46 protein-coding genes and 1 riboswitch (2 of these 47 running past the window's edge) are annotated in these 57,671 nt (G+C 59.4%); of the genes, 13 read left to right on the top strand and 33 right to left on the bottom strand.

Annotation, left to right across the window (positions count from 1 at the left end; genetic code table 11):
• The 9 genes from QMK58_RS03055 to QMK58_RS03015 all read right to left on the bottom strand — a co-directional run.
• Positions 1–168, bottom strand: the start of a protein-coding gene (locus tag QMK58_RS03055) for a membrane integrity-associated transporter subunit PqiC (protein WP_053153637.1). The gene continues 546 nt to the left of window position 1, outside the view; 168 of the gene's 714 nt are visible here — the first part of the coding sequence; the start codon lies at positions 166–168; its stop codon lies beyond the left edge, outside the window.
• A gap of 176 nt (positions 169–344) precedes the next feature.
• Positions 345–2,612, bottom strand: a complete 2,268-nt coding sequence (parC, locus tag QMK58_RS03050; protein ID WP_053153634.1) for a DNA topoisomerase IV subunit A — start codon at positions 2,610–2,612, stop codon at positions 345–347.
• Between the two features lie 7 nt (positions 2,613–2,619).
• Positions 2,620–3,144, bottom strand: a complete 525-nt coding sequence (locus tag QMK58_RS03045) for a TIGR02281 family clan AA aspartic protease (RefSeq protein WP_053153631.1) — start codon at positions 3,142–3,144, stop codon at positions 2,620–2,622.
• The gene (locus tag QMK58_RS03040) at positions 3,141–4,130 is read right to left on the bottom strand and encodes an esterase-like activity of phytase family protein (RefSeq protein ID WP_053153628.1); all 990 of its coding nucleotides are present in this window, start codon (positions 4,128–4,130) and stop codon (positions 3,141–3,143) included. The genes QMK58_RS03045 and QMK58_RS03040 overlap by 4 nt, the downstream gene beginning before the upstream one ends.
• Positions 4,130–6,034: a DNA topoisomerase IV subunit B gene (parE, locus tag QMK58_RS03035; RefSeq protein ID WP_053153625.1), complete on the bottom strand. Its 1,905-nt coding sequence runs from the start codon at positions 6,032–6,034 to the stop codon at positions 4,130–4,132. Before parE ends, QMK58_RS03040 begins: the two co-directional genes overlap by 1 nt.
• A gap of 54 nt (positions 6,035–6,088) precedes the next feature.
• On the bottom strand, positions 6,089–6,697 hold the full coding sequence (locus QMK58_RS03030) for a YqiA/YcfP family alpha/beta fold hydrolase (protein WP_320395855.1): 609 nt from the start codon (positions 6,695–6,697) through the stop codon (positions 6,089–6,091).
• 146 nt (positions 6,698–6,843) lie between these two features.
• The gene (cpdA, locus tag QMK58_RS03025; protein WP_320395854.1) at positions 6,844–7,659 is read right to left on the bottom strand and encodes a 3',5'-cyclic-AMP phosphodiesterase; all 816 of its coding nucleotides are present in this window, start codon (positions 7,657–7,659) and stop codon (positions 6,844–6,846) included.
• A 113-nt stretch (positions 7,660–7,772) separates the two neighbouring features.
• Positions 7,773–8,225, bottom strand: a complete 453-nt coding sequence (locus QMK58_RS03020; protein WP_045061863.1) for a DUF1249 domain-containing protein — start codon at positions 8,223–8,225, stop codon at positions 7,773–7,775.
• The gene (locus QMK58_RS03015) at positions 8,216–8,833 is read right to left on the bottom strand and encodes an NUDIX domain-containing protein (RefSeq protein ID WP_053153617.1); all 618 of its coding nucleotides are present in this window, start codon (positions 8,831–8,833) and stop codon (positions 8,216–8,218) included. The genes QMK58_RS03020 and QMK58_RS03015 overlap by 10 nt, the downstream gene beginning before the upstream one ends.
• A gap of 222 nt (positions 8,834–9,055) precedes the next feature.
• Between QMK58_RS03015 and QMK58_RS03010 the strand changes: the two genes are divergently transcribed.
• The gene (locus tag QMK58_RS03010; RefSeq protein ID WP_095056395.1) at positions 9,056–9,802 is read left to right on the top strand and encodes an RsiV family protein; all 747 of its coding nucleotides are present in this window, start codon (positions 9,056–9,058) and stop codon (positions 9,800–9,802) included.
• On the opposite strand, the gene cytX is transcribed toward QMK58_RS03010, so the two are convergent.
• Both cytX and thiC read right to left on the bottom strand, forming a co-directional pair.
• Positions 9,771–11,063 carry a putative hydroxymethylpyrimidine transporter CytX gene (gene cytX / locus QMK58_RS03005; protein ID WP_320395853.1) on the bottom strand — a complete coding sequence of 431 codons (1,293 nt, stop codon included), beginning with the start codon at positions 11,061–11,063 and terminating at the stop codon, positions 9,771–9,773. The genes QMK58_RS03010 and cytX overlap by 32 nt on opposite strands.
• A gap of 133 nt (positions 11,064–11,196) precedes the next feature.
• Positions 11,197–13,086 (bottom strand): phosphomethylpyrimidine synthase ThiC, encoded by a 1,890-nt coding sequence (thiC, locus tag QMK58_RS03000; RefSeq protein ID WP_053153608.1) that lies wholly within the window; start codon positions 13,084–13,086, stop codon positions 11,197–11,199.
• 164 nt (positions 13,087–13,250) lie between these two features.
• Positions 13,251–13,356, bottom strand: a riboswitch (TPP riboswitch).
• A 205-nt stretch (positions 13,357–13,561) separates the two neighbouring features.
• On the opposite strand from thiC, the gene QMK58_RS02995 reads away from it, so the two are divergent.
• Entirely contained in the window at positions 13,562–15,001 is a 1,440-nt protein-coding gene (locus QMK58_RS02995; protein WP_053153605.1) for a TolC family outer membrane protein, read from the top strand.
• A 160-nt stretch (positions 15,002–15,161) separates the two neighbouring features.
• Here the strand turns inward: QMK58_RS02995 and waaA are convergent, their stop codons facing one another.
• Entirely contained in the window at positions 15,162–16,442 is a 1,281-nt protein-coding gene (gene waaA / locus QMK58_RS02990; RefSeq protein ID WP_053153602.1) for a lipid IV(A) 3-deoxy-D-manno-octulosonic acid transferase, read from the bottom strand.
• Between the two features lie 11 nt (positions 16,443–16,453).
• The gene (locus tag QMK58_RS02985; RefSeq protein WP_172681776.1) at positions 16,454–17,356 is read right to left on the bottom strand and encodes a LysR family transcriptional regulator; all 903 of its coding nucleotides are present in this window, start codon (positions 17,354–17,356) and stop codon (positions 16,454–16,456) included.
• 103 nt (positions 17,357–17,459) lie between these two features.
• Between QMK58_RS02985 and QMK58_RS02980 the strand changes: the two genes are divergently transcribed.
• The 4 genes from QMK58_RS02980 to QMK58_RS02965 all read left to right on the top strand — a co-directional run bounded on the left by QMK58_RS02980 (position 17,460) and on the right by QMK58_RS02965 (position 20,927).
• Positions 17,460–17,792 carry a DMT family transporter gene (locus QMK58_RS02980; RefSeq protein WP_008004867.1) on the top strand — a complete coding sequence of 111 codons (333 nt, stop codon included), beginning with the start codon at positions 17,460–17,462 and terminating at the stop codon, positions 17,790–17,792.
• 148 nt (positions 17,793–17,940) lie between these two features.
• Positions 17,941–19,116 (top strand): NAD(P)/FAD-dependent oxidoreductase, encoded by a 1,176-nt coding sequence (locus QMK58_RS02975; RefSeq protein ID WP_053153597.1) that lies wholly within the window; start codon positions 17,941–17,943, stop codon positions 19,114–19,116.
• A complete protein-coding gene (locus tag QMK58_RS02970; protein ID WP_053153594.1) occupies positions 19,113–19,925 on the top strand; it encodes an aldo/keto reductase in 813 nt (270 codons plus the stop codon). Before QMK58_RS02975 ends, QMK58_RS02970 begins: the two co-directional genes overlap by 4 nt.
• 33 nt (positions 19,926–19,958) lie before the next feature.
• On the top strand, positions 19,959–20,927 hold the full coding sequence (locus QMK58_RS02965) for a hypothetical protein (protein ID WP_053153591.1): 969 nt from the start codon (positions 19,959–19,961) through the stop codon (positions 20,925–20,927).
• Between the two features lie 85 nt (positions 20,928–21,012).
• Here the strand turns inward: QMK58_RS02965 and hldE are convergent, their stop codons facing one another.
• The 3 genes from hldE to QMK58_RS02950 all read right to left on the bottom strand — a co-directional run bounded on the left by hldE (position 21,013) and on the right by QMK58_RS02950 (position 25,601).
• On the bottom strand, positions 21,013–22,437 hold the full coding sequence (gene hldE / locus QMK58_RS02960) for a bifunctional D-glycero-beta-D-manno-heptose-7-phosphate kinase/D-glycero-beta-D-manno-heptose 1-phosphate adenylyltransferase HldE (protein WP_053153588.1): 1,425 nt from the start codon (positions 22,435–22,437) through the stop codon (positions 21,013–21,015).
• Positions 22,438–22,607: 170 nt separating this feature from the next.
• Positions 22,608–24,413 carry a lipid A export permease/ATP-binding protein MsbA gene (gene msbA / locus QMK58_RS02955; protein WP_053153585.1) on the bottom strand — a complete coding sequence of 602 codons (1,806 nt, stop codon included), beginning with the start codon at positions 24,411–24,413 and terminating at the stop codon, positions 22,608–22,610.
• Positions 24,414–24,428: 15 nt separating this feature from the next.
• Positions 24,429–25,601: an O-antigen ligase family protein gene (locus QMK58_RS02950; RefSeq protein WP_053153582.1), complete on the bottom strand. Its 1,173-nt coding sequence runs from the start codon at positions 25,599–25,601 to the stop codon at positions 24,429–24,431.
• A gap of 149 nt (positions 25,602–25,750) precedes the next feature.
• Between QMK58_RS02950 and QMK58_RS02945 the strand changes: the two genes are divergently transcribed.
• Positions 25,751–26,317, top strand: a complete 567-nt coding sequence (locus QMK58_RS02945) for a toluene tolerance protein (RefSeq protein ID WP_256220553.1) — start codon at positions 25,751–25,753, stop codon at positions 26,315–26,317.
• Here QMK58_RS02945 and QMK58_RS02940 read toward each other — a convergent pair.
• The 15 genes from QMK58_RS02940 to glnE form a co-directional block, all read right to left on the bottom strand.
• Entirely contained in the window at positions 26,312–27,406 is a 1,095-nt protein-coding gene (locus QMK58_RS02940; RefSeq protein ID WP_320395852.1) for a glycosyltransferase, read from the bottom strand. The two genes, QMK58_RS02945 and QMK58_RS02940, sit on opposite strands and share 6 nt — an antisense overlap.
• 203 nt (positions 27,407–27,609) lie before the next feature.
• Positions 27,610–28,566 (bottom strand): glycosyltransferase, encoded by a 957-nt coding sequence (locus tag QMK58_RS02935; RefSeq protein WP_053153573.1) that lies wholly within the window; start codon positions 28,564–28,566, stop codon positions 27,610–27,612.
• 83 nt (positions 28,567–28,649) lie between these two features.
• Entirely contained in the window at positions 28,650–30,050 is a 1,401-nt protein-coding gene (locus tag QMK58_RS02930) for a PIG-L deacetylase family protein (RefSeq protein ID WP_053154089.1), read from the bottom strand.
• An 8-nt stretch (positions 30,051–30,058) separates the two neighbouring features.
• Positions 30,059–30,955: an antimicrobial resistance protein Mig-14 gene (locus tag QMK58_RS02925; protein ID WP_053153570.1), complete on the bottom strand. Its 897-nt coding sequence runs from the start codon at positions 30,953–30,955 to the stop codon at positions 30,059–30,061.
• Positions 30,955–32,085, bottom strand: coding sequence for a glycosyltransferase (locus QMK58_RS02920; protein WP_053153567.1), 1,131 nt, complete (start codon positions 32,083–32,085; stop codon positions 30,955–30,957). The genes QMK58_RS02925 and QMK58_RS02920 overlap by 1 nt, the downstream gene beginning before the upstream one ends.
• Complete coding sequence (locus tag QMK58_RS02915) at positions 32,069–33,826, bottom strand: carbamoyltransferase (protein ID WP_053153564.1); 1,758 nt, start codon at positions 33,824–33,826, stop codon at positions 32,069–32,071. The genes QMK58_RS02920 and QMK58_RS02915 overlap by 17 nt, the downstream gene beginning before the upstream one ends.
• Before the next feature lie 171 nt (positions 33,827–33,997).
• The gene (locus QMK58_RS02910) at positions 33,998–34,333 is read right to left on the bottom strand and encodes a YceK/YidQ family lipoprotein (RefSeq protein ID WP_053154083.1); all 336 of its coding nucleotides are present in this window, start codon (positions 34,331–34,333) and stop codon (positions 33,998–34,000) included.
• Between the two features lie 229 nt (positions 34,334–34,562).
• On the bottom strand, positions 34,563–36,014 hold the full coding sequence (locus QMK58_RS02905) for a lipopolysaccharide kinase InaA family protein (protein ID WP_320395851.1): 1,452 nt from the start codon (positions 36,012–36,014) through the stop codon (positions 34,563–34,565).
• Complete coding sequence (locus tag QMK58_RS02900) at positions 36,014–36,766, bottom strand: lipopolysaccharide kinase InaA family protein (RefSeq protein ID WP_053153558.1); 753 nt, start codon at positions 36,764–36,766, stop codon at positions 36,014–36,016. Before QMK58_RS02900 ends, QMK58_RS02905 begins: the two co-directional genes overlap by 1 nt.
• Positions 36,763–37,497: a lipopolysaccharide kinase InaA family protein gene (locus tag QMK58_RS02895; protein ID WP_053153555.1), complete on the bottom strand. Its 735-nt coding sequence runs from the start codon at positions 37,495–37,497 to the stop codon at positions 36,763–36,765. The genes QMK58_RS02900 and QMK58_RS02895 overlap by 4 nt, the downstream gene beginning before the upstream one ends.
• On the bottom strand, positions 37,497–38,303 hold the full coding sequence (rfaP, locus tag QMK58_RS02890; RefSeq protein WP_053153552.1) for a lipopolysaccharide core heptose(I) kinase RfaP: 807 nt from the start codon (positions 38,301–38,303) through the stop codon (positions 37,497–37,499). Before rfaP ends, QMK58_RS02895 begins: the two co-directional genes overlap by 1 nt.
• On the bottom strand, positions 38,300–39,424 hold the full coding sequence (locus QMK58_RS02885; RefSeq protein ID WP_320395850.1) for a glycosyltransferase family 4 protein: 1,125 nt from the start codon (positions 39,422–39,424) through the stop codon (positions 38,300–38,302). The genes rfaP and QMK58_RS02885 overlap by 4 nt, the downstream gene beginning before the upstream one ends.
• Complete coding sequence (gene waaC / locus QMK58_RS02880; RefSeq protein WP_053153544.1) at positions 39,424–40,485, bottom strand: lipopolysaccharide heptosyltransferase I; 1,062 nt, start codon at positions 40,483–40,485, stop codon at positions 39,424–39,426. Before waaC ends, QMK58_RS02885 begins: the two co-directional genes overlap by 1 nt.
• A 1-nt stretch (position 40,486) precedes the next feature.
• Positions 40,487–41,521 (bottom strand): lipopolysaccharide heptosyltransferase II, encoded by a 1,035-nt coding sequence (gene waaF, locus QMK58_RS02875; RefSeq protein WP_320395849.1) that lies wholly within the window; start codon positions 41,519–41,521, stop codon positions 40,487–40,489.
• Between the two features lie 318 nt (positions 41,522–41,839).
• Positions 41,840–44,779 carry a bifunctional [glutamate--ammonia ligase]-adenylyl-L-tyrosine phosphorylase/[glutamate--ammonia-ligase] adenylyltransferase gene (gene glnE, locus QMK58_RS02865; RefSeq protein WP_320395848.1) on the bottom strand — a complete coding sequence of 980 codons (2,940 nt, stop codon included), beginning with the start codon at positions 44,777–44,779 and terminating at the stop codon, positions 41,840–41,842.
• Positions 44,780–45,162: 383 nt separating this feature from the next.
• Here glnE and aceE point away from each other — a divergent pair, with 383 nt between their 5' ends.
• From aceE to msrA, 5 genes are all read left to right on the top strand, one after another.
• Positions 45,163–47,808 (top strand): pyruvate dehydrogenase (acetyl-transferring), homodimeric type, encoded by a 2,646-nt coding sequence (aceE, locus tag QMK58_RS02860; RefSeq protein WP_053153536.1) that lies wholly within the window; start codon positions 45,163–45,165, stop codon positions 47,806–47,808.
• Positions 47,809–47,819: 11 nt separating this feature from the next.
• A complete protein-coding gene (gene aceF / locus QMK58_RS02855) occupies positions 47,820–49,766 on the top strand; it encodes a dihydrolipoyllysine-residue acetyltransferase (RefSeq protein ID WP_320395847.1) in 1,947 nt (648 codons plus the stop codon).
• Between the two features lie 273 nt (positions 49,767–50,039).
• Positions 50,040–51,434 carry an alkaline phosphatase D family protein gene (locus tag QMK58_RS02850; protein WP_320395846.1) on the top strand — a complete coding sequence of 465 codons (1,395 nt, stop codon included), beginning with the start codon at positions 50,040–50,042 and terminating at the stop codon, positions 51,432–51,434.
• Positions 51,435–51,661: 227 nt separating this feature from the next.
• On the top strand, positions 51,662–54,355 hold the full coding sequence (locus tag QMK58_RS02845) for a putative bifunctional diguanylate cyclase/phosphodiesterase (RefSeq protein ID WP_320395845.1): 2,694 nt from the start codon (positions 51,662–51,664) through the stop codon (positions 54,353–54,355).
• 63 nt (positions 54,356–54,418) lie between these two features.
• Positions 54,419–55,066, top strand: coding sequence for a peptide-methionine (S)-S-oxide reductase MsrA (gene msrA, locus QMK58_RS02840; RefSeq protein WP_053153524.1), 648 nt, complete (start codon positions 54,419–54,421; stop codon positions 55,064–55,066).
• Between the two features lie 105 nt (positions 55,067–55,171).
• Here msrA and QMK58_RS02835 read toward each other — a convergent pair whose 3' ends face one another.
• On the bottom strand, positions 55,172–56,008 hold the full coding sequence (locus QMK58_RS02835) for a 23S rRNA (adenine(2030)-N(6))-methyltransferase RlmJ (protein WP_053153521.1): 837 nt from the start codon (positions 56,006–56,008) through the stop codon (positions 55,172–55,174).
• Between the two features lie 196 nt (positions 56,009–56,204).
• Between QMK58_RS02835 and QMK58_RS02830 the strand changes: the two genes are divergently transcribed.
• Positions 56,205–56,702 (top strand): DUF2165 family protein, encoded by a 498-nt coding sequence (locus tag QMK58_RS02830; protein ID WP_053153517.1) that lies wholly within the window; start codon positions 56,205–56,207, stop codon positions 56,700–56,702.
• 94 nt (positions 56,703–56,796) lie between these two features.
• Here QMK58_RS02830 and putP read toward each other — a convergent pair whose 3' ends face one another.
• Positions 56,797–57,671, bottom strand: partial view of a sodium/proline symporter PutP gene (gene putP / locus QMK58_RS02825; RefSeq protein ID WP_320395844.1) — the 3' portion only. The gene runs 610 nt beyond the window's last position; only the last 875 of its 1,485 coding nucleotides appear in the window; the start codon falls outside the window, past its right edge; it ends in the stop codon at positions 56,797–56,799.

Raw genomic sequence — 57,671 nt, 5'->3', positions numbered from 1 at the left:
AGCCACGGTTACCGGGCCCAACAAAACCGCCATGCCCGCGCTTTGCGCAGGCTGAACCGGACTTCCGCTGTCCAGTTGATACAACGACACCGGCTGGTGAACGCTGCAACCCGCCAGGCCAAGAACCCCAGCGAGCATCAGTAAAAAAGGAAGGCGCAGAGCAGTCATCGTCCCATCCAGGTGACCGCCACAAGGCTGATCACAGTGAAAATACTCAATAAATATGAAGAACGCTCGGCCACGCCGGCGCTTGAAAGGGCATATCATCCGTGAATATGCGCTCCGACTCCAGCGCCAAAGCGTCGATCTACGCGTTAAATCGTAGATCGGGCGCTCTAGGACGCTTAATTGAGGTTTTCGACGAGCAGCGCATCTACCCTCTGGAAGCCACGCGGCAACTTGTTACCACGACGTCCACGCTCACCTTTGTAGTGTTCGAGGTCGTCTGCCTTCAACGACAAGGTCCGTTTCCCTGCTTGCAACACCAGCGTTGCACCGTCCGGGATCACGGCAATGTCCGTCACATACTCTTCACGACTGGCCACGCGCTCACCGGAAATACCGATGATCTTGTTGCCTTTACCCTTACCTAATTGTGGCAGGTCGCTGATCTTGAAGATCAGCAGGCGACCTTCGGTCGTTACCGAGGCCAACCAGTTCTGCTCGCGATCGGCCACCGGACGCGGCAGGATCACTTTGGCATTGTTCGGCAGGCTCAACAGCGCCTTGCCCGCCTTGTTCTTGGCTTGCAGGTCTTCACCCTTGACCACGAAACCGTAACCGGCGTCGGACGCGATCACGTACAGCGCATCGTCTTCGGGCATCAGCACGCATTCGAAAGTGGCGCCTGGCGGTGGCGTCAGACGACCGGTCAGCGGTTCGCCCTGGCCACGGGCCGATGGCAAGGTGTGCGCGGCCACCGAATAGCTGCGGCCGGTGGAGTCGATAAATACCGCGAACTGATTGGAACGCCCGGCGGCCAGGGCCTTGAAACCGTCCCCCGCCTTGTAGGAAAGCCCGGTGGCATCGATTTCGTGCCCTTTGGCAGAACGAATCCAGCCTTTTTCCGACAGCACGACCGTCACTTTTTCGTTCGGCAGCAGATCATGCTCGGTCAGGGCCTTGGCCTCGGTGCGCTCGACGATTGGCGAACGGCGATCATCGCCGTAGGTTTCAGCGTCCTTGATCAGCTCGCTGCGCACCAGCTTCTTCAGTTTGGCTTCGCTGCTCAACAGGGCTTGCAGCTTGGCTTGTTCCTTGAGCAGTTCATCCTGCTCGGTGCGCAGCTTCATTTCTTCCAGTCGCGCCAACTGACGCAAACGGGTGTCGAGGATGTAGTCGGCCTGGATTTCACTCAGGGCAAAACGCTCGATCAGCGCGGCCTTCGGATACTCCTCGGTACGGATGATGTGGATCACTTCATCCAGGTTGAGGTAAGCGATCAACAAACCGTCCAACAGGTGCAGGCGGCGCTCGACCTTGTCGAGGCGAAATTGCAGACGACGACGAACGGTCTGCACCCGGAACTCAAGCCACTCGACCAACAGCGCACGCAGGTTTTTCAGCTGCGGCTTGCCGTCCAGGCCGATGATGTTGACGTTGACCCGGTAGCTCGACTCCAGCTCGGTGCTGGCGAACAGATGCTGCATCAGCGCATCGTGGTCGAAATTCTTGCGGGCACCCGGGATGATCACGATTCGGCACGGGTTCTCGTGGTCAGATTCGTCGCGCAGGTCGGCAATTTGCGGAGCCTTGGACGGCTTGGCCTGCATCATCGCCGCGATCTGCTCCAGCACCTTGGCGCCGGAGACCTGATGCGGCAGCGCGGTGACGATGATGTCGCCGTCTTCGATGTGATACACGGCGCGCATGCGCACCGAGCCCTTGCCGGTCTCATACATTTTCAGCAGGTCGGCGCGCGGGGTGATGATTTCCGCTTCGGTCGGGTAGTCCGGGCCCTGGATGTGTTCACAGAGCTGTTCGACCGTGGCTTTGGGCTCATCGAGCAAGCGCACGCACGCCGTGGCGACTTCGCGCAGGTTGTGCGGCGGTACGTCGGTGGCCATGCCCACGGCGATACCGGTGGTGCCGTTGAGCAGGATATTCGGCAAACGTGCCGGCAACACCAATGGTTCGTCGAGAGTACCGTCGAAGTTCGGACCCCAGTCCGCCGTGCCCTGGCCCAACTCACTGAGCAGCACTTCGGAATAGCGCGACAGCCGCGCTTCGGTGTAACGCATGGCGGCAAAGGACTTGGGATCGTCCGGCGCACCCCAGTTACCCTGGCCGTCGACCAGCGTGTAGCGGTAGCTGAACGGCTGAGCCATCAGCACCATGGCTTCGTAGCAGGCCGAGTCGCCGTGGGGGTGAAACTTGCCGAGCACGTCACCGACGGTACGCGCCGATTTCTTGTGCTTGGAATCGGCGTCCAGCCCCAACTCGCTCATCGCATAAATAATGCGGCGCTGCACTGGTTTCAGACCGTCGCCGATATGCGGCAAGGCACGGTCCATGATCACGTACATGGAGTAGTTGAGGTAGGCATTTTCGGTGAAGTCAGCCAGTGACCGGCGCTCTACACCGTCCAGGCTGAGATCAAGGGAGTCGCTCATGCGGGCCTCATCGGTTCGTTGTCTGGCGCAGCAGCATGGTGCCACCGCGCTGGGTAAATTCAAGTTTGTTCAGTGCGCTCATGCCGAGCAACACCTGATCGCCATGTAGCCCCGGCGCCACCAGTGCGCGAACATCACGCAGCACAATGTCACCCAGTTGCAGGCGTTCGATACGGGTGCGATAGCCCTGGCTCAGGCCATTGGCTGTGCTCAGGGTGACACCGAATCCTTCTTCGAGCTTCAAGCGCCTGGCCAGGTCCGCCGGAATCGACACATCGGTTGCGCCCGTGTCGAGCATGAAATCCACTGGCTGGCCGTTGATCTGGCCGCTGGCGACGAAATGCCCCTGTACGTTGCTGACCAGTTTCACTTCTATGAAACCCTGGCCCTGCTCCGAGGTGACGACCACGTTCGGGTTTTGTTGACGCGCTTCCCACTGGCCGAAAAATCGCGTGGCCAGAAACAACGCAGCGCACCACGCCAATATCATCAACACCCGTCCAGCACGGCGCCCGGGCGTTTGCTGGCTCACGGCGTAACGCTCCAGCCACCGTCCGGCGCGGCAAAGCGCCAGACAACCGGCCGGGTTTCGCCATCGACGCGAGCACCGTTGTTGTTGTCGACACCGATCCAGGCGCCGTCGGCATCCACGATCAGTGCCTCTTCCAGCCCATAGTTCTGTGGATAACGACGCTCTTTGCGCAATAACTCGGCAGCGTACGACCAGCAACGCTCGACCTTGGCCGTCTGCGCATCGCGGCGACAGATCTGGTAGGCGTTGCGCTCAAGCGTAAACAGCTTGCCATTGAACAGCGATACATCGGCGAAATCCCGGGGAACCGCTTTGGCGTAGGTAAATTGCTCCGGCTGCATTTCCCTGCCGGCTTCACTCAACAGCACACAGCCGCCGTCGCAGTCCCACACGGTTTGTTGACGCTTGATCAGCAACAATCCGCGACGCTCGCGCTCGGCCGCCAACCACAACTGATCACCCGCCGGATTGACCGCTATGCCTTCGAACAAGGCATTGAAGTGCAGCAACAAACCACTGGCCCGCGCTTCTCGAACCATCAGAGGAGAAATCTTTAACCAGTTTGCCGGCCCGACGACCGGTATTTGCAAGACGGCAGCATGACCTTCGCTGACGACATAGCGATTGCCGGCACTGTCGCAGGTGATGCCCTCGAAATCCAGATCGCCACCGCGCACGAACGAAGCAGCCCAAACGCGGGACTTCAACCCCCAGGGTAAACCGCTTTCGGGCACTGTCGGCACTTCGATGTGCACGGTTTCGGCCTTCCAGACGCTTTCGCGGCTATCGAGGCGGTAAATCTGATCGTCATCTCGATCGGACACCGTCCACAATTCATCGCCACAGCGGGCAAGCCCCGAGAGGTTGCCACCGCGCATCCCGTCAACGACATGCCCGGACAACAGACGCAGCTCCGGCGCCGGCTCGGCAGACACCGTATTGGAGGTCAGCAGCAACGCACAGGCCAGGGCAACGCCCAGACGCATCAGCCCAGCACCTCGGCCAGGTTGCCCTTGGATTCCAGCCAGCTCTTGCGGTCACCGGCGCGTTTCTTCGCCAGCAGCATGTCCATCATTTCCGAAGTTGCCTCGAAATCATCCAGCGTCAGTTGCACCAGACGCCGGGTGTTCGGATCCATGGTGGTTTCACGCAATTGCGGCGGGTTCATTTCACCCAGGCCTTTGAATCGGGTGACTTGCGGCTTGCCGCGTTTCTTCTCGGCCACCAGGCGATCGAGGATGCCATCGCGTTCGGCTTCATCGAGGGCGTAATAGATCTCTTTGCCCAAGTCGATGCGGTACAAGGGCGGCATGGCAACGTAGACGTGGCCGGCATCCACCAGCGCGCGAAAATGCTGGACGAACAAGGCGCACAACAAAGTCGCGATGTGCAGGCCGTCAGAGTCGGCGTCGGCGAGGATGCAGATCTTGCCGTAGCGCAGCTGGCTCATGTCCGCAGCGCCCGGATCGACACCGATGGCCACGGCGATATTGTGCACTTCCTGGCTGGCCAGCACTTCGCTGCCGTCGACTTCCCAGGTGTTGAGGATCTTGCCGCGCAACGGCAGGATCGCCTGGAATTCCTTGTCCCGCGCCTGCTTGGCCGACCCGCCGGCGGAGTCACCTTCCACCAGGAACAGCTCGGAACGCATCGGGTCCTGTCCGGCACAGTCGGCCAGCTTGCCCGGCAGCGCCGGGCCTTGGGTAACGCGTTTGCGCTCGACCTTCTTGCTGGCCTTGAGGCGACGCCCGGCATTGTTGATCGCCAGTTCCGCCAGCAGCATGCCGGTTTCCGGATTGGCATTGAGCCACAGGCTGAACGCATCCTTGACCACACCGGAAACGAACGCGGCTGCTTCACGAGATGACAGACGCTCTTTCGTTTGCCCGGAGAACTGCGGTTCCTGCATTTTCATCGACAGAACGAAGGCGATGCGCTCCCAGACGTCTTCCGGCGCCAGCTTCACACCGCGCGGCAACAGGCTGCGGAATTCGCAGAACTCACGCATGGCGTCGAGCAAGCCCTGGCGCAGACCGTTGACGTGAGTGCCGCCCTGGGCGGTCGGAATCAGGTTGACGTAGCTTTCCTGTACCGCGTCGCCACCTTCCGGCAGCCACAGCAGCGCCCAGTCCACCGCTTCCTTGTTACCGGCAAAAGCGCCGCAGAACGGTTCGTTCGGCAGACGCTCGAATTCGCTGACGGCGTCGACCAGATAGGAACGCAGGCCGTCTTCGTAATGCCATTCGACTTTCTCGCCGGTGGCCTTGTCTTCAAAACTGACCAGCAAACCCGGGCACAGAACGGCCTTGGCCTTGAGCACATGCTTGAGGCGGCTGATGGAGAATTTTGGTGAATCAAAGTATTTCGGGTCCGGCGCGAAGAACACACTGGTCCCGGTGTTGCGCTTGCCGACGGTACCGACAATCTCCAGCTCGGTCGCCTTGTAGCCATCGGCGAAGGTCATCTGGTACTCATTGCCATCACGCTTTACACGCACCCGCACTTCGGTCGACAAGGCGTTGACCACCGAAATACCCACTCCGTGCAAACCGCCGGAGAACTGGTAGTTCTTGTTGGAGAACTTGCCGCCCGCGTGAAGCTTGGTAAGGATCAATTCGACGCCCGACACGCCTTCTTCAGGGTGAATGTCCACCGGCATGCCACGACCGTCGTCGCTGACTTCCAGGGAATGGTCGGCATGCAGGATGACCTGCACCGACTTGGCATGCCCGGCCAAGGCTTCATCGACGCTGTTGTCGATAACTTCCTGGGCGAGGTGGTTCGGCCGACTGGTGTCGGTGTACATGCCGGGGCGTTTGCGCACCGGGTCGAGGCCCGAGAGGACTTCGATGGCGTCTGCGTTATAAGAGCTAGCGCTGGGAGTGGCCATGGGGTCTCGTCGTCAGTGTTCAGTGAAAAAAGAAATCTACGGAAAAAGATCGCATCAAAGCGATGCGAAATCGATTGCCTGATACATATCGGCACCAATACCGGCAAAACTCAACATCGCCGGCAATTGCGCGGCAAAACCCTGGAAACTGTGGTCGCCACCGGCCTGAATCCGCAATGCGCAGGCCCGGTAGTACTGCTGGGCGAGACGATAGTCGAGCGTTTCGTCGCCGGTCTGCAACCATACCTGATAACGCTGCGGGTCCTGTGGGGCTGGTACTTCCAGCTCGGCCAAGGCTGTCACGTGGTCGTGGGTCAGTTCCCAGGCTTCATCGGTATACAGGTTTTTCTGCGTCCCCAGATACCCGTCGAACAGTTTGTGCGGGCTGACGGCTGGGTTGATCAACAATGCCTTCAGGCCAAGGCGTTCGGCCAGGTGAGTCGCATAGTAGCCGCCGAGCGAGCTGCCGACCAGCAGCGGCCGACCCAGCTCGGCAATCGCTTGTTCCAGCTGGCCAATAGCCTCGCGGGGATGGTGATGCAAGGCCGGCACACGCAGATGATCGCTCAGGCCCAGACGCTCCATCACAGCGATCAACTGGCAGGCCTTTTTCGACAATGGCGAGCTGTTGAAACCGTGGATATAAAGGATCGAACCGGACATTTGAGCTCCCTGAGCGTCGGCTAAAGAAGCGGAGTTTACTGTAGGAGCTGTCGAGTGCAACGAGGCTGCGATCTTTTGATCTTGCATTTATAAAACGAAATCAAAAGATCGCAGCCTTCGGCAGCTCCTACGGCGGAATGGCGTTGTCAGTAGCCGTTGGAGCCGTAATACACGGTGAATTCGTAACCGACAACCCGCTCGACACCGGTTTCCAGCCGTCCATCAGGCAACAAACGCAACCAGCGATACCCAGGTGCCTGTTCTCCGACCTTGAAATCCTCGCTCCGGGGCTCGAACTGAATGCAGGTCGACGGCGAGGCGATCAAGCGCACGCCGTTGCGCAACTGATCGATTTCCTGATGCACATGCCCCCACAACACGGCACGCACCTGCTCAAAACGATCCAGCACGGCAAACAGCGCTTCGGGATTGCGCAAGCCTATAGGCTCCATCCAGGCGCAGCCGATGGACACCGGATGATGATGGAAACACACCAGATGATGACGTTCCGGCGCTTCGCTCAACGAACGAGCCAGCAACTGCAACTGTTCATCCTGCAAATACCCCGGCACCGAACCCGGCACTGCGGAATCGAGCAATGTAATGCGCCAGTTGCCGATATCCACTACCGGTTCGAGCAAAGCGCTCTGCACCGCTGCTTCGGCCATGATCAGCGGCTCATCGTGATTGCCCGGAATCCAGCGCGCCGGAGCATCGAGCTGGCGCGTCATGTCGCGAAACTGCTGGTAGGACTCCAGCGTACCGTCCTGAGACAGATCACCCGTCGCCAGCATCAAGTCAATGTGCGGCTGTTGCGCACGCACCAGCTCAATGACCTTTTGCAGGCTGTCACGGGTATTCATGCCCAGCAGCGTGCCATCCGCTTCGGCAAAAAGGTGACTGTCGGAGAGCTGCACCAGCAGCGCCGGATCGGCGGTGGTCAAGGTGGATACGCTCGGCAAGGTGGTTCTCCCAGGGCGTGATCACGGGAATGGATAAGTACCGCAATTATGCTGGGGGACGATTGAAAGGGGAAATCCGTGAACCTGACGCAGTTCACAACTGCGAATCACAATTAACGTACCACTTCGTACTCATGCCCCAGTGCCAGGCAATGACTCAGCCATTCGCCCAGAAACATGTTCAGTTGGGCTTTTTCGTCCGGCTGGTGCATCGAGGCATTCGGATAAGGATAGATGCCGCGAAAGCGTCGTGCATGTTCGGCGCTGACCACTTCGGCCATGCAGGCATCGTGATAGACCTGCACTTCCAGTTGCGGGACCGGTAGCCACGGCAGGCTATGCTCCTGCCGCACTTGCAGGGTCGTGGTGTAGGGACAGACCTGCAGCACTTCCAGCGCCAGTACGCCAAGCATCTGGTCGCCATGGGTCACGGCGATGCGCCTGGCGGCAGGCTCGCTGCGCATGTCCGGCAGCAGTCGCATCAGGCGCGCGTAGTTCGCCTCGCAGGACGCTTGCAGCCCCGCCAGGTCTACCCGATAGCGATCGCGCAGCTTGTTTACGACCATAACCCCCTCACTTCAACGCGGTTCAAAGCCAGCCATTGCAAGGCAATGATGGTGGCCGCGTTGGCAATACGCCCGTCGCGTACGGCTTGCAGGGCGTCTTCAAAGGCCCAGACCGTGACGCGGATATCTTCTGCCTCTTCCTCCAGCCCATGCAGGCCGCCCACTCCGGTGGTGTCGCAACGCCCCAGGTATAAATGCACGAATTCGTTGCTGCCGCCCGGCGATGGAAAGTATTTGGTCATCGGCCAGAGCGCCCCGACTTCAAGCCCAGCTTCCTCCTGCGCTTCACGGTGAGCAACTTCTTCCGGTTGTTCGTCCTTGTCGATCAGACCAGCGACCAGTTCGATCAGCCATGGATTCTCGGTTTTGCCCAAGGCGCCGACACGGAACTGCTCGATCAACACCACTTCGTCGCGCTGTGGGTCATAAGGCAGCATACAGACCGCATCGTGACGTACGAACAATTCACGATTGATCTCACGACTCATGCCCCCGGCAAACAATTCGTGGCGCAGGTGCACGCGATCGAGTTTGTAGAACCCCTCGAAGCACTTTTCGCGCCGAACGATATCGACGGCCGTCGGAATGGCGTTGGTGAAATCGGTCATGACTATCCTCTTGCTGCAAACCAATACGAGGCTCCTTTTTTCCTGGAGCCTCGACTTCGCGCCATCCTAACGCGCCTGTGACGTTTGATGCAGCCCCTTTACCCTCATCGGGATGGACGGTGAAGGCGAAACCCACTCTAATTAGCTTAGTGGCGAACTGACCGCTTCGTTTAGAGTCGAAGCGGTAACTTTTTGCCTTCCCTTGTTTCAGAAAGGACGTCCATGTCGCTTTTCAAAACTGCCTCCGTGGCCGCCATCGCCCTGACCCTGGGCGCCTGCCAGAGCCTGTTCCAACCCAACTACCGGGCGCCGCTGGAAACTACCCGCGACGCGTCGGAACAACTGCAACCGGGTTGCGCCAACGCGGATTGCCCGCTGGTCAACATCGACACCCTGCACTTTCCGGACGAGCCTGCGCTGGACGGCATCGTCGAAAAGCGCCTGTTGCAGATGACCCGCACCTCGCCCGACGCGCCGGTAGCACCGACGCTGGCGGCCTATCGCGAACAGTTTTTGCGCACCGCCGGTCCGCGCAACAGCATCTACCTGCAAGCGAAAGTACGTGAGCAGCATGACGGCTTGGTGATCATCGAATTGTCCAGCTACCTGGACACGGGCGGTGCCCATGGCACGCCGGGTCGCGGCTTCATCAACTATTCACGCCAGCAGCAGAAAGTGCTGACGCTGTCGGACATGCTGGTTCCGGGTCAGGAAGACGCGTTCTGGAAAGCGGCGCAGGTCGCGCACAACAGCTGGTTGATCAGCACCAAGCTCGATCAGGAACCGGAGTTCGTGAAGAGCTGGCCGTTCCAGAAAACCCAGAACGTGGCGCTGACCTATGGCGGGGTGATCCTCAAGTACGAAACCAGCAGCATCGCGCCTTACGCGCTGGGCCATGTCGAACTGAAGATCCCCTACCCTCGCCTCAACGGCATCATCAAGCCCGAGCTGTTTCCCGGCCGTAACTGAAGGCCCGGCCCAGCACGAGTTGCAGCAACCCTGCCAGAACCAATGCCGGCAGGGTTGCGCCGACGTCCGGATACAGGTTGGCCAGCAGATGATAGGTGCTGACCCCGCCCAGCCAGGCGAGCAGCGCCGGCCAGCGCAACGCGGCTGACGCCACCTGGCCACTGCGCTTGCGCAGGATGAAGTGGTCCACCAGCACCACGCCGAACAGCGGCGCGAACACCGAACCGATCAACAGCAGGAAGTTCTGGTACTGGGCCAATGGCGCCAGCAAGGCGATCAAGGTGCAGATCACACCGATGGCCAACGCCAGGTGCTCGACTTTCAAGCGCAACAGAATCCCGCTCGACACCGCCGCCGAGTGAATATCGGCAAAGGCGTTTTCTGACTCATCCAGCAGAATCAGCAGCAGCGGAATCCCCAGGCCGGCACCCGCCAGCGCCAACAGCAACGCATTGACTTCACCGCTCGGCGCAAACGCCAGGGTGTAGGCCACGCCCAGGCTCATCAGCCAGAAATTACCGATAAAGAAGCCGATGGCGGTGCCGCCGAAGACGTTTTTCGCCCGTTTGCCGAAGCGCGAGTAGTCGGCAATCAGCGGCAACCACGACAGCGGCATGGCAATCGCAATGTCGAAACCCACAGCGAACGGCATCGAACCGTCCCCGGCCTGGGCCCACAACGCGGCCAGATCAGCCTTGGCGAACAGGTTCCAGGTCAGCCAGACACACGCGGCCAGCAGCAGCCAGATGCCCCATTTACGCAGGATCTGGCGCACGAACGTCAACGGACCGCTCACCGCCAACAGAGTCGCCAGCGCACCGAAGAACAGCGTCCACATGATCGGATTAGACAGCCAGCTACCGTCGCTGAACGCCTTTGCACCCAGCAGGCTGGCCGCATCGCGCATGACGATGATTTCGAACGAGCCCCAACCGATCAGTTGCAGCAGGTTCAGCACCGCCGGCAGGCTCGCGCCTTTGGCACCGAGACTGAGCTTGAGCGCCGCCATTGACGACAGGCCAGTGTCGCTGCCGATCACGCCAACCGCGGCCAACAGCAGAACGCCGACCAGCGTGCCGAGAAAAATCGCCAGCAACGAGCCCGACAGGCCCAAGCCCGGCGCGAGCAATGCGCCGGTCTGCAGGACCATCAGGCCGATGCCGAGGGAGAACCACAGGGAAAACAGATCGCGCCCGCCGAAGACACGTTTGTCGCTCGGCACCGCGATATCGGGGGAGTAAGTGCTGGGTTGAATGCTCAAGGGTGTTATCTCAGAGGGACATTTGTTGTTGTGGTCTGCACAGTCCTGTAGGAGCTGGCTTGCCAGCGATCAAAGGCGACGCGGTGCATCAGAGGCGCCGCAATCGCCAGCAAGCCGGCTCCTACAGTTGGCATCAAACTTTCTGGTACAGCTGACTGCCTTCCTGCTTGAAGCGCTCCGCCTGTTCGGCCATGCCCTGGGCGACGTCCGCGTCGACCGCTTCGATCCGTTGGTTGGCCGCGTATTCGCGGACTTCCTGGGTGATTTTCATCGAGCAGAATTTCGGCCCGCACATGGAGCAGAAGTGCGCGACCTTGGCCGAATCCTTCGGCAGCGTCTCATCGTGATACGAACGGGCGGTGTCCGGATCGAGGCCCAGGTTGAACTGGTCTTCCCAACGGAATTCGAAACGCGCCTTGCTCAAGGCATTGTCGCGGATCTGCGCGCCCGGGTGCCCCTTCGCCAGATCGGCGGCGTGGGCGGCAATCTTGTAGGTGATGATGCCGGTCTTCACGTCATCCTTGTTCGGCAGGCCCAAGTGTTCTTTCGGCGTGACGTAGCAAAGCATGGCGCAACCGAACCAGCCGATCATCGCTGCACCGATACCGGAGGTGATGTGGTCGTAGCCGGGCGCGATGTCGGTAGTCAGCGGGCCGAGGGTGTAGAACGGCGCCTCGTCACAGCATTCCAGCTGCTTGTCCATGTTCTCTTTGATCAACTGCATCGGCACGTGGCCCGGGCCTTCGATCATGCACTGCACGTCATGCTTCCAGGCAATCTTGGTCAGTTCGCCAAGGGTCTCCAGCTCGCCGAACTGCGCTTCGTCGTTGGCGTCGGCAATCGAGCCCGGACGCAGGCCATCGCCCAGCGAGAAGCTGACGTCGTAGGCCTTCATGATTTCGCAGATGTCTTCGAAATGGGTATAGAGGAAGTTCTCTTTGTGGTGCGCCAGGCACCACTTGGCCATGATCGAACCGCCACGGGAGACGATGCCGGTCACGCGCTTGGCGGTCATCGGCACGTAGCGCAACAGTACGCCGGCGTGAATGGTGAAGTAGTCGACGCCCTGCTCGGCCTGCTCGATCAGCGTGTCGCGGAACAGCTCCCAGGTCAGGTCTTCGGCAGCGCCGCCGACTTTTTCCAGGGCCTGGTAGATCGGCACCGTACCGATCGGCACCGGCGAGTTACGGATGATCCACTCGCGGGTCTCGTGAATGTGCTTGCCGGTGGACAAGTCCATGACCGTGTCCGAACCCCAGCGAATGCCCCAGGTCAGTTTCGCCACTTCTTCTTCGATGGACGAACCCAGGGCGCTGTTGCCGATGTTGCCGTTGATCTTCACCAGGAAGTTACGGCCGATGATCATCGGTTCCAGTTCGGTGTGGTTGATGTTGGCCGGAATGATCGCGCGGCCACGGGCGATTTCGTCACGGACGAATTCGGGGGTGATGATTTTCGGCACGCTGGCGCCGAAGCTGTGGCCGGCGTGTTGCTGGTCCAGCAGGCCGGCAGCGCGAGCCACTTCCAGCTTCATGTTTTCGCGGATGGCGACGTATTCCATCTCGGCGGTGATGATGCCCTGACGCGCATAGTGCATCTGGCTGACGTTGGCACCCGGCTTGGCGCGGCGCGGGTTGTTGACGTGGGCAAACCGCAGCTTGGTCAACTCCGGATCGGCAAGGCGTTCCTGGCCGAAGTTGGAGCTCAGGCCGTTCAGGCGCTCGGTGTCGCCACGGGATTCGATCCACGGCGAACGCACGTCGGCCAGGCCTTTGCGTACATCGATGATGACGTTGGGATCGGTGTACGGGCCCGAGGTGTCGTACACCACTACCGGCGCGTTGACCTCGCCGCCGAAGTCGGTCGGCGTCACGTCGAGGCTGATTTCGCGCATCGGCACGAGAATGTCCGGGCGAGTGCCCTGAACATAGATTTTTTGCGAGCGGGTAAACGGCTGAACCGATTGCTGATCGACCTTGGCCGAGTCACTCAGGTTGGTGGCGATTTTTGCTTTTGTAGTCATCACGGGTTCTCCAGACAGCATCCAGGCAGTGGATTTTTGTCGGAGCGAACCTGTAAACGAATGGACGCACGGGCGCTGGGAAAACCAGCTGTGCTGTGCTCAGTGCTCGAGGGGTGTTCGATTGTCGAACAACATCCCGGACGAAGCACAAGAGGACTCGCCGGGTGACGAGAAATCTTGTTCCCTACGCAGGCGCTAACCTGATCAGGTTCAACGGGATCCGAAATTATTCGATCTCAGCCTCATAGCAAGGCACCCCGACAAGAACGCGCCCAGTCTAGACACAACGGGCGAAGAACGCCAACCCCGTTGCAAACGCCATGATGAAAGGCGCAATAACACGCCGAACCAGGATTGTTGCCGCCTGATTGCGCAACTACACTCGCTACGCCAAGCTGCGCATTGACGTCGTACGAGCAGCGCCTTAGCCTTGGCGCTCAAATTACCTGTGTAATATTTAATCTAGGGATCGTCTATGCTGCGCAAACTCTCACTGGCCCTTGCCGTGTCTTGTGCGTCCAACGGAATGGCCTGGGCAGCAGAAGCGCCCTTATCGACCAAGACGGATCTGGTCAGTGTTTATCAGGAAGCTGTGGACAATAACGCTGATCTGGCGGCTGCCATCGCCCAATACGGCGCACAGAAGGAAGTCGTACCCCAGGCCCGCGCCGGGCTGTTGCCGAACCTATCGGGTGGCGCAAATATTTCCGAAGTGCGTACGGCTCTCGATCAGCCGTCCGCCACGTCCAATCGCGATGCTCACTCCTACCAGGCCACTTTGGCGCAGCCGTTGTTCCGGGCTGATCGCTGGTTCCAGTTCCAGGCCGCCAAGGAAGTCAACGAACAGGCCGCCCTGCAACTCTCGGCGACCGAGCAAAACCTGATCCTGCAAACCGCCGACAGCTACTTCAACGTGCTGCGCAGCCAGGACAACCTGGCCTCGAACAAGGCCGAAGAAGCGGCGTTCAAACGCCAGCTCGATCAGTCCAAGGAACGCTTTGACGTCGGCCTGTCGGACAAGACCGACGTGCTGAACTCGCAAGCCAGTTACGACACCGCACGCGCCAACCGGATCGTCGCGCAGCGTCAGGTGGATGATGCGTTTGAAGCCCTGATCACCCTGACCAACCGTCAGTACAAATCGATTTGGGGCATCAGCCATAACCTGCCGATCCTGCCGCCAGTTCCGAACGACGCCAAGGCCTGGGTCGAAACGGCGGGCAGGCAGAACCTCAATCTGCTGGCCAGCAACTATGCCGTCAGCGCCGCCGAGCAGACCGTCAAGCAACGCAAGTCCGGACACTTGCCGACGCTGGACGCGATCGCCAAATACGAGAAAGGCGACAACGATGCACTGGGCTTCAGCAATCCCGTTCCCCTGGGCCAACCCTACGGCGGCAACGTCGAGCAAACGACCGTGGGCCTGCAACTGAACATCCCGATCTACAGCGGCGGCCTGATCAACTCCCAGGTGCGCCAGTCCTATGCACAACTGGACCAGACCGAGCAGCAACGCGAATCCCTGCGCCGCAGCATCGTGGAAAACACCCGCGACCTGCACCGCGCGGTGAATACCGACGTCGAGCAGGTACAGGCGCGCAAGCAATCGATTATCTCCAACCAGAGCGCGGTGGAAGCGACCGAAATCGGCTATCAGGTGGGTACACGAAACATCGTCGACGTGCTGGATGCGCAGCGTCAGCTCTACACCTCGGTGCGCGACTACAACAACACCCGCTACGACTACATCCTCGACAACCTGCGTCTGAAGCAGCAGGCCGGCACGTTGAATCCGGGGGATCTACAAGACCTGGCACGCTGGCTCAATCCCAACTACAACCCGGACAAGGATTTCCTGCCACCGGATCTGGCCAAGGCGGCAGAAGAGCAGTTGAAAGCGCGACCTGACCAGTAAAAGTCATTCCTGTGGCGAGGGGGCTTGCCCCCGTTGGGTCGCGAAGCGGCCCCAAAATCTGCAATAGCATTTTTCTACGGCACCGTAGCCGCAGGAATTACGACTGTTTCGCAGCCGAACGGGGGCAAGCCCCCCTCGCCACAAAGGATCACCAGCAGGCTCAAAATCTGTCGATCAACCGCCCCAACCCATCCAGCAAACGCTGCAACGCGCCCTGGTTGGTGCGCATCACTTTCAATCCCGCCTCAGCCATCCGCTGGGCATCCCGCGGCAACTCAAACAGTCGCTGCACCGCCAGCGCCAGTCCTTCTGCGTCCTCCACTTCCTGCAACGCCCCGGCGCTGCGCAATTGCGCGGCGATTTCCAGGAAGTTGAACAGATGCGGCCCGCTCAACACCGGTTTGGCCAATGCCGCCGGTTCCAGCAGGTTATGCCCGCCGCTAGGGACCAGGCTGCCACCGACGAACGCACTGTCGGCCAGCGCATAGAGAAACAGCAACTCGCCCATGGTGTCGCCCAACAGCACGCTGGTGTCTGCGTCGACTGCATTGCCGGTGGAACGACGGACCGTGGCGAGCCCTTGCTGCTGACACAACGCATACACCGAATTGAAGCGTTCCGGATGACGCGGCACCAGAATCAGCAAGGCATCGGGATGATTGGCCAACAACCGGCGATGGGCCGCCAGCACCACTTCATCTTCACCTTCGTGCGTACTGGCGGCGATCCATACCGGACGCTCCCGGGCTTGCCACTGCCCACGCAACGCGTCGGCACGCTGAAGCAACCGCGGATCGATGGTCAGGTCGAACTTGATCGAGCCTGTCACCTCAACTGTTTCAGCTCTGGCGCCCAGGTCGAGGAAACGCTGGGCCTCGGTTTCGGTCTGCACCGCGAACAGGCTCATCTCGGCGAGCATCGGCTGCGTCAACTTGCGGAAACGACCGTAGCCCTTGGCAGATCGCTCGGACAGCCGTGCATTGGCCAGCGCCACCGGAATCCCGCGCTTGGCACATTGATGGATGTGGTTGGGCCACAGTTCGGTTTCCATGATCACCGCCAGTTTTGGCTGGACCCGATCAAGGAAACGCCGGGCAGCGCACGGCAAGTCGTACGGCAAATAGCAGTGCTGGATGCGCGGCTCATTGGCGAACAACGCCTGGATGCGTTCCGACCCGGTCGGGGTCATGCAGGTTACGGTGATCGGCAACGCAGGATAGCGTTCCAGCAACGCGCGGATCATCGGCGCCGCGGCGATGCTTTCACCCACCGACACCGCGTGCACCCAAATACCGCCCGGTTTCATCGCAGGCATGCCATACGAGAAACGCTCGCCGATGCGTTTGGCATACGCCGGTGCCTTGCGCGCCCGCAGCCACAGCCGAAACGCTACCAATGGCAGCCCCAGATAAAACAGCGCGGTATAGAGAGTTCTATTCATGGCGGCGGAGTTTATCGGCTTTTCTCGCCGATCGCCTGCAAGTGCACGGCAAAACGTTCAGCGAGCCAGCGAGCGGCCGGCCCCAGCGGTTCGTCACGGCGCCAGACCAGCTCAACGACCAGGGCTGGCGGCGTCCATTCGCTGTCAAGTTCGACCATCTGGTTCTGATAGGTCGGATACTGCACCACGTGGCGCGGCAGCCAGGCCCAGCCGAGTCCGCGCACCAGCCACTCAGCCATCACATAGAAACTGTCGGCACGCCACACTTGCGGGCTGGCCGGTTCGCTGCCGGGATACACGCTGGACTGAGTCGACATTAGCAACTGTCGGTGCTTCGCCAGCTGTTGGCAGTCGATCCGACCTTGCTTCGCCAGCGGATGATCAACACCACACACAGTGACCATTTCCACGCTGCCGAGCACGCGTCGTTCCAGGGCTTCGGGAATCTGGTCGTGGAAGAACAGCAAACCGAGATCGGCGCGACGCTCCACCAGCTTGCGCGCGACATCGCCCTGAGCCGCGCTGGTCAATTGCACTTCAAGGCTGGGAAATTTTTCCGCCAGGGCCTCGAAGCTTTCAATGATCGGTTGATAAGGCATCGCCTCATCCTGGGCCAGGCGCAGGCGCGCTTCCTGACCGCGCATCAACGCCAGTGCCCGGCCATTGAGACGTTCGCACTGGCGCAGCACTTCCCGTGCTTCCTCCAATAATCCAGCGCCGGCTTCGGTGAGCTTCGGCTGACGGCCACTGCTACGATCAAACAGGCTGACGCCGAGGTCTTCCTCCAGCAACGCAATCGCACTGCTGACTGCCGACTGCGCCTTGCGCTGATCCCGCGCCACGGCGGAAAACGAACGCTGTTCCGCGACGCTGACGAACAACCGCAGCTGTTCCAGATTCCATTGCATGTTCATGGACTGACCCATCTCTATAGCAGATAGGTAATGACTTTACCGCATCTGGAGAATCCCTAGAATGCCAAGCTCAGAAAGCAACACTTCACACGAGGATTGACCCATGACCGCTTACTACTACCTGGCCATAGCCATCTGCGCCGAAGTGATTGCCACTGTTTCGATGAAAGCCGTCAAAGGCTTCAGCACGCCATTACCACTGCTGCTGGTGATCGTCGGCTACGGCATTGCGTTCTGGATGCTGACGCTGGTGGTGCGCAGCGTGCCGGTGGGCGTGGCATACGCGGTGTGGGCCGGCATGGGCATCGTGATGGTCAGCGTCGCTGCGCTGTTTATCTACGGGCAGAAACTGGATGTGCCGGCGATGCTGGGGATGGCGTTGATTGTGCTGGGTGTCGTGGTGATTCAGCTGTTCTCCAAAACTGCGGGTCACTGACACTCTGCAGGAGCCGGCTTGCTGGCGATAGCGGTGCATCCGGCACACCGCTTTGGCTGGATCTCAGCAAGCCGCCTCCTACAGGCTCACCTGCATCCTGAAGATGCCTTGTATACTGCGCCCTCGTCTTGAACACTGAGGTCGCCGAATGCCATCCGTTATTTCCACCGACGTTCTGATTGTCGGCGCTGGTGTCGCCGGCCTCTGGCTCAATGCGCGTCTTCGCCGCGAAGGTTTTTCGACCGTGCTAGTGGAGAACGCCAGCCTCGGCGGCGGGCAGAGCGTGAAGTCCCAGGGCATCATCCATGGTGGTGCCAAGTACGCCTTGCATGGCGCACTGACCGGTGCCTCGGAAGCCATCGCCGACATGCCGCGACGCTGGCGTGAAGCCCTGGCCGGTGACGGCGAACTGGACCTGTCCGGTGTGCGACTGCTGTCCGAAGCCCATTACCTCTGGTCCCCCGGCACGATCGCCGGCAACCTCACCAGTTTCTTTGCCAGCAAAGCCGTGCGCGGCCGCGTCGATCAGGTCAAGGGCGACCAGTTGCCGCCCGCCCTGCAAGACAAACGCTTCAAGGGCAAAGTCTATCGCCTGGCAGAACTGGTGATCGACGTGCCGAGTCTGATCCAGCGCCTGGCCGATCTGGCCGGTGACGGCTTGCTTGCCGGCCAGGCAGTCGAACCACTGCTGGATGGCGGCGTGCTGGTCGGCCTTAAAGTGGATGGGCGCGAAATCCGCGCCCAGCGCATCGTCCTGAGCGCGGGCGCCGGGACGGCAGCATTGCTTGAAACGCTGGGGTTGAGTCGACCCGCCATGCAGCGTCGGCCGCTGCACATGATCATCGCCAAAGGCCCGAGCCTCAAACCGCTGTATGCCCACTGCCTGGGCGGCGGCACCAAACCTCGCATCACCGTGACCACGCACCCGGCGGCGGATAGCCAATGGGTCTGGTACATGGGTGGCGATATCGCCGAAGCCGAGGGCGTGGCCCGAGAACCTGCCGAACAAATCGCCACAGCACAGAAAGAAATCGGCCAATTGCTACCGTGGATCGACCAGAGCACGGTGCAATGGGCGACTCTGCGCGTGGATCGCGCCGAGCCACTGCAATCGGGCCTCGTCCGACCCGACAACGCATTCGTGGCCGAAGAGGGGCGTTTGCTGGTGGGCTGGCCAACCAAACTGGCCCTGGCGCCGGACTTCGCCGACCGGGTGATCGCCAGCCTGACCCGCGACGGCATCCAGCCAAGCCATCCGGCACCGCTGCCTGAACTGCCAAAGCCGCCAATGGGTGTACCTGCCTGGGAGCAACTGCTGCCATGAGCCAACCGACATTGCACGACTTGCATCGCCCACTGGGCAGCACCGGCTTGCGGGTGTCGCCGCTGGGCTTGGGCACGGTGAAACTGGGTCGTGATCAAGGGGTGAAGTACCCCAATGGTTTCCAGATCCCCGGCGACGACGACGCGCGCATGTTGCTCAAGCTCGCCCGCGACATGGGTATCAATCTGATCGACACCGCCCCGGCCTATGGCCGCAGCGAAGAACGACTTGGCCCGTTGCTGCGCGGTCAACGTCAGGATTGGGTGATTGTCAGCAAGGTCGGTGAAGAATTTGCCGATGGTCAGTCGCGCCACGACTTCAGTGCCGCTCATACCCGGCTTTCCGTGGAGCGTAGCCTGCAACGTCTGGAAACGGATTTCATCGACCTGGTGCTGGTGCACTCCGACGGCAACGATCTGGCGATTCTCAACGACTGCGAGGTCTATGCGACCCTCGCCGCACTCAAGAAAGAAGGCAAGATTCGCGGCTTCGGCTTTTCCGGCAAAACCGTCGACGGTGGCTTGAAGGCACTGGAGCAAGGCGATTGCGCCATGGTCACCTACAATCTGAACGAACAAAACGAGAAGGCCGTGATTGACTATGCTGCTGCACACGGCAAAGCCATTCTGGTCAAAAAAGCCTTGGCCAGCGGTCATGTCTGCCTGAGCCCGGGTGTTGATCCGGTGCGCGCCAGTTTCGAGTTGTTGTTTGAACGTCCGGGCGTTGCCAGTGCTATTGTCGGGACCATCAATCCGCTGCACCTCGCCCATAACGTCGCGACCGTTGCCCAGGTCCTACGTAGCAACTGATGCCGCCCCACGCGGCCTTAAGCAGGAGCCGACATGCCGCGTACGCTCATAAGAAAGAACCCGAGCAACTTCAAGACCCTGCCGTTATTCGTCGAAGCGACCCCCGAAGGCCTGACTTACCAGAGCGTCGGGAGGCCGCTGAACTTCTCCCAGACCCTGCAACGCCGTCGCCCGGTGACGGTAGACAACAGTGAACGGTTTGCCCTGGAACTGGCCAATCTCGGGGTTTCGGTACGTCTGACACTGCATTGGCAGAATCGCGACTATTGGGTGCTGGTTCGCCAGCGCCGCCAGGATCGTGGGGACGTCGTGCTCAAGTTGATCTCTGGTTATGTGCCGGCTCATGAACTGAACCTGCCATTGCACACGGCAATTCAGGAGATTGCCGAGGAGTGCTTGCTGGAGACCCCGGAAGGCTGGCTTGGTGGACGCTTCAATGAAACCTGGCTGCCTGCGCCCTACTCCGCCGCCCTGCATTACCGGGAAGCCTTGCCGTTTCGCCTGACGCCCCTGTCCGGCTCGGCACGACCGGTGCGCTGCGCCAATCTGATGTTGATTGAACGGCCGCGGGCATATGTGCATTTACCGACAGCATCGCTGCAACTGATCTACGACTTGCGTCTGGACGTCCCCAAGGAAGCCAAATCCCTGAGCCTGTTTCACGTCGACGAAAGGCTGGAAGGTGATCAACTCGTCGCTCGCCTCGATCGCAAGCGCCCCGACCTGTACCTGATGCCCCTGAAGGATGGCCACCCCACGGCCGAACTCTATACCTTGAAAAAGGACCAGCTGTATCCAGCAAGCACACGCGGGCTGTATCTGGCCGAGAGTTTTGCCCGCCAGGAAGGTTGGCTGGTGAGGGATGAACGAATTCGCTGGAAGGATTGGGTGCGCCAGCAGGGTTTGACCCCGCCGAGCAAAGATTCAGGTCTGGCCCGGCTGCGCGGGAAAGCAAAATTGCTGTTGAAGAAAATCGTTCCGCGCAAAAAAGTCAGTTCCTGAAAGCAAAAAAACGCAGCCTGCGGCAGCCCCTACACAGGAATGCGTATCCCTGTAGGAGCTGCCGCAGGTTGCGATCTTTTAACCTTTATTCAGACTTGCGGATTTTCTCGACAATCGCCGTGGTCGAGCTGTTTTCCACCAACCCCAGCACCTTCACCGTACCGCCGTAAGCGGTCACGATGTCTGCACCGACCACTTGGTCGATCCCGTAATCGCCGCCCTTGACCAGCACGTCCGGCTTGACTGCGCTCAGCAGGTTTTCCGGGGTGCCTTCAGGAAAACTGATCACCCAATCCACTGCGCCCAGACCAGCCAATACCGCCATGCGTCGGTCGACACTGTTGATCGGACGACCCGGTCCTTTCAGGCGGCTGACTGAGGCATCATCGTTGATCGCAACGATCAGTCGATCGCCTTGCGCCCGTGCCTGCTCAAGGTAGGTCACGTGGCCGGCATGCAGGATGTCGAAGCAACCGTTGGTAAATACAATCCGCTCGTTGTGCGCACGGGCATCGTCAACGGCCAGCAGCAGTTGCTCAAGCCCCAGAACACCGCGCTCGGAACCTTCTTCGCGCTGAATGGCACGACGCAATTCCGGCGCGCTGATGGCTGCCGTACCAAGTTTGCCGACGACAATGCCAGCCGCCAGGTTGGCGAGGGCCACCGCGTGAGGCAGTTCTTCACCTGCGGCGATCGCGGCCGCCAGGGTGGAAATCACCGTGTCACCGGCACCCGTCACGTCGAACACTTCACGGGCCCGGGCCGGCAGGTGCAGTGCCGGGTGATCCGGGCGTAACAAGGTCATGCCGTGTTCGCCACGGGTCACCAGCAAGGCGCCCAGATCCAGGTCGTGCATCAACTGCGCGCCCTTGTTCACCAGTTCATGCTCATCGGCACAACCACCGACGATAGTTTCGAACTCGCTGAGGTTCGGCGTGATCAGGCTTGCGCCACGATAGATCGAGAAATCCTTGCCCTTGGGATCGGCCAGGACCGGAATACCCCGGGCGCGAGCGGCCTGGATCAGCGCCTGATGGTTTTTCAGGGCGCCTTTACCGTAGTCGGACAGAACCAGCACCTTGATGCCTTCAAGCAATTCGTCGACCTGCGCAGATAATGCCAGAGCATCGGTGGCGAATGGTTCTTCGAAGTCAATCCGCAACAGTTGCTGGTGACGGCTCATGACCCGCAGCTTGACGATGGTTGGCTGGTGCGCAATGCGCTGGAAAATGGCGCGTACGCCTGCGCCCTGGAGGCTATTAACCAGGCTATTGGCGGCTTCATCGTCGCCAGTCACACCGACCAGCGAGGCCGGTGCGCCGAGGGCGGCAATGTTCAAGGCAACGTTGGCGGCACCGCCCGGGCGGTCCTCGATGTGATCGACCTTGACCACCGGTACCGGTGCCTCAGGAGAAATCCGTGAGGTACCACCATGCCAATAACGGTCGAGCATGACATCGCCGACCACCAAGACAGGGGCTTGATCGAATCGCGGCATGGACAACTTCATGGAGCAACCCACATACAGAATGAACAGGGGCGCGATATTAACACAGGGTTGGCGTCGGCTTGTGCGACGGCTGCAACGGGATGATTAGCAGGGCGTTAATGCTCATTTTTTGAGCAAAAAAAAGCGACGACCGACGACAGGGTGAGTCAGGCTCACCCTGTCGCTTCGCATCAGGCGATGTCTTCGGCCGGAGTGTCCAGACCCATGGCATGCAGGCGCGAATAGTAGCCGTTTTGGGCCAGCAACTGCGCGTGGGTGCCTCGCTCGACGATCTGGCCCTGATCCATCACCAGGATCAGGTCAGCTTTTTCGATGGTCGACAAACGGTGAGCGATGACCAGTGTGGTTCGCCCCTTCATGACCTGGTCCAGCGCGGCCTGAATGTGCCGCTCGGACTCGGTGTCGAGCGCCGAGGTCGCCTCGTCGAGGATCAGCAAAGGCGCATTTTTCAACAGCGCCCGGGCTATCGCCAGACGCTGGCGTTGGCCACCGGACAGCAGCACGCCATTTTCACCAACCTGGGTATCCAGGCCCTGGGGCATCTGGGAAATGAAGTCCATTGCAAATGCATCCGTAGCGGCCTTTTCAATGTCGGCACGGGGTGCACCGGCCAGGTCACCGTAAGCGATGTTGTTGGCAATGGTGTCGTTGAACAGGGTGACATGCTGTGTGACTTGCGCAACATGACGACGCAGATTACGCAGGCGATAGTCCTCGATCTCGACATCATCGAGCAGGATTTCTCCAACGTCGTGATGATAGAAACGTGGAATCAGGCTGGCCAGGGTCGACTTGCCGCTGCCGGAGCGACCGACCAACGCGACCATCTGTCCCGGCGCCGCCGAGAAGTTGATGTTCTTCAAGACTTCACGCTCGGTTCCCGGATACGTGAAGCAGAGGTTGCGTACTAGCAGGTGGCCGTTGACACGATCACGCTCAACCGTGCCGTTATCAATTTCCGGCTCAACGTCGAGTTGCTCGAAAATGCTCTCCGCCCCGGCAACGCCCTTCTGAATAGTCGAACTGACTTCCGACAGCTGCCTGATCGGTTTGGGCAACAGGCCGGCGGCGGTGATATAGGCCACCAGATCACCGGCCGTTGCGTCGCCACGCAGGAACAGCACCAGGAACATCAATACAGCCATGGCGGTGTAGATCACCAATTGCAGCATCGGCGTATAGACCGCACCCGTCTTGGTCATGCGCAATTGCTTGTCGGTATTGCCTTGGCTGGCAGCGGCAAAGCGTTGCTGCTCGTAATTTTCGCCACCGAAGCTACGAACTACGCGATAGCCCTGAATGGTCTCGGAAGCCACGTGAGTCACGTCGCCCATGGCCACCTGGATCTTTTTGCTCTGCTTGCGAAATTTCTTGCTGGTGTTACCCACCATGAATGCAATCAGCGGCAGGATTGCGAGCATCACAATGGTCAGCTTCCAGTTCATCCACAACAAATAGGCAAACAGGAAAACCACGGTCAAGCCTTCGCGGATCACCACTTTGATGGCGTCCGTGGCGGCGCCGGTCACCATCGTCACGTTGAACGTGATGCGCGAGATCAGATGCCCGGAGTTATGGGTGTCGAAGTAGCGGTTGGGTAGCACCAGCAACTTGTTGAACAACTCGACGCGCAAGTCATGCACCAATCCCAACGACACCCTCGCCAGGTAATAGTTACCCAGAAACGAGCCCAGGCCTTGCCATGCAGCAATCAGGATGATCAGCAGCGGCACGGCCATCAGCAACTGCAAATCCTTCAGGTAGGGGACCGTGGGAAAGAGCACCGCTTCGGGGTTGCTCAAGCCATCGACGAAATATTTGAGAATCCCGGCCAGCATCGGCTGTGTCGAGGCAAAGATCACGAAGCCGACGATACTCAGCAGGAAAAGACCGACGTAGGGTTTTACGTACCCCAGCAGCCGAAGATAGATTTTCAGGCTGGAATCCTGTCCCGCTTTAGGCGGTGCATCACTCATCGTAGAGCTCACTGATTAGGAAGAACGCGAAATTTTATCACAGGCGTCGGAACTGGCCCGCGCCCATACCAAAACACTGGCCAAACCTATGGGCAACCAGCTTATAAACCATTCTGGCCTTGGCGTACCGGACAAGCTGGCAGCGTCAAATTGCATTGCCAGCGTAGAAAACAGCCAGATTCCGATAATTCCCTTGGCATAACGCGTATCCCGGACTTTCCATGCCTCGTACAGCACTGCCAACCAGATCGCACACCACAACAGGAGCCCAGGTATTCCCAATTCAATGGTCACATGGGTAAACAAATTGTGCGTATGGTCAAAAACCTGACCCGACGTGAGCACCCGATAGTCGCCACCCAGCCCCAGGCCAAGCCATGGATGTTCAGCGATCATTTGCAGACTGGCGATCAGGATTTGCGGGCGATAAGACATACCGCGCGCCACGACGAAGGATTCGAAAAACCAGACTGCGAGCACGGCCACAATCAAGGCAGCTGCCGCGATGATGCGACTGCGTCGGTCACCGCACCACATCGGCATGGCAAGTACCGTGAAAAACAAAGCCACCCCCGCACCACGACTCTGACTGAGCATTACGAAGGCACAAAGCAAGCCTAACGCTGATACCCAGATCACTTGCAACCTGCCGGTATTGGGAGGCCAGAACACAAGCCAGACAGCCGCCAACCCAATGACATAGCCGCCCAGGATCGGATGAGATAACTCGCCAAGCCCCTCAAGGCGCGCAGCCCAAGCGTTTCCATCAATGCCATAAAACTTGATCATCGCCACCAACGCCGTCGCTGACAAGCCCACACCTGCCCATTGCATGGTCCGAATCACGCGCTCGGGTCGACCGTTGGCAAAAACCGAAAAAAACAGCACAAACACCACGATATAGAGCAATCGCTTGGCCTCGCGAAAAACGTCCGGGGCGTTTGTCCATGTGAGACTGATCAATGACCAGACCAGAAGTCCGAGCATCGGCAGGTAGACCCAGCGTTGCTCAAGGAACAACTCACGGAGCCGGGAGCGGGCAGACCAGGAAAACAATATCGCTGGCAACCACAGCAATGTGACCAACCCTTGTTGATAGATCTTGTTCGTAGGCGCAGCGGCGATGGCCAACAGGAACCACAACAAACCCATCGTCATCCATACTTGCGCCCAGCGTTTTTCTTGCATCAAATTACCCCTGTGAGAGTTCACCCACCCAACCTGGCATGGTTAAAGCTGAAACTTTTCGGCATCATTGCCCGCCACAGCGCCCCGCTTTTCCAACAAGGCTTTCTACGATGCAATGCTCCCCGCTTTCGCAAGCCACTCTAAATCAGATGATTGAAGGTGCCAGAGTACTTGAAGCCGACAGCTACGGGCCGAAAGTCTATCTGTTGCAGAATGGGAATATTCTCAAACTGTTCCGTCGCAAGCGCATTTTTTCTTCCGCGATGCTGCGCCCCTACTCGAAACGTTTCATCGACAATGCTGTCGAGTTGCAAAAACTTGGCGTGCCGACCCTGGAGGTCCTGCACTACCACAAACTGCAAACCCCGGGCATGACGGCGGTACTTTATCGACCTCTGCCTGGGGAAACCCTGCGCCAGATCGCCAGCAAGGAAGGCTTCACCTGGCAGCAGGCACTGCCAGACCTTGTGGGGCTGATACGAAGTCTTCATCAATCAGGGATCTACTTTCGGTCACTGCACCTAGGCAACATTGTAGTTACTCCAGACAAACGCATGGGCCTTATTGACGTGGCGGACATGCGCTTTCTGCGTGCGCCGCTACCCCGGCACTTGATCAGGCGCAACCTGCAGCACTTCGCTCGCTATATTGCACGCGAAAACCTGAACGACAGCTTTCCAATGAACGCACTCGAACAGGCATTGCTGCCGTCATGAGAGCAATGCCCGGGACGTCTGGCGGAAGCTCTGCCAGGCTTGATCCGGGGCAAGCTCCTGATACTGATCTGCTGCGATCGTCCTGGCCGAGACGTTGAACGCTCGCACGATAGCGTCGCGCCAGGCGTTCACATCCTCTACGGGCGCAAACCAGCCGCTATGGGCAAGTTGTTCACGAAATACTTCGAGGTCACTGGCCAGTACCGGGACACCCGCCATGACCGCTTCCTGCATGATCAGGCCCAGGCCTTCGCTCAGTGACGGCATCGCCACCCAGTCGAATGCTCGATAGAGCTGCGCCACATCACTCAGATGCCCCGTTAACAAGACGTTGTCGCGCAGGCCCAATGCCTCAATTCGAGCCTCCAGTTCGGCACGGACCGCCCCCTCGCCAACAATCACCAGTTGCATATCGGGCCGTTCATGCAATGCCGCAGCAAAGGCATCGAGCAGGCAGCCAAAACCTTTTCCAGCGACCAGACGCCCCACGGCTCCCAGAACCGGTGTGTTATCCAGAGGCAGACCTAAACGGGCACGCGCTTGCTCGCGTGTAAGCAAGGCCGAACGAAAGGCAGCGGGATCGAAAGCACTACGCAGGGTCATGACCGGAAGTTGCAGATCCTGATTCAATGAAGTCGCCAGGGTTTGTGACACCGCGACCAATGTCATCCGGGTAGCCGGTAGCCGCCTGAAGAGCGCTCGATCAAACGCATTAAGCCGCGTCGAGCCATGGAAAATCACCACCGCGTGCAGATGTGGCATTTCCTCGACAACGGGTAACAGCGCGCGTGCGACACCCAGGCCATCAAGCAGTAGCACCCGCGCATCGCTGGCCTTGAGGGCACGCTGAAAACCGTAGTGCATCCAGGGCTGGGTCAGCCGCCAGAAATGTCGCCCCTTCAATCGGGCAGAGGACAATCCCCACTCACGGACCTTGCCGACGAACACGCCACATTCGGATGCATGCCCCTGAAGCAGCCACGTTTCAATCGAAGCCGCCGCCGGAGCTTGAGACAAAATCTGGTGGTGCACCTTATGAGTCGAGGCGAACGGTGCACCGCTTGCCCACATGACGTTGACGATACTCATAGGGAAAAAAGCCGGGACTGGGGATTCTTTAGACAAGCCGTATTGCGTTCAGTTGTTGGACCAACCACTTTTTCACCACTGCAACCGATAACTGGGGCGCACGATCGGCAACCCGATGCGATTTCGCTTTCTATGAAAAAAAGCCTCTGATTCCCAACAAGAACCAGAGGCCGCCAGCAATATCAATGGCCGGGCAACGCTTGTCAAATACCCAGCTTCGACCGGACCTTTTCCAACAGACTCAGCGGCGCACGAACTCGCAAAGGCGGATTGAGCGCCTCAACGATCTGCTGACCGATTCGCGCAAAACTGAACTGACTGACAGCCAGGTCTCGACCGTTTCGAGCGATACGCTCTGCCAGATCCGGATCGCTGCGCAATTTGCCCAGTTTTTCCCGAAGTTGAGCAATGTCCCGGTAGAAAACAATGTTGTGCATATCCCGCAGCCCCAGCGCCTGACTCTCCGGCTCTCCCTGGTCATAGGCCAGCAATACACAGCCGCAGGCCATGGCTTCGAAATTCTTGATCATGAACTCGCCCATGCCGACATCGGCGCTTACAAAAAAACGGATACGGTTGAGTGTGTCGCGGTATTCCTCACCGGATTTCGTACGGGTGACCACCAGGGGTTCGACGTCGGCAAGCTCATCGAGCAGGGCTTTGCGCCCGCTGTAGGCAACGCTGTTGGTGCTGCCGACAAAGGCCAGTTCGATATCCCGGTCTCGACCTTGATCCTCAAGCTGAGTCTGGTCGTAGCCCTTGGGAACGAACACCGCGTCGAATCCTTCGCCACGCAAACGCTCGGTGACCACGAAACCGGAACTGATGATTCGTGCCCACGGTAGCCGACGGTAGTGCGCGCTGAACTTACCGGTGTACTTGCAAGGAATGTAATTCTGGTAGGCATCGTGTTCGAGAATCACCAGATTGGGAATCGTGCGGATAAATCCGACCTGGCGAATTTCCTGCTTGAAACGCAGGAAAAACACGATTCGGTCATATTGCGATACATCGACTTCGCGGCGGAAATAACTGCGCAGGTTGCGCTGCTCATCGCTGCTCAGCCACCGTAGGTCGCACTCGCAATGAGCTGCCACGCCGTCATATAAACGGTCCAGGATGGCCCGCTGATCCTTCTGTACCAGAAATAGAACTTTCATCGTTTTCCTTGCCGCAACAGGCACACCCAGCAACACCTGACACCCTTCCCGCTCACAGCAGGTGTACTTCAGGCCCGTAAACTTTACAAATGCCAGAACAGCTCATGGCGGCGCACAGCTTTGCGAAAAAAATCATTTTCACCGTAAGGCGAACCGGAGCGCCCGGCTAACAACCGTTGCAGCGTGCGACGCAACCTTCGCTTGAGCGGGGCTCGAGGCTGCAGGTCATGCATCATTCCCAGCGCCATGGCCTTATCACGCTGCAGCGCCTGGGCCAGCAAAAGACAGAAGGGATGCATTGTCTGCGTCGAATCAAAGTTCGGCGCAAGCGCAACGCCAGCACCGGCATCACCCATGGGCCAGCGATCGTTGTCATGCAAGTGATTGGCGTATCCCAGTAGCGTCGGTTGCCATTGCAACCCATTCAAGGCTTCAAGGACGGCTGCATGTGCACAAATATGATCAGGGTGCGGATCGAGGGTCGGGTGCGGCAGCACAATCACCTCGGGCTGAGCCCGCAGCAGCAATTCTCGCAGGTCGGCCACCAGGTTGTTCCAGGTCGGCGCGCCATCGACATCACCCGGCAGCGCAAATGGATTCAACTGGCGAAACAGGCGAGTGTCACTCAGGTCCGCCTCGCGCGAGCCTGCCGGCTGAGTCGGCGAAGCTTGCATGGTCGCCAGTTGCAGACAGAAATAGCCAAGCTGCACGCAGCGTGCTTCGGGCACCCCCGCCCAACGCGGCACTGCAATGCTGTCCCAGGTTCGCAATCGGCCTTTCAGACGCGCAGCTTGGACCTTGTCCAATCCCATCTGCTGATAGTGTTCAGCTTCAATTTCACCGGCAGTCAGCGTGACGATCCAGGCTTCATCGGCCTGGCTGTACAAGCCGTAAGCCGCCAACTCCGCATCATCGGCATGGGGCGCGATGACCATCACCCGCTGACGACGGTAGTCGGGATGTTCGAAGGCCCACAGCACAGGCTCGCCGAGCAATCGGCAGAAACGCCCGCGCAGACGTAATTTACCTTGTGACAGTGTCTGCGCCTGACCACTGAGGTTCAGGTAACGCAAACCGTCCACACCACGTTCGAAAGCCTGTCGGTCTGGTTTATCTCCCCCGGCCAATTCGATCACCGGATCGAGGAACCGCCCCAACCATGTGCTTTTGATTCGCAACGCCAATACCAGCGTCGCATCGTCGACCAGCATGACACCATCGTCCAGCCGCAGCTGATCGCCGCTCAGGTGCACCTTTGGCTGTGGCGTGTAGGGTGGGAAGCTGTACTCATAATCGTCAGTGGGTGAGTAGAAAAGATGGTCGGCAAACCAGGCCTCGTGGGCGATCCAGCCCAGCACCGCGAGCATCAGCGGCACCCACCAGGCGACCAGCACACCGATAATAACCAGCAGCACCAGTGCACTGAGCAGAGCTATGCGCTTGTTGCGCCGGTGACGCTTGAGCAACTGTTGTTTGCGACTCATCACTTGGCTCATACGGTGAAGACCGGTACGGGGTTGCACCAGCGATCCTTGTATTCACGATCGGCACGACCGAAAGAAAAACGCAACGGCTTGTCCTGCGCGCGGGCATGTTCCCAGGCGCTTTGGGTATTGAGAAAACTCAACACGCTACCGGGACTGAACTCGCGGGTTTCAGGATCAACGCCGCCATTGATGTACTCGACACTGATCCACTGCGGCGTCTCGACGCGGTACACCAGCTGAATCGCGATCGGCGCATCGTTGAGAAAGATCACCGAACCGATCAGCAACTCACGCAACAACTCGATGACCTCGGCCATGCGTTCAGCACCTGTCGCTGGAAAGCCCCAACGGCGCTGGAACAGATCGCAATAGATCGCCCCCAGTTCACTGCTGGAAAACTCAGAAACCGGGCGCACCACGCCGCCCGCCTCTTCCAGCAATCGCAATTCACGGCGCTGGTTGTAGCGAAACTTCTTCGACAGTTCTTCGGGCGTGCGGGCCATCGCCAACTGCTCGGCCTGCAACTTGATGCCGGTGAAACGGCCCTCGTTCAGGGCCGACAAATAGCGCCCGCGATGGCGCAAAGGCACCTGAGCATCAGCCGCGGCGGGCAGAATGATCTCTGCATTCCCCAGATCGAACAGACCTTTCTTGCCGCGGCGCTTGAGCACGTCCTTGGACAAGGCCAGATCGCGTCCCCAGGTTGGAATGGCCGCCTTGACGTCGCCATCCTGCATCCAGGCGAGGTAGCGAACCGGGATGTCGGCCAGTTTTGCCAAACGCTCGACCACCATGGGGTGGGTCGCAACACTGCCGCCATAACGCTGCCAGGTTTGGGTATAAACCGAGGCGTCGACTACCGCCCAGCCACGTTCACGCCAGCCTTGAAATCGGTTGAGCATCAGCCCCTCTGTGCCAGTTCGGTAACATGCGGCAAGTGCCAGAAAGCGTCGCGTACCGCGCGGTCGGAGAATCGCTCGTACAGGCGCTCAAGCATCAACTCGGCGCATTGGCGATGTTGTTGCTCGTCCATTGCAGCCAGATGTTGCAGGCCTTGAGCCAAATGCTCGGCATCGCCCAGCGGGAACAGAATGCCCACGCCTTCAACCACTTCCTTCGCGCCACCACATGCGGTTGCAAGCAATGGCACTCCGGCAGACATTGCCTCCAACAGCACCATGCCGAACGGCTCGTGATCGGAACTCAGGGCAAACACATCGAAGGCACGAAAATAGCGACGTGCCTCGGGGACCTGACCAAGAAACAGCACTCGATCACCAATCCCGAGCTCACGGGCCTGCGCCTTGAGATCTTCCTCCAACCGCCCGGAACCGAGGATCACCAGTTGGCTGTTGGCCGGCAAGCCCGGCAGGGCTTTGGCAAAACCGTCCAGCAACGTGGCCTGATCCTTGTCCGGATGCAGGCGCCCGACGTTGCCGACAATCCAGGCGTCCGCCGCCAGGCCGAGAGTTTCCCGCGCTTCGGCGCCCAACACCTGGGTTGCCTGCAAAGTATCCACATCGATCCGGTTGTAGAGCGTACGAATCCGCGACGCCGGCCATTTCGGCAGGCAGCTGCGCATATCATCGCGCACGGCATCGGAGACGCCGAGCAAGCTCAGGCGCTTGCGAAAGAAATTCGCGAACAGCTTGCGGCTGCCACGCTTGTAATCGTCAAAAGCGTGGTGCACGCCTATCACCGGCAACGATGTGCCAAGCAAGGCGATGTAAACAGGTTTGAAGCGATGAGCGATGCAGAAACTGAAATTGCGCGAAGCGGCGATTTTACGCAGATCGCCGATGGCACCCAGCTTCAGGCCTCGAATGGCCTTGGAGCTGTACTCCATGAACAGCACTTCATCAGAGGCGCACCCCGCAGCGACTTCGGCATCGGCGACCCCGGTGAGAAACACCGTGGTCACGCGATAGCCGGTCCCCGCGAACAGGCTGGCGTACTGCCGGGCGCAGTCCAGAAACGGGCCGTCGTAGCCGTGACAGAACTGCAACACATGGCGTTCAGCCGAGCGTGTCATAGGCGTTTGCGCCCTCTTTAACCACCAGAATGTCTTCCATGATCAAATACTGTAGATCGGAACCGAAGAACATGTTCAACGCGTCCGTCGGCGAGCAGATCATTGGTTCGCCACGACGATTGAGCGAGGTGTTCAGCGACACGCCGTTACCGGTCAGCACTTCCAGCGCTTTCATCATGTCGTAGTAACGCGGGTTGTATTCGCGCTTGAGCACCTGGGCGCGGGAGGTACCGTCTTCGTGGACGACTTCCGGCACGCGGGTTTTCCACTCTTCCGCCACTTCGAAGGTGAACGTCATGAACGGGGCCGGGTGATCGATCTTGATCATCTGCGGTGCCACGGTGTCGAGCATCGACGGGCAGAAAGGCCTCCAGCGCTCGCGGAACTTGATCTGGTGATTGATGCGGTCAGCCACGCCCGCAATGCTCGGGCAACCGATGATCGAACGACCGCCCAGTGCACGCGGACCGAACTCCATGCGGCCCTGGAACCAGGCCACCGGGTTGCCATCGACCATGATTTTGGCGATCTGCTCGGGCATGTTGTCGAGCTTGCGCCAGTTCGGCTTGTCGACATGACGGGCGCAGGCTGCGATCACGTCTTCGTTGCTGTACGACGGGCCGAGGTAGACGTGTTCCATCTTCTCGACCGGGACGCCACGGGCGTGGGACACATAGGCGGCGGCGCCGACTGCGGTACCGGCATCGCCGGATGCAGGCTGCACAAACAGTTCTTTGACGTCGTCGCGGGCAATGATTTTCTGGTTGAGCTTGACGTTCAACGCACAGCCACCGGCGTAGGCCAGTTTGCCGGTTTCCTTGAGCACGTCGCCCAGGTAGTGGTCGATCATCTGCAGCGATATTTTTTCGAACAGCGCTTGAATGCTCGCGGCGTAGTGGATGTAAGGTTCATCGGCGATATCGCCTTCGCGCTTGGGACCCAGCCACTCGATCAGCTTCGGCGAGAAGTAGTAGCCCTTGCCTTTCTCTTTGTAGCGACGCAGGCCGATGACGTTGGCGTAGTCGGTGTTGATCACCAGCTCGCCGTTTTCGAACGAAGCCAGGCGCGAGAAATCGTATTTGCTGGCGTCGCCGTACGGCGCCATGCCCATGACCTTGAACTCACCATCGAGCATATCGAAACCGAGAAACTCGGTAATCGCGCCATACAGGCCGCCGAGGGAGTCCGGATCGAAGAATTCCTTGATCTTGTGGATCTTTCCGTTTTCGCCATAACCGAAGAAGGTCGTGGCGTACTCGCCCTTGCCGTCGATGCCCAGGATCGCGGTTTTCTCTTTGAAACCGGAGCAGTGATAAGCGCTGGAGGCGTGGGCCAGGTGGTGTTCGACCGGCTCGATCTTGATTTTCTTCGGATCAAAACCCAGTTGCTCCAGGCACCAGACGATCTTGTTGCGATAGCGCTTGTAGCGACGGTTGCCCATCAGGATCGCGTCGAGTGCACGGTCCGGGGCGTACCAGTAACGCTTGGCGTACTGCCAGCGGGCCTTGCCGAACAAGCTGATCGGGGCGAATGGAATCGCTACCACGTCAACGTCGGAAGGTTTGATACCGGCCTGCTCCAGGCAGAATTTTGCCGATTCGTAGGGCATGCGGTTCTTTGCATGTTTATCGCGTACGAAGCGCTCTTCTTCAGCGGCCGCGACCAGCTTGCCGTCGATATACAGGGCTGCGGAAGGATCATGGCTAAGGGCGCCGGACAGGCCAAGAATCGTCAATGCCACAGGGGTCTAGCCTCTTTAGTCTGCGTGCAGGCGCAAGCGCCTCAAAAATTAATGTGCCCTCGCAAGGGGCGAGAGACAGCTAAAGGGCGGGATTATAGCGTAAACGTGGAGGGAATGACCCTTTGCGAATTGCCCCAGGGTAATCGCCCTGCAGAAACATCTCCTGGCGGCTCAACTACCACCGGTGCGCCAGTAAATGCCGATATGACCATCCGCAAACTGACGGTAAATCGTATATGGCAGCGAAATCGTGTCAAACACGCCAGATAGTGGAAGATCCAGCAACAAGGCTGGCGCCATGATTCCACCGGGCTGGGGTGGCCCATTCAACATGCAGAAATCATAGGCCAGCCCGCTATAAACCCGCGGAATGGCCTGGCAGTAGGTTTTTTGCCTGCGCAAATCCTGAGCAACGTCGGCATCGCTCTGCAAGACGCTCATGACGGTGCCGCAGCCGGTCAAAACCCATGAAAAAACGCCCAGCGTCACAGCTTTTTTCATCGCCAACATCTTGCCCCCCCGAGAACGTCAGACAAACTAGCATCGGGGCGATGTCAGCCACAGTTCATGGCGTCCCAGGATCGCGTAGGACAATTCATCAGAGTTTGTCTGCTTTATCGGTTGGCAATTGCGACGTCCTCGCGAGCAACCTCGCGCGCCCATGCGATCCGATGCGAACACAAATTGTGCGCTCGACCCGGATCCTTTGTGGGAGCGATTCAGCTCGCGAAAGAGTTTAAATAGCGCTCGAAACGTCTTTGGGCAGACGTTGATCGATTTTCTGATACAGCGCACTGCTCTCGGCCCAGTTGCGCATGAACCGCGCACGATCGCGCAAATAGGCGGGGGCAAAGCTGCCTACAGTGCCGTGCTGACACATTGAATCAAGATCGATCAGCGCCCAGCGATCCTCGTGCCAGAACAGGTTATGCCCCTTGAAGTCGCCATGGCTGATACGCAGACGAATCAGCTCGGCAAACAGATGATCCAGCGCGACCAGCTCGGACTCCGGCGCATCGCCACTCTCAACATAGGGCGCAAACCTCTCGATGATGTCGGGCCCCGGCAAATACTCGGTGACCAGGTAAGCCCGGCTGCGCAACCACAGAAAACGCTTTTCCAGCAACGCCAGCGGCTTGGGCGTGGCAATGCCGAGGAACGCCAGACGATTGCCTTCGCGCCAGGAATGCCAGGCGCGACTCGGGCGCCAGAAACGCTTGAGCCAGTGGGCAAACCCCTTGATGTTGTAGCGTTTGATCACCAAAGTGCGGCCATTCACCTCAACCTTGCCGACACTCGCCGCGCCGCCGGTTTTGTAGAGGTGTCCCTGATCAAGCAACGCGTCGGCCTGCTCAAGCACCGGCAACATGGCCGCCTCTTCCTCACGACGAATCGCCCGCAAACCGAACGCACCGCGCTGCACACTGAACAACGAGCACTCACGGCCAACCTTGATCAGATAATCCTTGAGGCGCCATTGGCGGACTTTGTCGATCTGCTTTTGCAGCGCCTCCATGGGCAGGGCATGCTCGCCGTTGCTGAGCAGGTAATACACCAGCAACTCTTCGATGAACGGATCCAGCGATGTGGGCAGCTGAGCGAAAAACACCCCGAGGTTTTCCAGGACTTTCTGTCGCGAAAGCGGTTTGCCCGGTGTTTCCGAGCAGATTCCGGCACCATCGATCAAGTACAGACGACCGCCCTGGCGCAACAGATTGTCCAGGTGCAAGTCTTCCTGCCACAGGCCCCTGCGATGCATTTGACCGATTGCGCCCAAGGCCTCAGCCAGCACCGCTCCTTGCCCATCGGACAATTCAGGCTGTTGCTCAACCTGTTTCCAGGTATCGCCCAGGCTTTCGGCGCGCTCCAGAAACTCAAACAACAGCCAGCCACCCTCGCCGTCCTTCAGGCCATCGGCCAGCAGTTGCGGCGTGGTCAGTCCTTGAGCGGCGAGCAAGCGCACACCGTCCAGCTCCCGCTGAAAATGTCGTGCCGCCTTATGGCCGACCAGCAACTTGGCCAGCACCGGTCGGCCACGCCAGACACCGGCACCGACGTAGCGCTGCCCCGGCAATACCCGCAATAGGCTCAGTAGTTGCAGATCGGCAGGGCCAGCGGCGTCAGCAAGTGTCACATTCAGTGGCAAGTCTGGACTACGGCCAGCGGATTTCAGTTCAGACAAGCGCATCAACGCGGCCCCTTGTGACTACGGCGCGCCGTAAGACGCTGTAACCAGCTGTCGATCAGAGAGCTTTCCTGACCTTGATCCAGATAAGCGGCGAGCAATTCACGCAATTGCGACACGTCCCACTCGGGGGCGCGGCGTGTCAAAGGCTCCAGGTCCTTGACCCGGTCACGCTGCCCGTAAAGCAACGGCCGGGTCTTTTCCAGATCGATCAATTGACCCTGATAGCCTTTTGCGGTCGCTCTCAGAAAGATGTGCTTGGGGTAGAAGCAACCATGCACCTGACGCTTGGCGTGCAGTTGCCGCGCCAGTTCACCGCAGGCCTTGAGGATTTGCGAGTGCTGCTGCGGGCTCAGCTGCGACCAGCGCTGCAACAGCGAATCCAGATCGTCCCAGCCATCCAGGGCTCGGGTCAACAGGATCGCGCGGACCTCTCCATCGATCTTTCGCACGCCGTAGAACGCCGCTTGCAGCGCCGGAATGCCCAACTTCTGATAGCGCACGATGTTTCGAAATTCGTGGGCAAAGCTCGGCTCGCCGAACGGCGCGCGCAACGTGCGGGTCATGTAATTGCTCTGGCGTTTCAGGTAAAAGCCCTGACCTTCCAGATCCAGCCGAAACACGCTGCTCCAGCCTCCCCGACCGGTGTTGGGTTCATCCACCGCCTCGAGCTGCTTGGCCCAGAGGGCATCGAACGTGCCGAGACCATGTCGCTCGAGCAGCGCACGATCTTCAGCCGCCAGGAAATCAGTCATTCGCGTCCCTCGAAAAATCTCACCACATGCCGGATGCGTTTTTTATCGGCCGCATTGAGCCGGGTCCGATTGCGGTATTGCAGGTAGAAGCGCAGGCGCTGCGTGGCCGACAGTTGATACTTGGCAACCTTGTCCAGGCATGCCAGATCCTTGGTAATGCGGTACTTGAGCCAGAACCCGCGCCAGAAATCACCGTTGGGGCAATCGATCAGGAACAGCTGAGCCTGATCGTCGATCAGCAGGTTGCGCCACTTCAGATCGTTATGGGTGAAGCGGTGGTCGTGCATGGTTCGGGTGTACTGGGCCAACTGGCGACTGACGCTATCTACCCAGGCGCGATCCGCCAGTTTCGGGTCGTGGCGTTCGGCTAATGCCGACAAGTCTTCGGTATTGGGCAGCTCGCGGGTGATCATCGCACCGCGATCGTACGCCGCTCCGCGTCGTTCGAGCCCCCACGCCACTACTTCGGCAGTGGGAATTCCCCACTTGGCGAAGCGCTTGAGATTTTGCCACTCCATCTTCACTCGGGGTTTACCGATATAGCGACGCAACCCCTTGCCAGCGCCGACATAGCGTTTGACGTAGTAATTGACGCCATTGCGCCGCACGCGGATGACCTCGGACAGCGGATCTCGAGTCAGCCGCTCGCCCTGGAGCGAGAACACGGCCTCCAGGCTGCCGAAGTCCTCTGCCAGATCACTGTATGCCGGCTCCAGTCTCCAACCCGACATCAGAGCGCATCTCCGTATCGCTGTTTTCGGTCGTAAAGTTTGTTGGCCTTGCCTTCGAGCCAGTTCAGCAACCCGGCCTCCTCGCCCAGAATCTGCCGCAGAGGCCGCTGGAAATAGCCCTTGAGGAAGCGCAGCTTGTCGCGCCGGGTCAGACCGATGTCCAGCGCGGAAAAGTACAGTGCCGCCAGATCCTTGTTGCGCCAGCGCTGGGTGATCGCCGGGCGGGTCTGGGCGCGATGCAGGTCGATCACCGACAGTTTGAAGTCATCAAAGGTCACCGGTTTGTCGGTGTGCAGCAGGAAATGGCAGATGTAGCAGTCGCGGTGATTGACGCCAGCACGGTGCATCATGCCCGTCATGCGCGCGACTTCGGCGATCAGCGCACGCTTGAGCCTTGGCTCCGGCGGTTGCTTGAGCCAGTTGATACTGAAATCTTCGAGACTGACGGTTGGCGCCAGTTCTTCGGTGACGATAAATGAATGCTGGTCGGCCGGATTGCTGCCCTTTTCGCCGTAAGCGACGGCGGTCATGGTCGGCACGCCGGCTTCGTGCAGGCGTTGAATGGCCTTCCACTCCTGACCCGCGCCGAGCACCGGCAGTTTGGCGGTGAGCAGGTTCTTGAAGATTTCACCCCAGCCGATGCCACGGTGGATCTTCACGAAAAACCCGTGGCCGTTCACCTCGGTGCGCAGGGTACGGCGTGCTTCAAGCTCACGGTACACTTCGCCCTGCAAACCCTCGACTTCGGCGAACGGGTCACGTCCGGCCCAGAGGCTCTTGAACGGTTCAGCCAGCATCAACTTCATTTAGCGTGCTCCGCCAGAATCACATCGGCCGCGTGCTGCGGCATGCTGTAGAGGTCGGCCGTCTCGGCGAAGGCCAGACCGTTTCGGCTCCAGGCCGCCCTTGCTTGAGCGTCGTTCAACATGCCGGTCAGGCACTGCGTCAGTTGTGCCTGTTCGAAAGGCTCATCCAGCACAAGGCCAGCGTCAGCCTCGGCAATGTAATGCGCATAACCGCAGACCGCGCTCACCAGCACCGGCAACCCGGCGACCAGGGCTTCAAGCAGAACGGTACCGGTATTTTCGTTGTACGCCGGATGTATCAACAGGTCGGCACCCAACAGGAAACGCGGGATATCGCTACGCCCTTTAAGGAACGTCACGTTATCGCCAAGCCCCAGTGTCGCACTCTGCATCTGGAATAACTTGGGGTCGTCCTGGCCGATTACAAACAGGCGGGTGCGTTTCTTCAGGTCAGCTGGCAATGCGGCCAACGCCTTTAGGCTGCGATCCACGCCCTTGGTCTTGAACCCGGAGCCGATCTGCACCAGCAACAGCTCATCGTCCTTGAGGTTGAATTCGGCACGGAATCCGGCGCGAATCTCATCGGCATCCGTCGGTCGGCGACGGTCCTGGGCGATACCCGGCGGCAAGAGATGGAAGCGCTCCAGCGGTGTGTCGTAATGCTTGATGAACAGTGGCTGCTGAACTTCGGAGATCATCAAGACCTCGGTTTTGGCGTCCTTGGCGAACACGGCCCGCTCGTACTCGGCGAAATGGCGATAGCGGCCCCAGCGACGGTACAGCGAGTTACGCAGGTTCTGCGCTTTGTCTTCGAAACAGCCGTCGGCGGCGTAGTAGACGTCCAGGCCCGGCATCTTGTTGAAGCCGATCAGGCGGTCGACCGGACGCTTGGCCAGGTCCGCCTCCATCCACTCGCTGAGTTTTTCATTGCGCCGATGATTGAAGAACGCCTTGACCGGCGCCACCAGCACTTCAAAGCCCGGCGGCACGTCGCCTTCCCAGATCAGCGTGTAGACGCGAATCTGATGACCGCGCTTCTGGCACTCCAGAGCGATGCGCATGAAATCGCGCTGCAAACCGCCAAACGGAAAGTATTTGTACAGAACAAATGCCAATTGCATCAACGCAGCTCCTCAGCCAGTAACAACGTGCTCAGACGGCTGGCGACACGCTCGGGATTCAGGCGCGTGAAGCACAGGGGCCACTCGCGTTTCAGGTCAAACTGACGGGCATCTTCGGCCGTCGGTTGATACGTACATTTCTTTTGCAGGCACGGCGCACAGGGGAAGTCGCTGGCCAAGTGAATCTGCGATTTGCCGTAGGCGCCGGTCAGCCCCGGGTTGGTCGGGCCGAACAACGATAGCGTCGGCACATCCAGCGCGGCCGCCAAATGGCCAAGACCGGTATCCACCGCGACACAGGCCTGCGCACCGGCCAGCACCTTGCCGACACCGGCCAGGTTCAGCTTCGGCAGGACTTCGGCGTGTTTGAAACCCGACGCAATGCGCTCGGCACGGGCTTTCTCCAGCGGATTGCCCCAAGGCAATTTCACGCCTACACCGAGATAACCTACGCGCTCGGTCAGTTCGCGCCAGTAGGCTTCGGGCCAGTGCTTAGTGTCCCAGGTGGTGCCATGCAAAAACAGCACGTAGGGATTCTTGCGCGGCAACTCCACCATGCGCTCGACATTCAGACCGTAGTCACCCAGACCTTTGGGCAAGTCATAGCCCAGCGCGATGGCGAACAACTGACGAACCCGCTCCACAGCGTGCTGACCACGGGCAACTGCCAGGCGCCGATCGTAAAAACGCGCGGCGATCGGTTCGCGCGCCGAGCGCTTGTCCAGTCCGGCCACCGGCGCCTTGACGTAACGGGTCAACCAAGCACTTTTCAACAGGCCTTGGGCGTCGATCACCAGATCGTATTTCGTGGAGCGAACGCTTTGCTTGAATCGCTTCCACTCACCACTCTTGATGGTTTGCCAGATGTTTTTACGCCAGCGACGGATCGCCACCGGAATCACCTTGCCCACGGCCGGGTGCCAGGTCGGGATTTCGGCGAAGCCCTCTTCCACCACCCAGTCGAACTGGATGCCGGGAATTGCCCGCGCCGCGTCGGTCAGCGCCGGTAACGCGTGAATCACGTCGCCCAGCGATGAAGTCTTGATCAACAGAACGCGCAAACTATTTGACCTCGACCACAGTGCCCTGCAACCGCTGCAAAGCATCGTTCACCACTTGCGGCATGAGCTGGCGCAAGCAGTTGTAATGGCCAAAACGGCAGGTGCGATCAAAGCAAGGGCTGCATTCGATGCCCAGACGCACGATCTCGACGTGCTCGGCCAAAGGCGGCGTGAAGCCGGGCGACGTCGAGCCGTAAACCGCCACCAATGGGCGATTCAGCGCAGCAGCGACGTGCATCAGGCCGGAGTCGTTGGACACCACCGAATCGGCGCAGGACAGCAGATCGATGGCTTCGGCCAGCGAGGTGCCGCCGCTGAGGTTGACCGACTCTTCACGCAGACCGGGAATCAGCCGAGCGCGGATGTCTTCGCCCACGGCATGGTCGTTTTTCGAACCGAACAGCCAGACTTGCCAGCCCTCGCGGATTTTCGCTTCAGCCACTTTCGCGTAATGCTCCGACGGCCAGCGCTTGGATTCGCCGAACTCGGCACCGGGGCACAGCGCCAACACCGGACGATCAAGGACCAGGCCGAACTTGGCCAGTGCCGCTTCACGGGTGACCGGATCGATCTGCAACATCGGGCGCGGGTACGGTTGCGGCAAGTCGACGCCCGGCTCGTACGCGAGCGCCATGAAGCGCTCGATCATCAGCGGATAACGGTCTTTGTCCAGCGTGCGCACATCATTAAGCAGCCCGTAGCGAAACTCGCCACGCCAGCCGGTGCGTTTCGGGATGCCAGCAAAGAACGGCACCAGAGCCGACTTCAGGGAGTTGGGCAACAGGATTGCCTGGTCGTATTGCCCAGCCAGGGATTTGCCGATGCGCCGACGGGTCGCCAACTCCAGTGCGCCGTGACCGAGCGGGAAGCTCAAGGCCTGGCGAACTTCGGGCATGCGCTCAAGAATCGGCCGGCTCCACTCGGGGGCCAGCACGTCGATTTCGCACTGCGGGTGGCGTTGTTTGAGACACTGAAACAGTGTCTGCGCCATCACCATGTCACCGACCCAACTGGGCCCAACGATCAGAATTTTCATGTGGTTTCCATAAACGAACCGGGGAGGCCTACGCCTCCCCGCCTCGAGAATCTCTGTGGAAGCATGGCGGCTTGCGATGGGTCATCACCTTCAACATTGCTGTCGACTGTCACTCCGCTATCGCGAGCAAGCCCGCTCCTACATGGGTATGGGTGCAACTCGATCTGCGCAACACTGCCGATCTACTCCTGTAGGAGCGAGCATACTCGCGATGCACCTGAGAACGTCGCGGGGCGTCAGGCTCGCCGCGTTATCGTTAACGAACATCGCGAGCAAGCTCGCTCCTACAGGGGATAGTGGCGTATCAAATATCCCGTTTCAGCTTAGCCCCAGCTCACGCCAGATCCGCATGACCTGACGCCTTTCGTCCGCGAACTGATCGCCCGGTATGACCCCGGCATCCTTCTGCAACGCCTGCCGGTGCGCGGCAGAGCGGTAAGCTTTATAGGCCTCACGCAGCAGGCTGGCATCTTCGACGGGCATCAACCCTTCGTGCTCCAGCTCTTCCAGAATGCGGATGTTATCGGTCCAGCGCAGCAATGGCGGGTGCGTTTGCGACCACGCCAGGGTCGCGTATTGCACCATAAATTCAATATCGACGATACCTCCGGCGTCCTGCTTGAGGTCAAAGGGCGCTGCGGCCTCGAAGGCGTTCGGCCCGGTTCCGGCGGCGGTACCCTTGCTGCCGAGGTTCTCGCGCATCTTGGCGCGCATCTCGCTGACCTCCTGGCGCAGGGTCGGCAAGTCACGGGCTTTGCCCAGGATCGCGGCACGGACTTTTTCAAAAGCCTGGCCGACATCCTGACTGCCCACCAACACTCGCGCGCGCACCAATGCCTGATGCTCCCAGGTCCAGGCTTCATTTTCTTGATAGCGGGCAAAAGCCCCCAACGAACTGACCAGCAAACCCGAGGCCCCGGACGGTCGCAGGCGCATGTCCACTTCATACAACTGGCCGGAGTTGGTCTGCGCCGTCAGCAAGTGGATGATGCGTTGCCCCAGACGGGTGAAGAATTGTGCGCCATCAATAGGTTTGGGGCCGTCGGTTTCCGCCTGCGGATCACCATCGTGGATGAACACCAGATCCAGGTCCGAGCCATGGCCGAGTTCCAGGCCGCCGACTTTCCCATAACCGACAATGATGAAGCCCGGATCGCACACGGTCCCGTCGGGGCGCAGTGGCGAACCGTATTTGGCCACCGTTTGCCGCCAGGCCAGGGCCAGCACTTGTTCGAGGATCGCTTCGGCGAGCCAGGTCAGGTAATCGCTGACTTTCATCAGCGGCAGGCTGCCGGCGATTTCCGAAGCGGCGACCCGCAGGCGATGCGCCAACTTGAAATGACGCAGGGCTTCCATTTGCTGTTCGAGGTCGTCTTCGGGAATGCGCGTCAAACGCTCGCGCAATTCGGCGGCCAGTTCCGGCGCCAAGGGTGGCTTGAACAATCGGCCTTCGTTGAGCAACTCGTCGAGCAACAGCGGGAAGCGGGTGATCTGCTCGGCGATCCACGGGCTTGCGGCGCACAAGGTCAGCAAGCGTCGCAACGCACCGGGGTTCTCGGTCAGCAGCACCAGATACGCGGAGCGGCGCGCTACGGCCTCTACCAGTGGCAGCACCCGCTCCAACACCAGATCCGGGTTGGCGTGCTCCACAGCCTGTGCAAGCAAGCGTGGAATAAAGGCATCGAGACGCTCACGCCCCAGTCGCTGCATGGCTCGCAATTGCGGACTGCCGCGCAGACTGGCCAACGCCTTAAGCGCCTTCGGAGCATCGGCGAAACCGCCCTCTTCCAGCTGACGGCAAGCGGCCTCTTCATCCTGGGCTTCTTCCCACAACGGCAACCATTCTCCGCCAACCACCACTTCGCTTTCGGCGCCTTCCTCCTCGTCGGGATCGGCGATCACCTGAGCGAAGTGCCAGGCCACGCGACCACGCCAGAACATCAGTTGTTCGTGGAAGGCTTCCCAGTCGGGGAAACCGAGCATGAACGCGATACGCGCCTGATCCTGGGCAACGTCCGGCAGCATTTGGGTCTGGCGGTCGGCGATCGCCTGAATCGCGTGTTCGGTGTAACGCAGGAATTCATAGCCTTCGCGCAGCTCGCTGATGACCGCCGGCGGCAGATAGCCCTGACCTTCCAGCGTGTTCAGGACTTTTAATAGAGGACGCTGCTGCAGACTCAAGTCGCGGCCGCCGTGAATCAGCTGGAACGCCTGGGCGATGAACTCCACTTCACGGATGCCGCCGGAACCCAGCTTGATGTTGTCGGCCATGCCTTTGCGCCGCACCTCCTGCTGGATCAGCTGCTTCATGGTGCGCAACGCTTCGATGGCCGAGAAGTCCAGGTAACGACGATAAACGAAGGGTCGCAGCATCTCTTGCAGTTGCGCGCCGGCCACCTGGTCGCCGGCCACCACCCGCGACTTGATCATCGCGTAGCGCTCCCAGTCGCGCCCCTGGTCCTGGTAATACTGCTCCAGCGCGTTGAAGCTCAGCACCAACGCACCCGACGAGCCATAGGGGCGCAAACGCATGTCGACGCGGAAGACAAAACCGTCGACGGTCATCGGGTCCAGCGCCTTGATCAGACGCTGGCCGAGACGGATGAAGAATTCCTGGTTATCCAGTGGACGCTTTACGCCAACGGTTTCGCCGCCCTCAGGGTAGGCAAAAATCAAATCGATGTCCGACGACAGATTCAGCTCCACCGCACCGAGCTTGCCCATGCCGAGGACAACCATCTGCTGCGGTTCGCCGCTGCGCCGGCCGGTCGGCACGCCGAACTGCTGACAATGACGTGAGTACAACCATTGATAGGCCTGATCGATGCTCGCGTCAGCCATATCCGACAGGTCGCGGCAGGTCTGCACGAGGTCGGCCTGACGGGTCAGATCGCGCCAGATGATCCGCACTTGATGGCGCGCACGCTGGCGCCGCAACGCACGGCCGAGCTGGTCATCGGTCTCGGCGATGCCCGCGGCGGCGGCAATCTGTGCGCACAATTCGCCGGGGGCAAAACTGCGATCCAGTTCGCCAGACTGAACCAGCATCAGCAGCATCAAGGGATCGCGCACGCTCTGCTCAGTGACGAAGTCACTGGCGGCCGTCACTCGGGCAAATTGCGCCCAGCGCTCCGGCGTCCAGGCGGACAATCCATGGTCATCATCGAGCGCGGCGACGGCAGCGCGAAACGACTGTTCGGCACGGGTGACAAACGGCAGGAGAATGCCGGGCAGTTCGGCAAGCGAAGGGAGGCTCATGGTCTATCCTTGATCGGCGTGCATCGGGCTGCATGTAGTGGATTTCGAAAACCCACTACCTGAAGGAGTGTCGAACAAAAGTTAGAAATAGCTGAAATTTCTATTATTTTGGCAGCCAGCATCAAGCTTTCACCTATTCGAGTTGGAAAAAGACCAACCTTAACGATTATTCTCACAACGCAGCCGGGGGCCACAAGCCGCTCATCTGTAGTTTTACTACTCGTATATACATTACCAAGGCTGAAATGCCGGAAGATTTGTAGTAAAACTACACGCCGCCGGAACAACCTGTCGGCAATCCAAGAATTCAAAACGTCTGCCCACAAGGCCAGTCGCTAACTCAGGCAACCGATTCTGGTAGCCTTTCCGCCCTGGAGCAAGCCATGCAAGACCTCGATCCCGTCGAAACCCAGGAATGGCTGGACGCCCTGGAATCGGTTCTCGACAAAGAAGGCGAAGACCGTGCTCACTATCTGATGACCCGTATGGGTGAACTCGCGACCCGCAGCGGTTCGCAGTTGCCTTACGCCATCACCACGCCTTACCGCAACACCATCCCGGTAACCCACGAAGCACGCATGCCTGGCGACCTGTTCATGGAACGCCGCATTCGCTCGCTGGTACGCTGGAACGCGATGGCCATGGTAATGCGTACGAACCTGAAAGATTCCGACCTCGGCGGTCACATCTCCAGCTTCGCTTCCAGTGCGACCCTGTATGACATCGGCTTCAACTATTTCTTCCAGGCCCCGACCGACGAACACGGCGGTGACCTGATCTACTTCCAGGGCCACACCTCGCCAGGCGTTTACGCCCGCGCATTCATGGAAGGCCGCATCACCGAAGACCAGATGAACAACTTCCGCCAGGAAGTCGACGGTCAAGGCCTGTCGTCCTATCCGCACCCTTGGCTGATGCCTGACTTCTGGCAGTTCCCGACCGTATCGATGGGTCTGGGCCCGATCCAGGCGATCTACCAGGCACGCTTCATGAAGTACCTGGAACACCGCGGTTTCATCCAGCCGGGCAAACAGAAAGTCTGGTGCTTCCTGGGCGACGGCGAGTGCGACGAGCCGGAATCCCTGGGTGCGATCTCCCTGGCCGGCCGCGAGAAGCTGGACAACCTGATCTTCGTCATCAACTGCAACCTGCAGCGCCTCGACGGCCCGGTTCGCGGCAACGGCAAGATCATCCAGGAACTCGAAGGCGTGTTCCGCGGCGCTCAGTGGAACGTGACCAAAGTCATCTGGGGCCGTTTCTGGGACCCACTGCTTGCCAAGGACGTCGACGGCATCCTGCAACGTCGCATGGACGAAGTCATCGACGGCGAGTACCAGAACTACAAAGCCAAAGACGGCGCGTTCGTACGTGAACACTTCTTCAACACGCCTGAACTCAAGGCCATGGTTGAAGACCTGTCCGACGACGAGATCTGGAAACTCAACCGTGGCGGCCACGACCCGTACAAGGTCTATGCGGCGTACCACGAAGCGGTCAACCACAAAGAACAACCGACCGTCATCCTGGCCAAGACCATCAAAGGTTATGGCACCGGTGCCGGCGAAGCGAAAAACACTGCGCACAACACCAAGAAGGTCGATGTCGAAAGCCTGAAGTTGTTCCGCGATCGTTTCGACATCCCGGTCAAAGACGACGAACTCGAAAATCTGCCGTTCTTCAAACCGGAAGAAGGCAGCGCCGAAGCCCGTTACCTGAGCGAGCGCCGTTCCGCACTGGGCGGTTTCGTGCCACAGCGCCGCGCGCAAAGCTTCAACATTCCGACCCCGCCACTGGACACCCTCAAGGCGATCCTGGACGGCTCGGGCGACCGTGAAATTTCCACCACCATGGCGTTTGTGCGCATCCTCGCGCAACTGGTCAAGGACAAGGAAATCGGTCCGCGCATCGTTCCGATCATCCCGGACGAAGCCCGTACCTTCGGTATGGAAGGCATGTTCCGTCAGTTGGGCATCTACTCGTCCGTCGGTCAGCTCTACGAGCCAGTCGATAAAGACCAGGTGATGTTCTACAAGGAAGACCAGAAGGGCCAGATCCTCGAAGAAGGCATCAACGAAGCGGGCGCCATGAGCTCCTTCATCGCCGCCGGTACTTCGTACTCCAGCCACAACCAGCCGATGCTGCCGTTCTACATCTTCTACTCGATGTTCGGTTTCCAGCGTATCGGCGACCTGGCCTGGGCCGCTGGCGACAGCCGTACCCGTGGTTTCCTGATCGGCGGCACCGCCGGCCGTACCACCCTGAACGGTGAAGGCCTGCAACACGAAGACGGTCACAGCCACCTGCTGGCCTCGACCATCCCGAACTGCCGCACCTACGATCCAACCTACGGCTACGAGCTGGCGGTGATCATTCAGGACGGCATGAAGAAGATGACCGAAGAGCAACAGGACGTCTTCTACTACATCACCGTGATGAACGAGTCCTACCAGCAGCCAGCCATGCCGGCCGGTGCCGAAGAAGGCATCAAGAAAGGCATGTACCTGCTCGAGGAAGACAACCGCGAAGCGGCGCACCACGTTCAGCTGATGGGCTCCGGCACCATCCTGCGTGAAGTCCGTGAAGCAGCGAAGATCCTGCGTGAAGAGTTCAACGTTGGTGCTGACGTGTGGAGCGTTACCAGCTTCAACGAACTGCGTCGCGACGGCCTGGCCGTTGAGCGCACCAACCGTCTGCACCCGGGCCAGAAGCCTAAACTGAGCTACGTCGAAGAGTGCCTGAACGGCCGTAAAGGTCCGGTCATCGCGTCTACCGACTACATGAAACTGTTCGCCGAGCAGATCCGTCAGTGGGTACCGGTCAAGGAATTCAAAGTCCTGGGCACCGACGGTTTCGGCCGCAGCGACAGCCGCAAGAAACTGCGTCATTTCTTCGAAGTCGACCGTCATTTCGTGGTGTTGGCAGCCCTGGAAGCATTGGCTGACCGTGGTGACATCGAACCCAAGGTTGTGGCTGAAGCCATCACCAAGTTCGGTATCAACCCGGAAAAACGCAACCCACTGGACTGCTGAGGAGAGATTCTGTGAGCGAACTCATTCGCGTACCTGACATCGGCAGCGGTGAAGGTGAAGTAATTGAACTGTTTGTGAAGGTCGGCGACCGTATCGAAGCCGACCAGAGCATCCTGACGCTTGAATCGGACAAGGCGAGCATGGAAGTGCCTGCGCCGAAGGCCGGTATCATCAAGAGCCTGAAAGTGAAGCTGGGCGATCGCCTGAAAGAAGGCGACGAGCTGCTTGAGCTGGAAGTCGAAGGTGCCGCTGCTGCGGCCCCTGCGGCTGCCCCAGCGGCCAAGGCTGAAGCCCAACCGGCTGCTGCGCCTGCCGCCGCTGCTCCTGCTGCTGCACCGGCTGCCGCCAGCGTTCAGCAAGTGCACGTGCCGGACATCGGTTCGTCGGGCAAGGCCCAGATCATCGAGATCCAGGTCAAGGTCGGCGACACTGTCGCGGCTGATCAGTCGCTGATCACCCTGGAGTCCGACAAGGCGAGCATGGAAATCCCGTCGCCCGCCGCTGGCGTGGTCAAGGCCATCAACGTCAAGCTCAACGACGAAGTCGGCACCGGCGACCTGATTCTGGACCTGGAAGTGGCGGGTGCTGCGGCACCGACTGCTGCTCCGGCCCAGGCTGCCGCTCCAGCTGCCGCCGCTGCGCCTGCTCCTGCAGCAGCTCCGGCTGCTCCGGTGGCTGACAGCGTTCAGGACATCCACGTGCCGGACATCGGTTCGGCGGGCAAGGCCAAGATCATCGAAGTACTGGTCAAGGCTGGCGACACCGTTGCCGCCGACCAGTCGCTGATCACCCTGGAATCCGACAAGGCGAGCATGGAAATCCCATCGCCAGCCGCTGGCGTGGTGGAAAGTGTTTCCATCAAGCTCGATGACGAAGTCGGTACCGGCGACCTGATCCTCAAGCTGAAAGTCAAAGGCGCTGCGCCGGCTGCTGCTCCGGCACCTGCCGCTGCCGCTCCAAGCGCACCGACTCCAGCCGCGGCTGCTCCGGCCGCCGCTGCACCTGCTGCCCCGGTCGCCGCGCCAGCCAAGCCTGGTGCAAAAGTTCACGCCGGCCCTGCCGTGCGTCAACTGGCCCGTGAATTCGGCGTCGAGCTGAGTGCCGTTGGCGCCAGCGGTCCGCACGGTCGCATCCTGAAGGAAGACGTGCAGGTCTACGTCAAAGCCATGATGCAGAAGGCCAAGGAAGCACCAGCCGCTGCTGCTGGCGCAACCGGTGGCGCGGGCATCCCGCCGATTCCGGTCGTAGACTTCAGCCGCTTCGGTGAAATCGAAGAAGTGCCGATGACCCGCCTGATGCAGGTCGGCGCCGCCAACCTGCACCGCAGCTGGCTGAACGTGCCGCACGTGACACAATTCGACTCGGCGGATATCACCGAACTCGAAGCGTTCCGTGTTGCCCAGAAAGCCGTTGCAGAGAAGGCCGGCGTCAAGCTGACCATCCTGCCGTTGCTGCTCAAGACCTGCGCGCACCTGCTCAAGGAACTGCCGGACTTCAACAGTTCGCTGGCGCCAAGCGGCAAAGCGATCATCCGCAAGAAATACGTGAACATCGGCTTCGCCGTCGACACCCCGGATGGCCTGCTGGTACCAGTCATCAAGAACGTCGATCAGAAGAGCCTGCTGCAACTGGCCGCCGAAGCTGCTTCCCTGGCTGAAAAAGCCCGGACCAAGAAGCTCTCCTCCGACGAGATGCAAGGTGCTTGCTTCACCATTTCCAGCCTCGGCCACATTGGCGGCACCGGCTTCACGCCGATCGTCAACGCGCCGGAAGTGGCGATCCTCGGTGTTTCCAAGGCAACCATCCAGCCAGTCTGGGACGGCAAAGCCTTCCAGCCGAAACTGATGCTGCCGCTGTCGCTGTCCTACGATCACCGTGTGATCAACGGCGCCGCTGCTGCACGCTTCACCAAGCGCCTGAGCGATCTGCTGGGCGATATCCGCACCATGCTTCTGTAATACCGAGCGGCCCTCCTTCACAGGAGGGCCGCTCGCATTTCAAGTTTCCGAGCGCCACGCTCGTACCTCAACCCTGCCAATTTGGCGGGGCTTTTTTTGCCTGAAATTTAACGATTAAAAGTATGTTCCTACATTTGTGGCTGATATGGGCTACAAGTCGAATCCATTTCGACCAGGTATTTTTTCATGTCCAATAAGTAATCCTAGTTTCAAAGTTATTGAACACCCAAAAACACCTTTTATTTATTTCGTTGAAATCGAATGGACGCGAACATGCTAAAACCCACCGTCGGCCCAATTCTTGGCCACATAACTACTGACGAGGCACGAGTTTTTCTGCGTGGCAAGTTACATGAAAGTGCATTGACGTTTGCAGGCATTCGTTACCGCGTACGCGGCGAGGAGAGATGGTCAAAAGGGATATTCGCCAAACTTGATGCGACGCGAGATATGTCTGATGTCATTGTAATCCGCGGTCTTGGTCACGATACCGACTATGAGTATCAAGCCGGCTGGTTCAACACCACGAATGTCGAGCACACAGTAAAATCGGTGCACGAATTGCCGCTGCAATGGCCGCAGGAACTTTATCGCCTGCGCACCCGGTCTGGCTCGGCCGGCACACCTCGAGCCTATTTCGTCGGCTCATGTCGTTACTTGCGTATGACCGCCGGCATCCCCTCGGCGCCACATCTGGGCGACCGGATATTTGCCTCGATTACACAAATGGCACAGCAAGCCGAGCCGCCGGTCAGCGCGATGTTGATGACTGGCGATCAGATCTATGTCGATGACTTGAATTTTTTCGCGCCCGACCGAGAGTTTCAGCAAATCCTGGCAAAATACCGTGCAGCTTTCTCCCAGCCGAATATCTCCCGATTAATGGCCAATGTATCGACTTACATGATCCTCGACGATCATGAAATCGAAGACAACTGGCCGAAAAATAAAAGGCCAAGCGATAACATTCTATATACAAACGCCATCACCGCTTACGAGTTATATCAAGCCAGTCACAGCCCGGCATTTGAAATACTTCACGATGGCCGAATCAGCCGAAATCCGAAGCACTATTGGTACCAATTCACCGATGGCGATATCGAATGGTTCGTCACCGATAGTCGTTCCCGACGTAATCTGTCCGCCGATGATCGACGCATCCTTGATGTGGAGCAGGAAAATGCCTTGTGCCAATGGCTGATCAGCAGCCCTGCTCGGGTCAAGATGATAGTAACCAGCGTGATGTTCTTTCCTGACGCCAAACAAGATGGAGATGACGCCTGGGCCGGCTTTCCCGGACAACGGCTGCGGTTGCTTGAAACCATTCGTTCGCACCGGCTGAAAAATGTCATTTTCGTTTCCGGTGACGTCCACGGCTCCCTGACCAGTCGACTGACCCACAGCGAAGACCCGGACTTCGAGGTACACACCATCGTGTCGTCGCCATTGTGCAACTCCAGACTGCTGCCCCACGCCCGTCGATCCAGCTTTATCCTCGACCAACCGCTGGTACGGAACGACGCAGGCGAATATCGGCAAGAATTGACGGGCAAAGTCATCAGTCAGGATAACTTCGCACACCTGGTCATCGATGCAGAACGCATTCAGGTCAATTACCACGATCAGGAGGGCAAATTACTGCAATCGACAGACATTGATTTGCGTTAATGGCAAAAAATCGCAGCTTTCGATACGGCGCCAAGGCTTCGACCTGATCAATAGCAATACTTTTGCCGCAAACTGCAGAAATCTTTTCGCCTGCCGACATATTCTTATAGCACTTGGCCTCCATCACTCTTGTCAGTCGGTGCTGCAATGATGCAACCTTGCCGCTGGCAACAGTAAAGAGGGCGAGAGCCCGGCGCGTTCAGCAATTTCGAAGCGAGTTTCCCTCCATGAAAAGCCAACCCGATGCCGCCAGCCGTATGGTGGCCGAGGTAGTGACGCAGTTGCCTGTGCCCTCGCGGCTCGGCATGCTGCGTTTCGAACGGCTTAATGAACCGAGCTGGGCGCTGCTGTTTCTCGACCCCAATTGCGAGCGCCAGTTCGGTCTGCCGGCCATGGAGCTTTGTGCGCTGGTCGGCTCGCCCTACGCCAGCCTGATGGAACCCGAAGCACGCTATCAGTTACATGACGCGGTCCAGCATCAACTGAGCGAAGGCACGCATTATCTGATCCGCTACACCCTGCACACCGCCTCCGGCTCCCTGAACCTGCTGGAAATGGGCGAAGCCTTTAAACAACACAATCGACATTTGTTGCGTGGCTACCTGCTGGTCATCGACGGGGTGTTCGAAGATTCCCCCCTGCAACCAGCCCTGGACCTTGAAACCCAGAACTCGCGCCTGCAAATCGCCCTTGAGCTCAATCAACGGACGCAACAGGAGCAACTGCTGCACCTGGATCGTGCGCGCGCCCAGCAGGATCTCATCCTGTTGCTGACCCGCCAACGCTATACCAGTAACAAATCCCTGCAAGAAGCCGCCGAACTGATCACCCGCAGCGCCTGTGACATCTACGAAATCGATTGCGCCAGCCTGTGGCACCTCGAAGGCTCGCAGCTGGTGCCGATCTCGGCCTATCACCGCACGACTCAGGAATATGTGCTGCCGGAGTCGATCGATATCAGCGTGTTCCCCGACTACCTAGACGCCTTGCACACCGGTCGCGCCATCGACGCGCACAACGCCATGCGCGACCCGCGCACCCGGGAAATGGCCGAACGCCTGCGCCCGCGCGACGTCAATGCGATGCTCGACGCCAGTATTCGCGTCGACGGCCAAGTGGTGGGCGTGCTGTGCCTGGAACAGACCGGTGCGACCCGCGCCTGGCAGTCCGATGAAATCGCCTTTGCCGGCGAACTGGCGGATCAGTTTGCCCAGGTCATCAGCAACCACAATCGACGCACCGCGACCAGCGCCTTGCACCTGTTCCAGCGAGCGGTCGAGCAAAGCGCCAACGCCTTTCTGCTGGTCAATTGCGATGGCGTTGTCGAGTACGTCAACCCGAGCTTCACCGCGATCACCCAGTACAGCACCGAAGAAGTCCACGGTCAGCGGCTGTCAGAACTACCGGCCCTGGAAAATCTCAGTGAATTGCTGTTCGATGCGCCTTCAGCGCTGGCCAAGAGCAACAGCTGGCAAGGCGAATTCAAAAGCCGCCGCAAGAACCTCGAACCCTACTGGGGCCAGTTGTCGATCTCCAAGGTCTACGGCGACAACCGCGAACTGACCCATTACATCGGCATCTACGAAGACATCACGCAAACCAAGCTCGCTCAGCAACGCATCGAGCGCCTGGCCTACACCGATAACCTGACCAACCTCGGCAATCGTCCGGCGTTTATCCGCAACCTCGATGAACGCTTTGCCCGGGACAGCGATGCGCCGGTCAGCCTGTTGCTGGTGGACATCGACAACTTCAAGCGGATCAACGACAGCCTCGGCCACCAGACCGGCGACAAACTGCTGATCAGCCTGGCCCGACGCCTGCGCAACAGCTTGATCCCCAGCGGCAGCCTGGCGCGCTTTGCCAGTAACGAATTCGCCGTATTGCTCGATAACAGCGATCTTTCAGTGGGCCAGCAAGTGGCCAACCAATTGCTGGCGACCCTCGACAAGCCGATGTTCGTCGACAACCAGTTGATCAGCGTCACCGGCTCCGTCGGCCTGGCCTGCGCCCCGCTGCACGGGCGCGACCCGCAAACATTGATGCGCAACGCCGGCTTGGCGTTGCATAAAGCCAAGGCCAACGGCAAACATCAGGTGCAGGTGTTCACCGAAGCGTTGAACGCCGAGGCGAGCTACAAGTTGTTCGTCGAAAACAATCTGCGCCGCGCTCTGACCCAAAACGAACTCGACGTGTTTTACCAACCCAAGCTGTGCCTGCGCAGCGGTCGCCTGTTGGGGATGGAAGCGCTGCTGCGCTGGGACCATCCGGAAAAAGGCATGATCCGCCCGGACCAGTTCATCAGCGTGGCCGAAGAAACCGGCCTGATCATTCCGATCGGCAAATGGATCGCCCGTCAGGCCTGCCGCATGAGCAAAGCCCTGGCCGCTGCCGGCCTGGGCAACTTGCAGGTGGCAATCAACCTGTCGCCCAAGCAGTTCTCCGACCCGGATCTGGTGGCATCTATCGCCAACATCCTCAAGGAAGAAGCCCTGCCCGCTCACCTGCTGGAGTTGGAGCTGACCGAAGGCCTGCTGCTGGAGGCCACCGAAGACACGCACTTGCAGCTCGATCAGTTGAAGCGCCTGGGCCTGACGCTGGCCATGGACGACTTTGGCACCGGTTACTCGTCGCTCAGCTACTTGAAAAAATTCCCCATCGACATCATCAAGATTGATAGAAGCTTCATCCACGAAATCCCGGACAACCAGGACGACATGGAAATCACCTCCGCGGTGATCGCCATGGCCCACAACCTGAAGCTCAAGGTCGTGGCTGAAGGCGTCGAAACTGCTGAACAGTTGTCGTTCCTGCGCCGTCACCGCTGCGACGTCGGCCAGGGTTATCTGTTCGACCGTCCGATCCCGGGCAATGAGCTGATCGAAAAGCTCAAACGCTATCCGCGCGGCCCAATCGCCTGACAGCGATCCAACTCTCGGGCAAACTGCTTGTCTGTCTAATTATCCTGACTGAGAGGACTGATCATGGTTCTGCGCTCGGAAATTCTGGTGAACAAAAACGTGCTCCCTACTAAAGAACAAGCTCTGCCCGGCCGTGAATCCCCAATCAAGGTGCCGGAAGAACACTTCGTCAACAAAAACCCTCTACTGGGCCCGTTCCCGGGCAACGTCGAATTCGCCATCTTCGGCCTGGGTTGTTTCTGGGGCGCGGAACGTCGTTTCTGGCAGCGTGAAGGCGTGTACAGCAGCGCCGTGGGTTACGCAGGCGGCTACACGCCGAACCCGACCTATGAAGAAGTCTGCTCAGGCCTGACCGGCCACAGCGAAGTGGTGCTGGTGGTCTACGAGCCAGAGAAAGTCAGCTACGAAGAGCTGCTGAAGATGTTCTGGGAACTGCACAACCCGACCCAGGGCATGCGCCAGGGCAACGACATTGGCACCCAGTACCGTTCGGTGATCTACGCCACCAAACCGGAGCAGCTGGAAGCCGCGCTGAAGAGCAAAGAGGCGTTCCAGGTCGAACTGACCAAAGCCGGCCTGGGTGAAATCAGCACTGAAATCGACGAAGCCCCGACCTTCTACTACGCCGAGGCGTATCACCAGCAGTACCTGGCGAAGAATCCGGAAGGCTATTGCGGGATTGGCGGTACTGGCGTGACCTGCCCGATCTGACACAGATCACTCGTAGGAGCCGGCTTGCTGGCGAAAGCGGTAGTCGGTCCAGCAGAGATCTCTGGGCCGCTATCGCCAGCAAGCCGGCTCCTACAGGGCCGAGCATTACTCGGCAATCAACCAATCCATCTTCCAGCCACCTTGGGTCTGCCCAAGCTTCTCGGACAACCACGGCAGCAGCTCGCGCAATTCCTCCTCCAGCCCCCACGGCGGATTGGCAATCGCCAGGCCGGAGCCGTTAAGGCTGTTCGGCGTATCCAGCGGATGTACCAGCAACTCCACACGCAACAACTTCGGCGCACCGGTACCCGCCAAATCCTGATAGAACCGACGCAAGGCGCGTTGATCCTTCACCGGGTACCAGATCGCCGCCACCGTCTGGCGCATCCGGCCAATTGCCTCTTTCAGCGACGCGGCACAACGCTGCATCTCGTCGAGCTTCTCGAATGGCGGATCGATCAACATCACCGCCCGCTTCTCCGGCACTGGCAGCAAGGCACGCGGCACATGCCAACCTTCGCCCAGGTGCACCTTGACCCGACGATCACCGGCCATGTTGTCCTTGAGCAGCACGCCGTCTTCCGGGTGCTTCTCGTTGAGCAACACGCGGTCCTGCGCACGGGTCAGACGCCGCGCCAGCTCCGGCGAACCCGGGTAATAGCGCAACTGGCCATCCGGGTTCATCTCGTGCAGCACCTGCATGTAATCAGCGGTCAGGATCGGCAGATCCGGCTGGTCCCACAACCGCGCGATGCCTTCCAGGTACTCACCGGTACGGTTGGCCTGATCGCCCTGAAGGTCATAAAGACCAATACCGGCGTGGGTATCGAGATAGGCAAACGGCTGCTCCTTGCGCGACATCAGGGCGATGAGGCGGGTCAAGGTCAGGTGTTTGAACACATCGGCATGATTGCCGGCATGGAAGGCGTGGCGATAATTCATGGTTGCTCCTGCGAAGGCCGGGGAGTTTACCTTTTACCGGCCGGCAAGTCAGGGGTTGGCGGTCAAACGGAAAAACGCTACATCCACAAACGAACAATCCCTCGAAAAATAGAACTTAACCTACATTTTGCAGCCCATGTCCTGCCTGAACATTGGAAGAAAGCACTTCACTGACAATCCAATGGATGGAGATTCCATGACCATGCGCTATGCAAAAATATTACTCACACTGGCACTCGCCACCTTCGCCTTATTGGTCACTTTCAACAACGTCACCGATTACGCCTCGAACTTCGCATTCGTGCAGCATGTGTTGAGTATGGACACTACCTTTCCCTCCAACACCGCCGGATATCGGGCCATTACCACCCCGTGGGCGTGGCATGCGGCCTACTGGCTGATCATTGGGGGCGAAGCAATGACCTGCACGTTTCTGGCTTGGGGCAGCTTGAACCTGTGGCGCGCACGCCGTGCCACCGGTCCTGTATTCACTCAGGCCAAACGCCAGGCGATCATCGGTTGCAGCCTGGGTTTTCTGGTCTGGTTCTTTGGTTTCATGGTAATCGGTGGCGAATGGTTTCTGATGTGGCAATCACAACACTGGAATGGCCAGGAGCCAGCCTTCCGGTTCTGCATCACGATACTTGGGGTGCTGTTGCTTCTGAACCAGCCAGACGCCGACTTGCCGACATAACGTCGCGCATTCAAGGCAAAAAAAACGGCCCGCTCTTATAAGGAGACGGGCCGTTTCTTGTTCTGCGAGAGATCAGAGCGTTAGCTCACCCTCATCACTTGTTCAGGCGGTAATCTTTCTCGGCAGCATCAAAACGCTGCAGCATGCCGGCAGTCGGCGTGCCCAGTTTGCTGACGATGTAGATCGCCAGGCTGGCGAAAATGAAACCAGGGATGATTTCGTACAGACCCAGCAGTTCGAAGTGTTTCCACACGATCACGGTGATCGCGCCGACCAGGATGCCGGCCAGTGCGCCGTTGCGGGTCATGTCTTTCCAGATCACGGAGATCAGCACGACCGGACCGAACGCGGCACCGAAGCCAGCCCAGGCGTAGCTCACCAGGCCCAGTACACGGTTTTCCGGGTTGGCCGCCAGGGCGATGGCAACCAGGGCCACCAGCAGCACCATGGCACGACCAACCCAGACCAGCTCCACCTGGGAAGCGGTTTTACGCAGGAAGGTCTTGTAGAAGTCTTCGGTCAGGGCGCTCGAGCACACCAGCAACTGGCAGCTCAGGGTACTCATCACTGCAGCCAGAATGGCCGACAACAGAACACCGGCAATCCATGGGTTGAACAGGATTTTCGCCAACTCGATGAACACACGCTCGTGGTTTTCGGTCACAGGACCGGCCAGCTCAGGGTGCGCCGAGAAGTAAGCGATACCGAAGAAACCTACAGCGACGGTGCCGCCCAGGCACAGGATCATCCAGGTCATGGAAATGCGACGGGCGTTGGCGATCGATTTAACAGAATCGGCAGCCATGAATCGCGCTAGGATGTGCGGTTGGCCGAAGTAGCCCAGACCCCAGCCCATCAGCGAAATGATGCCGATGAAGGTGGTGTTTTTCAGCATGTCGAAGTTGCCTGGATCTTGCGCTTCGATGGCCAGGAACGTGGTGTCGACGCCACCGGTCGCCAGCAGCACGA

Source organism: Pseudomonas sp. P8_241, assembly GCF_034008315.1.
Lineage (GTDB): Bacteria > Pseudomonadota > Gammaproteobacteria > Pseudomonadales > Pseudomonadaceae > Aquipseudomonas.
Note: the sequence above shows the minus strand (reverse complement) of the source record. Positions and strands in the feature narration are given on the sequence as shown.

What these genes read in the sequence shown, in the direction of transcription:
- msrA (WP_053153524.1), top strand. Translation starts at nt 54,419, where the DNA reads ATGGTTCTGCGCTCGGAAATTCTGGTGAACAAAAACGTGCTCCCTACT.
- QMK58_RS02965 (WP_053153591.1), top strand. Translation starts at nt 19,959, where the DNA reads ATGCCGCGTACGCTCATAAGAAAGAACCCGAGCAACTTCAAGACCCTG.
- QMK58_RS02850 (WP_320395846.1), top strand. Translation starts at nt 50,040, where the DNA reads ATGCTAAAACCCACCGTCGGCCCAATTCTTGGCCACATAACTACTGAC.
- QMK58_RS03020 (WP_045061863.1), bottom strand. Translation starts at nt 8,225, where the DNA reads ATGGTCGTAAACAAGCTGCGCGATCGCTATCGGGTAGACCTGGCGGGG.
- QMK58_RS03015 (WP_053153617.1), bottom strand. Translation starts at nt 8,833, where the DNA reads ATGACCGATTTCACCAACGCCATTCCGACGGCCGTCGATATCGTTCGG.
- QMK58_RS03030 (WP_320395855.1), bottom strand. Translation starts at nt 6,697, where the DNA reads ATGTCCGGTTCGATCCTTTATATCCACGGTTTCAACAGCTCGCCATTG.
- glnE (WP_320395848.1), bottom strand. Translation starts at nt 44,779, where the DNA reads ATGAGCCTCCCTTCGCTTGCCGAACTGCCCGGCATTCTCCTGCCGTTT.
- QMK58_RS03040 (WP_053153628.1), bottom strand. Translation starts at nt 4,130, where the DNA reads ATGCGTCTGGGCGTTGCCCTGGCCTGTGCGTTGCTGCTGACCTCCAAT.
- QMK58_RS02945 (WP_256220553.1), top strand. Translation starts at nt 25,751, where the DNA reads ATGATTGAAGGTGCCAGAGTACTTGAAGCCGACAGCTACGGGCCGAAA.
- QMK58_RS02985 (WP_172681776.1), bottom strand. Translation starts at nt 17,356, where the DNA reads ATGAACATGCAATGGAATCTGGAACAGCTGCGGTTGTTCGTCAGCGTC.
- QMK58_RS02895 (WP_053153555.1), bottom strand. Translation starts at nt 37,497, where the DNA reads ATGTCGGGTTGGAGACTGGAGCCGGCATACAGTGATCTGGCAGAGGAC.
- parE (WP_053153625.1), bottom strand. Translation starts at nt 6,034, where the DNA reads ATGGCCACTCCCAGCGCTAGCTCTTATAACGCAGACGCCATCGAAGTC.
- QMK58_RS02920 (WP_053153567.1), bottom strand. Translation starts at nt 32,085, where the DNA reads ATGACACGCTCGGCTGAACGCCATGTGTTGCAGTTCTGTCACGGCTAC.
- QMK58_RS02830 (WP_053153517.1), top strand. Translation starts at nt 56,205, where the DNA reads ATGACCATGCGCTATGCAAAAATATTACTCACACTGGCACTCGCCACC.
- QMK58_RS02885 (WP_320395850.1), bottom strand. Translation starts at nt 39,424, where the DNA reads ATGCAATTGGCATTTGTTCTGTACAAATACTTTCCGTTTGGCGGTTTG.
- QMK58_RS02970 (WP_053153594.1), top strand. Translation starts at nt 19,113, where the DNA reads ATGAGCCAACCGACATTGCACGACTTGCATCGCCCACTGGGCAGCACC.
- rfaP (WP_053153552.1), bottom strand. Translation starts at nt 38,303, where the DNA reads ATGAAGTTGATGCTGGCTGAACCGTTCAAGAGCCTCTGGGCCGGACGT.
- QMK58_RS02835 (WP_053153521.1), bottom strand. Translation starts at nt 56,008, where the DNA reads ATGAATTATCGCCACGCCTTCCATGCCGGCAATCATGCCGATGTGTTC.
- QMK58_RS02935 (WP_053153573.1), bottom strand. Translation starts at nt 28,566, where the DNA reads ATGAAAGTTCTATTTCTGGTACAGAAGGATCAGCGGGCCATCCTGGAC.
- QMK58_RS02900 (WP_053153558.1), bottom strand. Translation starts at nt 36,766, where the DNA reads ATGACTGATTTCCTGGCGGCTGAAGATCGTGCGCTGCTCGAGCGACAT.
- QMK58_RS02950 (WP_053153582.1), bottom strand. Translation starts at nt 25,601, where the DNA reads ATGCAAGAAAAACGCTGGGCGCAAGTATGGATGACGATGGGTTTGTTG.
- QMK58_RS02980 (WP_008004867.1), top strand. Translation starts at nt 17,460, where the DNA reads ATGACCGCTTACTACTACCTGGCCATAGCCATCTGCGCCGAAGTGATT.
- QMK58_RS02845 (WP_320395845.1), top strand. Translation starts at nt 51,662, where the DNA reads ATGAAAAGCCAACCCGATGCCGCCAGCCGTATGGTGGCCGAGGTAGTG.
- QMK58_RS02925 (WP_053153570.1), bottom strand. Translation starts at nt 30,955, where the DNA reads ATGCTCAACCGATTTCAAGGCTGGCGTGAACGTGGCTGGGCGGTAGTC.
- QMK58_RS02930 (WP_053154089.1), bottom strand. Translation starts at nt 30,050, where the DNA reads ATGAGTCGCAAACAACAGTTGCTCAAGCGTCACCGGCGCAACAAGCGC.
- thiC (WP_053153608.1), bottom strand. Translation starts at nt 13,086, where the DNA reads ATGACTACAAAAGCAAAAATCGCCACCAACCTGAGTGACTCGGCCAAG.
- QMK58_RS02940 (WP_320395852.1), bottom strand. Translation starts at nt 27,406, where the DNA reads ATGAGTATCGTCAACGTCATGTGGGCAAGCGGTGCACCGTTCGCCTCG.
- waaF (WP_320395849.1), bottom strand. Translation starts at nt 41,521, where the DNA reads ATGAAAATTCTGATCGTTGGGCCCAGTTGGGTCGGTGACATGGTGATG.
- msbA (WP_053153585.1), bottom strand. Translation starts at nt 24,413, where the DNA reads ATGAGTGATGCACCGCCTAAAGCGGGACAGGATTCCAGCCTGAAAATC.
- QMK58_RS02975 (WP_053153597.1), top strand. Translation starts at nt 17,941, where the DNA reads ATGCCATCCGTTATTTCCACCGACGTTCTGATTGTCGGCGCTGGTGTC.
- QMK58_RS02995 (WP_053153605.1), top strand. Translation starts at nt 13,562, where the DNA reads ATGCTGCGCAAACTCTCACTGGCCCTTGCCGTGTCTTGTGCGTCCAAC.
- parC (WP_053153634.1), bottom strand. Translation starts at nt 2,612, where the DNA reads ATGAGCGACTCCCTTGATCTCAGCCTGGACGGTGTAGAGCGCCGGTCA.
- aceE (WP_053153536.1), top strand. Translation starts at nt 45,163, where the DNA reads ATGCAAGACCTCGATCCCGTCGAAACCCAGGAATGGCTGGACGCCCTG.
- waaA (WP_053153602.1), bottom strand. Translation starts at nt 16,442, where the DNA reads ATGAATAGAACTCTCTATACCGCGCTGTTTTATCTGGGGCTGCCATTG.
- QMK58_RS03010 (WP_095056395.1), top strand. Translation starts at nt 9,056, where the DNA reads ATGTCGCTTTTCAAAACTGCCTCCGTGGCCGCCATCGCCCTGACCCTG.
- QMK58_RS02905 (WP_320395851.1), bottom strand. Translation starts at nt 36,014, where the DNA reads ATGCGCTTGTCTGAACTGAAATCCGCTGGCCGTAGTCCAGACTTGCCA.
- hldE (WP_053153588.1), bottom strand. Translation starts at nt 22,437, where the DNA reads ATGAAGTTGTCCATGCCGCGATTCGATCAAGCCCCTGTCTTGGTGGTC.